This window comes from Alcanivorax sp. UBA3183 (assembly GCF_002364155.1).
GTDB lineage: Bacteria > Pseudomonadota > Gammaproteobacteria > Pseudomonadales > Alcanivoracaceae > Alcanivorax > Alcanivorax jadensis.
Map to the genome: position 1 here is coordinate 1 of NZ_DEXN01000004.1, position 57671 is coordinate 57671.

General features: G+C 59.3%; 47 protein-coding genes (1 of these 47 running past the window's edge). 29 read left to right on the forward strand and 18 right to left on the reverse strand.

Annotated features, from left to right (window positions below):
* Positions 1-491: 491 nt before the first annotated feature.
* From B3Q33_RS00785 to B3Q33_RS00805, 5 genes are all read right to left on the reverse strand, one after another.
* On the reverse strand, positions 492-1697 hold the full coding sequence (locus tag B3Q33_RS00785) for an acyl-CoA dehydrogenase family protein (protein ID WP_273009021.1): 1206 nt from the start codon (positions 1695-1697) through the stop codon (positions 492-494).
* Between the two features lie 14 nt (positions 1698-1711).
* Positions 1712-3019 carry an acyl-CoA dehydrogenase family protein gene (locus B3Q33_RS00790; RefSeq protein ID WP_035247760.1) on the reverse strand — a complete coding sequence of 436 codons (1308 nt, stop codon included), beginning with the start codon at positions 3017-3019 and terminating at the stop codon, positions 1712-1714.
* 543 nt (positions 3020-3562) lie between these two features.
* Positions 3563-5893: a fatty acid cis/trans isomerase gene (locus tag B3Q33_RS00795; RefSeq protein WP_272962363.1), complete on the reverse strand. Its 2331-nt coding sequence runs from the start codon at positions 5891-5893 to the stop codon at positions 3563-3565.
* Between the two features lie 111 nt (positions 5894-6004).
* Positions 6005-6457 carry a DUF3429 domain-containing protein gene (locus B3Q33_RS00800; RefSeq protein ID WP_272962364.1) on the reverse strand — a complete coding sequence of 151 codons (453 nt, stop codon included), beginning with the start codon at positions 6455-6457 and terminating at the stop codon, positions 6005-6007.
* Between the two features lie 67 nt (positions 6458-6524).
* Complete coding sequence (locus B3Q33_RS00805; RefSeq protein ID WP_272962365.1) at positions 6525-7025, reverse strand: DUF1643 domain-containing protein; 501 nt, start codon at positions 7023-7025, stop codon at positions 6525-6527.
* Between the two features lie 56 nt (positions 7026-7081).
* On the opposite strand from B3Q33_RS00805, the gene B3Q33_RS00810 reads away from it, so the two are divergent.
* Entirely contained in the window at positions 7082-7798 is a 717-nt protein-coding gene (locus B3Q33_RS00810) for a nitroreductase (protein ID WP_035247755.1), read from the forward strand.
* Positions 7799-7801: 3 nt separating this feature from the next.
* On the opposite strand, the gene B3Q33_RS00815 is transcribed toward B3Q33_RS00810, so the two are convergent.
* From B3Q33_RS00815 to B3Q33_RS00825, 3 genes are all read right to left on the reverse strand, one after another.
* Positions 7802-8215 carry a hypothetical protein gene (locus tag B3Q33_RS00815; protein WP_272962366.1) on the reverse strand — a complete coding sequence of 138 codons (414 nt, stop codon included), beginning with the start codon at positions 8213-8215 and terminating at the stop codon, positions 7802-7804.
* Positions 8199-8954: a subclass B1 metallo-beta-lactamase gene (bla, locus tag B3Q33_RS00820; protein WP_272962367.1), complete on the reverse strand. Its 756-nt coding sequence runs from the start codon at positions 8952-8954 to the stop codon at positions 8199-8201. Before bla ends, B3Q33_RS00815 begins: the two co-directional genes overlap by 17 nt.
* 146 nt (positions 8955-9100) lie before the next feature.
* On the reverse strand, positions 9101-9616 hold the full coding sequence (locus B3Q33_RS00825; RefSeq protein WP_272962368.1) for an Hsp20/alpha crystallin family protein: 516 nt from the start codon (positions 9614-9616) through the stop codon (positions 9101-9103).
* A 174-nt stretch (positions 9617-9790) separates the two neighbouring features.
* Between B3Q33_RS00825 and B3Q33_RS00830 the strand changes: the two genes are divergently transcribed.
* Entirely contained in the window at positions 9791-10006 is a 216-nt protein-coding gene (locus B3Q33_RS00830; RefSeq protein ID WP_035247750.1) for a dodecin, read from the forward strand.
* Positions 10007-10107: 101 nt separating this feature from the next.
* Here B3Q33_RS00830 and B3Q33_RS00835 read toward each other — a convergent pair whose 3' ends face one another.
* From B3Q33_RS00835 to B3Q33_RS00845, 3 genes are all read right to left on the reverse strand, one after another.
* Positions 10108-11766: a DEAD/DEAH box helicase gene (locus tag B3Q33_RS00835; protein WP_035247748.1), complete on the reverse strand. Its 1659-nt coding sequence runs from the start codon at positions 11764-11766 to the stop codon at positions 10108-10110.
* A 219-nt stretch (positions 11767-11985) separates the two neighbouring features.
* Complete coding sequence (locus B3Q33_RS00840; protein WP_273009023.1) at positions 11986-13644, reverse strand: hypothetical protein; 1659 nt, start codon at positions 13642-13644, stop codon at positions 11986-11988.
* Between the two features lie 471 nt (positions 13645-14115).
* On the reverse strand, positions 14116-15711 hold the full coding sequence (locus B3Q33_RS00845; RefSeq protein WP_272962370.1) for a GMC family oxidoreductase: 1596 nt from the start codon (positions 15709-15711) through the stop codon (positions 14116-14118).
* Positions 15712-15818: 107 nt separating this feature from the next.
* Here B3Q33_RS00845 and B3Q33_RS00850 point away from each other — a divergent pair, with 107 nt between their 5' ends.
* The 10 genes from B3Q33_RS00850 to pelG all read left to right on the forward strand — a co-directional run bounded on the left by B3Q33_RS00850 (position 15819) and on the right by pelG (position 29545).
* Positions 15819-16457 carry a DUF3047 domain-containing protein gene (locus B3Q33_RS00850; protein ID WP_272962371.1) on the forward strand — a complete coding sequence of 213 codons (639 nt, stop codon included), beginning with the start codon at positions 15819-15821 and terminating at the stop codon, positions 16455-16457.
* 301 nt (positions 16458-16758) lie between these two features.
* Positions 16759-17319, forward strand: a complete 561-nt coding sequence (locus tag B3Q33_RS00855) for an HNH endonuclease (RefSeq protein ID WP_272962372.1) — start codon at positions 16759-16761, stop codon at positions 17317-17319.
* Between the two features lie 124 nt (positions 17320-17443).
* Positions 17444-20215 (forward strand): bifunctional glycoside hydrolase 114/ polysaccharide deacetylase family protein, encoded by a 2772-nt coding sequence (locus tag B3Q33_RS00860; protein ID WP_272962373.1) that lies wholly within the window; start codon positions 17444-17446, stop codon positions 20213-20215.
* Complete coding sequence (locus B3Q33_RS00865; protein WP_035247737.1) at positions 20178-21053, forward strand: tetratricopeptide repeat protein; 876 nt, start codon at positions 20178-20180, stop codon at positions 21051-21053. Before B3Q33_RS00860 ends, B3Q33_RS00865 begins: the two co-directional genes overlap by 38 nt.
* Positions 21050-23818, forward strand: a complete 2769-nt coding sequence (locus tag B3Q33_RS00870; RefSeq protein WP_272962374.1) for a tetratricopeptide repeat protein — start codon at positions 21050-21052, stop codon at positions 23816-23818. The genes B3Q33_RS00865 and B3Q33_RS00870 overlap by 4 nt, the downstream gene beginning before the upstream one ends.
* Before the next feature lie 9 nt (positions 23819-23827).
* Positions 23828-24340 carry a hypothetical protein gene (locus tag B3Q33_RS00875; protein ID WP_272962375.1) on the forward strand — a complete coding sequence of 171 codons (513 nt, stop codon included), beginning with the start codon at positions 23828-23830 and terminating at the stop codon, positions 24338-24340.
* On the forward strand, positions 24340-25674 hold the full coding sequence (locus B3Q33_RS00880; RefSeq protein WP_272962376.1) for a PelD GGDEF domain-containing protein: 1335 nt from the start codon (positions 24340-24342) through the stop codon (positions 25672-25674). Before B3Q33_RS00875 ends, B3Q33_RS00880 begins: the two co-directional genes overlap by 1 nt.
* Positions 25667-26677: a hypothetical protein gene (locus B3Q33_RS00885; RefSeq protein ID WP_272962377.1), complete on the forward strand. Its 1011-nt coding sequence runs from the start codon at positions 25667-25669 to the stop codon at positions 26675-26677. The genes B3Q33_RS00880 and B3Q33_RS00885 overlap by 8 nt, the downstream gene beginning before the upstream one ends.
* Complete coding sequence (gene pelF / locus B3Q33_RS00890) at positions 26655-28175, forward strand: GT4 family glycosyltransferase PelF (protein WP_272962378.1); 1521 nt, start codon at positions 26655-26657, stop codon at positions 28173-28175. Before B3Q33_RS00885 ends, pelF begins: the two co-directional genes overlap by 23 nt.
* Complete coding sequence (pelG, locus tag B3Q33_RS00895) at positions 28175-29545, forward strand: exopolysaccharide Pel transporter PelG (RefSeq protein ID WP_272962379.1); 1371 nt, start codon at positions 28175-28177, stop codon at positions 29543-29545. The genes pelF and pelG overlap by 1 nt, the downstream gene beginning before the upstream one ends.
* Positions 29546-30034: 489 nt before the next feature.
* On the opposite strand, the gene B3Q33_RS00900 is transcribed toward pelG, so the two are convergent.
* A complete protein-coding gene (locus B3Q33_RS00900; RefSeq protein WP_272962413.1) occupies positions 30035-31072 on the reverse strand; it encodes a DUF3080 family protein in 1038 nt (345 codons plus the stop codon).
* A 131-nt stretch (positions 31073-31203) separates the two neighbouring features.
* Here B3Q33_RS00900 and B3Q33_RS00905 point away from each other — a divergent pair, with 131 nt between their 5' ends.
* On the forward strand, positions 31204-36792 hold the full coding sequence (locus tag B3Q33_RS00905) for an alpha-2-macroglobulin family protein (RefSeq protein WP_272962380.1): 5589 nt from the start codon (positions 31204-31206) through the stop codon (positions 36790-36792).
* A gap of 303 nt (positions 36793-37095) precedes the next feature.
* Here the strand turns inward: B3Q33_RS00905 and B3Q33_RS00910 are convergent, their stop codons facing one another.
* Positions 37096-37944: a metal-dependent hydrolase gene (locus B3Q33_RS00910; protein WP_272962381.1), complete on the reverse strand. Its 849-nt coding sequence runs from the start codon at positions 37942-37944 to the stop codon at positions 37096-37098.
* 397 nt (positions 37945-38341) lie between these two features.
* Here B3Q33_RS00910 and B3Q33_RS00915 point away from each other — a divergent pair, with 397 nt between their 5' ends.
* A complete protein-coding gene (locus B3Q33_RS00915) occupies positions 38342-38743 on the forward strand; it encodes a hypothetical protein (RefSeq protein ID WP_273009025.1) in 402 nt (133 codons plus the stop codon).
* On the opposite strand, the gene B3Q33_RS00920 is transcribed toward B3Q33_RS00915, so the two are convergent.
* Both B3Q33_RS00920 and B3Q33_RS00925 read right to left on the reverse strand, forming a co-directional pair.
* A complete protein-coding gene (locus B3Q33_RS00920) occupies positions 38721-40280 on the reverse strand; it encodes an MFS transporter (RefSeq protein WP_272975041.1) in 1560 nt (519 codons plus the stop codon). The genes B3Q33_RS00915 and B3Q33_RS00920 overlap by 23 nt on opposite strands.
* 471 nt (positions 40281-40751) lie before the next feature.
* Entirely contained in the window at positions 40752-41720 is a 969-nt protein-coding gene (locus B3Q33_RS00925; protein ID WP_272962384.1) for a lipase family alpha/beta hydrolase, read from the reverse strand.
* 274 nt (positions 41721-41994) lie between these two features.
* On the opposite strand from B3Q33_RS00925, the gene B3Q33_RS00930 reads away from it, so the two are divergent.
* Both B3Q33_RS00930 and B3Q33_RS00935 read left to right on the forward strand, forming a co-directional pair.
* A complete protein-coding gene (locus tag B3Q33_RS00930) occupies positions 41995-42669 on the forward strand; it encodes a TetR/AcrR family transcriptional regulator (protein WP_052042763.1) in 675 nt (224 codons plus the stop codon).
* 62 nt (positions 42670-42731) lie between these two features.
* Positions 42732-43757 (forward strand): lipase secretion chaperone, encoded by a 1026-nt coding sequence (locus tag B3Q33_RS00935; protein ID WP_272962385.1) that lies wholly within the window; start codon positions 42732-42734, stop codon positions 43755-43757.
* A 67-nt stretch (positions 43758-43824) separates the two neighbouring features.
* Here B3Q33_RS00935 and B3Q33_RS00940 read toward each other — a convergent pair whose 3' ends face one another.
* A complete protein-coding gene (locus B3Q33_RS00940; protein WP_272962386.1) occupies positions 43825-44340 on the reverse strand; it encodes an outer membrane beta-barrel protein in 516 nt (171 codons plus the stop codon).
* A 101-nt stretch (positions 44341-44441) separates the two neighbouring features.
* Between B3Q33_RS00940 and B3Q33_RS00945 the strand changes: the two genes are divergently transcribed.
* Positions 44442-45050, forward strand: coding sequence for an HAD family hydrolase (locus B3Q33_RS00945; RefSeq protein WP_272962387.1), 609 nt, complete (start codon positions 44442-44444; stop codon positions 45048-45050).
* Here B3Q33_RS00945 and B3Q33_RS00950 read toward each other — a convergent pair.
* Positions 45025-46401 (reverse strand): alanine/glycine:cation symporter family protein, encoded by a 1377-nt coding sequence (locus B3Q33_RS00950; protein WP_272962388.1) that lies wholly within the window; start codon positions 46399-46401, stop codon positions 45025-45027. The genes B3Q33_RS00945 and B3Q33_RS00950 overlap by 26 nt on opposite strands.
* Before the next feature lie 125 nt (positions 46402-46526).
* On the opposite strand from B3Q33_RS00950, the gene B3Q33_RS00955 reads away from it, so the two are divergent.
* The 12 genes from B3Q33_RS00955 (at position 46527) to B3Q33_RS01010 (ending at position 57316) form a co-directional block, all read left to right on the forward strand.
* Positions 46527-47855, forward strand: a complete 1329-nt coding sequence (locus B3Q33_RS00955; RefSeq protein ID WP_272962389.1) for an SLC13 family permease — start codon at positions 46527-46529, stop codon at positions 47853-47855.
* Between the two features lie 147 nt (positions 47856-48002).
* On the forward strand, positions 48003-48887 hold the full coding sequence (locus B3Q33_RS00960; protein WP_272962390.1) for a TraB/GumN family protein: 885 nt from the start codon (positions 48003-48005) through the stop codon (positions 48885-48887).
* Positions 48888-49152: 265 nt separating this feature from the next.
* A complete protein-coding gene (locus B3Q33_RS00965) occupies positions 49153-49575 on the forward strand; it encodes a TraR/DksA family transcriptional regulator (RefSeq protein WP_272962391.1) in 423 nt (140 codons plus the stop codon).
* Positions 49576-49579: 4 nt separating this feature from the next.
* On the forward strand, positions 49580-50803 hold the full coding sequence (gene zigA, locus B3Q33_RS00970) for a zinc metallochaperone GTPase ZigA (protein WP_272962392.1): 1224 nt from the start codon (positions 49580-49582) through the stop codon (positions 50801-50803).
* On the forward strand, positions 50800-51429 hold the full coding sequence (locus tag B3Q33_RS00975; RefSeq protein ID WP_272962393.1) for a DUF1826 domain-containing protein: 630 nt from the start codon (positions 50800-50802) through the stop codon (positions 51427-51429). Before zigA ends, B3Q33_RS00975 begins: the two co-directional genes overlap by 4 nt.
* A 7-nt stretch (positions 51430-51436) precedes the next feature.
* The gene (locus B3Q33_RS00980) at positions 51437-51895 is read left to right on the forward strand and encodes a transcriptional repressor (RefSeq protein ID WP_035247687.1); all 459 of its coding nucleotides are present in this window, start codon (positions 51437-51439) and stop codon (positions 51893-51895) included.
* A gap of 123 nt (positions 51896-52018) precedes the next feature.
* Entirely contained in the window at positions 52019-52423 is a 405-nt protein-coding gene (locus tag B3Q33_RS00985; RefSeq protein WP_272962394.1) for a MerC domain-containing protein, read from the forward strand.
* The gene (locus B3Q33_RS00990) at positions 52401-52949 is read left to right on the forward strand and encodes a ZrgA family zinc uptake protein (protein WP_272962395.1); all 549 of its coding nucleotides are present in this window, start codon (positions 52401-52403) and stop codon (positions 52947-52949) included. The genes B3Q33_RS00985 and B3Q33_RS00990 overlap by 23 nt, the downstream gene beginning before the upstream one ends.
* A gap of 2 nt (positions 52950-52951) precedes the next feature.
* Positions 52952-53653, forward strand: a complete 702-nt coding sequence (locus tag B3Q33_RS00995; RefSeq protein WP_272962396.1) for an ABC transporter ATP-binding protein — start codon at positions 52952-52954, stop codon at positions 53651-53653.
* Positions 53643-54881, forward strand: a complete 1239-nt coding sequence (locus tag B3Q33_RS01000; RefSeq protein ID WP_272962397.1) for an ABC transporter permease — start codon at positions 53643-53645, stop codon at positions 54879-54881. The genes B3Q33_RS00995 and B3Q33_RS01000 overlap by 11 nt, the downstream gene beginning before the upstream one ends.
* Position 54882: 1 nt before the next feature.
* Complete coding sequence (locus tag B3Q33_RS01005) at positions 54883-55416, forward strand: DUF3299 domain-containing protein (protein WP_272962398.1); 534 nt, start codon at positions 54883-54885, stop codon at positions 55414-55416.
* A gap of 310 nt (positions 55417-55726) precedes the next feature.
* Entirely contained in the window at positions 55727-57316 is a 1590-nt protein-coding gene (locus B3Q33_RS01010) for an ABC-F family ATPase (protein WP_035247674.1), read from the forward strand.
* 97 nt (positions 57317-57413) lie between these two features.
* On the opposite strand, the gene B3Q33_RS01015 is transcribed toward B3Q33_RS01010, so the two are convergent.
* On the reverse strand, positions 57414-57671 hold the 3' portion of the coding sequence (locus B3Q33_RS01015; RefSeq protein ID WP_272962399.1) for a GNAT family N-acetyltransferase. The gene runs 339 nt beyond the window's last position; the window shows 258 of its 597 coding nt (coding positions 340-597); its start codon lies beyond the right edge, outside the window; its stop codon occupies positions 57414-57416.

Sequence of the window (57671 nt, forward strand, 5' to 3'; positions counted from 1 at the left end):
TAGTGTTTTTTTACATTCCATCGACTACTAGGGAGCCTCTGAATAACTCCTTGCATGCTCAGCGTGGCCTGAAGGGTTCAGCTGTTGTGTTTTGTCGCGACGGACAGGGTGGTTCCCTTTCCTAGCGTCAAAGCGCAGCAGATGTGCCCTTCAGGCCGCGCCCTCCGGGTCTTCCTGGCTGGCCCGCACTCGTTGTTGCGCTTTTTCGACAGGCAACCAGCATGCCATCAAAAGCGCGCCTAGATTGCGAGCCAGCCTGAAAGACTGAGCATGCAAGGAGTTATTCAGAGGCTTCCTGGATCGTGACACAGGCGATGTCACCGCAACATCATCGTTATGTCTCTTTATGCAGTAGGGAATTCGGGCGATGAAAGCCGGTGTGAGTAATAGGAAAGGCAGGGTTGATTGGGAAGCGTCGAGCAAGGATCAGAGACAAAAAAGCCGCACCCGAAGGTGCGGCTTTTAGGTTGGCAAGGCTGCCGGGAGAGAGGTTATTTCAGCTCCTTGGAGCTTAGCCCCAGTACCCGACGGGCGATGACCAGTTGCTGAATTTGCTGGGTGCCTTCGAAGATATCCAGAATCTTCGAGTCGCGGGCCCATTTTTCCAGCAGTTCGTCTTCGGTGTAGCCGATGCTGCCGGCCAGTTCCACGCAGCGCAGAGTGATCTGATTCCCCACGCGTCCGGCCTTGGCCTTGCAGATGGAGGCTTCCAGGGTATTGGCCTTCTTGTTGTCAGCCATCCAGGCGGCTTTCACCGCCAGCCAGTAAGCCGCTTCCCAGTCCGCTTCCATCCGGTAGATTTCGGCTTCCACCGCGGAGCAGTTGTCTACTGGCTTGCCGTAATCATAGGTCATGCTGTCCTTCAGCAATTCCTTGATGCGCTCCAGTGACGCCTTGGCACAGCCGATGGCCATGGCAGCGACCAATGGACGGGTGTTGTCGAACGTCTCCATGACCCCGGCAAAGCCCTTCTTGGTATCCACTTCCGGGCTGCCTAGCAGGTTTTCCGCCGGCACACGACAGTCGATGAAGTTGATGGCGGCGGTGTCGGAAGCGCGAATGCCGAGCTTTTTCTCCAGACGCGCCAGCTCCATGCCCGGGGTGCCCCAATCCACGACAAAGGATTTGATGGCTGCACGGCCCAGTTTTGGATCCAGTGACGCCCACACCACCACAGAGTCGGCGCGGGACCCGGAGGTCACATAGATCTTCTCGCCGTTCAGCACATAGTGATCACCATCTTTTTTGGCGGTGGCACGAATGGCCGCAGAATCGGAGCCGCAGCTGGGTTCGGTGATGGCCATGGCGGCCCACTTGCCCTTGAAGCGCTCCAGCTGCTCGTCGTTGGCCACCGCAGCGATAGCCGCATTGCCCAGGCCCTGGCGGGGCATGGCCAACAGGAAGCCGGTATCGCCGTAGCACATTTCCATGGCACCCAGGCAAACGCCCATATTAGCGCCATTTTTTATGCTGCCGTCGTCCTGCACCTTGCCGCTACCGGTGGTGGCAGCGCCGGCGGAGTTGGCCGGGTCACCTTCGTTGAAGCCATCCAATACCGACGCCAGCATATCCAGCTCTTTCGGATATTCGTGCTCGCCACGGTCGTACTTGCGCGAGATCGGGCGGAGGGTGCTCTGGGCCACCTGATAAGCGTTGTTGATCAGGGGTTTGAACTTCTTGGGAATTTCGATATTCATGGTTGTCTCCCTCCTTACAGGTGCAGGCCGCCAAAGGCGACACCGATGGCACGCAGATCCCGGTACCAGCGCTCCACCGGGTATTCATGGGTGAAGCCGTGACCGCCCAGCAATTGCACGCCGTCGGTGCCGATCTTCATGGCCTTGTCCTTGACCAGGGTGCGCGCCAAATGCGCTTCACGCTGGAAGGACTTGCCCTGCTCGGCACGGCTGGCCGCGCGGTAGGTGAGCATGCGCATGGAATCCAGCTCGATGGCGATATCGGCAATCATGAACGCCACTGCCTGGCGGTAACTGATCGGCTCGCCAAAGGCGGTGCGCTCGTTGCAGTAAGGCACCACATAGTCGAGCACGGATTGGCAGGTACCGATGGCCAGGGCACACCAGGCCAGGGTGCCCAGGTCCACAAAGGCGCGGTAATCGAAATCACCGTTACCCAGGCGGTTTTCCACCGGCACGCGCACATTGTCCAGTTTCAATGGACGCTGGCCGCTGGCGCGGATACCCATGGAGGGATCATCGCCTGCTACCAGGCCGTCGCTGCCACCTTCGACGATGAACACGGCCGGGCCGTCATCGGCCTGGGCGGCCACCAGAAAAATTTCTGCTTCGGCGGCCAGCGGTACCAGAGATTTTTCCCCGTTGAGGACATAGCTTTCACCGTCCTTGCGGGCGGTAGTCTTGAGTGCCATGGGGTCGAACAGCGGATAGGGTTCGCACACAGCGATGGTGGCCTTGGGCGGGCTTTCTTCCGCGAAGGTGCTCAGGTACTTGTCCTGTTGTTGCGCGGTGCCCCACTGGGTGAGGGCATTGGCAACGCCCATGGGGGCAAGGATGGCTACCGCCTGCCCCATGTCACCGTGGGCCAGATCTTCGGCAACCAGCATGCTGGTTACGGTGGAACGTTCGCTGGCAGCGCCGCCGAGAGCTTCCGGCACGGCAAAATAGTTGAGCCCCAGTTCCAGCGCCTGGGCAATCACCTCGTCGCTGGTCTTCTGGGTGGCATCCGCTTCTTCGGCCTGATCACGCAACACATCGCGGGCAAAAGACTGCACGCTGTCACGGATCATCTGCTGCTCGTCGGTGACGCTCAGATCGAAAAGGTCGCGGGTGTGGCCCGGTGCGTTCAGCCGTTCCGGTTTGTTGCCGGGGTTGCTTGACTTGAAAGTGCGGGCAGTGGTGGTGAGCACCTGAAAGCCGCTTTTGGTGAGCGTGTAGGCAAGCCGTTCCACGGTCTTGCGCATGCCGATCTTGTCCAGCACTTCCGAGCTGGCCAGACGGTTAAGCGCGGTCAGCGCATAACCAACTGCATCTTTTGCCATGAGAGTTCGCCTCGTTGTTGTGTCTATTTGCACTCGATTATGGACCGGAGAGGCTCAGTCACATTGACCAGTGTGACCGATGGGTCGGGCCAAGTGGCAACCGGGAGGCGCTGTAGACCTAGCCACAGCGGGCAGGAAAGGGTAGAGGCGGGCGGCTACGAGCTACGTAGCTACGCTGGTTTGATAGGGAAAGGTTAGAAAGTTCCCAAGACCTCGGCATTTCTACGAAGCCGCTGTAGGAACGTAGCGCAGCGGAGTAACGCACGTAGTTCCGTGCGGCCCGAAGGGTGAGCGAAGCGAATAATACCTCTCGAGGTGCGAACCGCGCTTGCGCGGAAATCGACTGCAGGGCGATCAGGACTGTCAGTGCTCGACAGGTCTTGCCAGAAAGAATGGCGCACAGACCTTCGCTCTCCTCCGCCTCGCGACGCTCGGTTCGCACCTCAAGCGGTGCTCCTACACCTGCCTTCGCGGGCAGGGGGCTATTCGATTAGCACGGCCCGGCCCGCGTTGCAGCTTGTAGCGTGAGGCTTGCCGCTGCCCTCAAAGATTCTCGTAACGATTCATATCCAGAACCGCTGCCTCGCTGGGCTCGTGCTCTTCCAGATAGCGGGTCAGGTCGTGGAAGTAGGTCCAGAACTGCGGATGGGTACGGCGGATGCCGAAGCGGGAAGCCAGTGCAGTGAAATCCTTTTCTTTCTTCACCGCCTGCATGGCAGCCACGAAGTCATCCACCTCATCGGCCTGCACGTTGAACATGAAGTTGGGGTAGCTGGCCAGTACGCCGGGGTAGATCGTCAGGGTGTCCAGCGGTGGCTGGTAGCGCAGGGATTCCCCCAACATGAAGGCCACATTGGTGTGGGCCCGATTGCGAATCAGGGTATAGATTTCCCGCTCGCCGTTTTCATTCTCCACCCGCAGCATGGTGACCTCGGGCATGAAGTGTACGGCTTGCAGATCCTGCGCCTGGGTAGAGGCAATACCGACCAGAGTGGTTTCCGGCTCTTTTAACCAGTCGGCAATATCATTGCGGTGACAGTCTTCCCCATCACAACGATTGATCGGGTCCGGGCGGGCGTTGATGGCGGCAAAACGTTTCAGTAGGCCATCGTTGAATTCATTGACCGGGGTATTGGTTTGATACTGGATGCCGGTGGGGTGTGTGGTATCCACCGACGCATAGCTCACATACAGGCGCAGTTTGCCGGTGTTCTGGTACCAGTTTTCCACCACTGGCTTGCGAAGCTCGCGGGGGAAGTAACGCAGGGTGTTCTGCTCCGCGCCATTACGAATCAGGTCGAAGTAGAGACGGGTCTGGGCCTGGTGAGAGACGGAACCAAACACATTGAAGTTTACCACCAGGTTGTAATAGCTACGCTCAAACAACGGATAATCCATCACCCAGGTGGTCAGTGGCAGGTCGCCGATCAAGCCTTTTCGTACCGATGAATTATCATGGTGACGAAAGATGGTCAGCAGGGCGTTGCGGTTTTTGCCGTCGCCGTCCCAGAGACTTTCCCAGGCCGGGCCCTGAGGGTCTTTTTCCCCGTAGGCCTGGTGCCGGGCTTTGAGATATTGATTGCGATTGCCGCTGTATTTGAGCCACTGGGGACCAAGTGCCAGAAGCTCCTCATCCTGACCGGGAAGACCGAGTAATCCACTCACCTTGGCGCGGTAATTATCATCGGTGATATAGAGGTCATGGTCCGGGTCCTGGAACACCGCCCAGAAGTGGTCGCGTATCACATCGGTGGCTATCTGGCCCCGACAAACCGGCCCGCGGATAAAGGTGCGGACAAAGTATTCCGCCTCATCCAGCATGAACTGGTATCGGGCTCGTGCCGGAATGTCCGCAAAGGTCTGAAAGGGGTTGGCGCGTTGTTCGTAACTGTACCCCGGTAGTGTTTCCACTTCCCAGTCGCCGGCAAAAAACTGCTCCCGGGTACGGGCCAGCTTTTTGTCGTTCAGCGCAAAGGTGATGTGGGTTTTGTGTGCCAGGCTGCCGCGAACCGGCACCAGCCGGTACCAGAAGTGCTCGGGAGGCATGTCGTTGGGGCGCAAGCTGTCCAGCGGTTTCAGGGGCTCGCCCGGCGGAGTGCTGGAGCGATACAAGGTGAAGAAATGATCCGGTTTGTCTCCACTGTTATCGTCGAAATACAGGTGGGCGAGAAACAGGTGTTCGAACAGCCAGCGGGCCACCAGTTGGTGGCGATTGTCTGGCTGGTTAAGCATTTTTTCCCAGGCCTGGATTTGTCGTTGCTCGTCTTCCGACAGATCAAAGGTCTGGTAAGACAGCGGGGCGCCCTGCTTGAGCCACTGGCTTACGGTGGTGAATTCCTGATCGGTGAGGCCGGTGACGGCCAGGGGCATGCCGCCCATGGGATGCTTGTCGGCGTAGTCGGCAAATTCCTCCGGTTTGGGGCAGGCATTGACTCGCTGCAATCCCAGAGTGATGTCATCCGGTAATTTTTCGTTGTCGGCAAAACGATGTTTCCTGCCCAGCTCAAGCATGTTGTAGAGCAGTGATGATTGCATGCCGTCGGTGCTGTCGATGACGGAAAAGAAATCCTTTTCTCGCCATTGGGCGGTGGTCAGCGCGTCCTGAAACAGCCGGGTAGGCGCCACGGATTCGGTGCGGGCAGCGTTGTAGACCTTATCTTTACTGGCGCCACGATCCAGTCCCTCGGGGGCTTCCAGTTTCAGCTGGCAGGGGGCGTCGTAGCAGCCGTGGCAGGCCAGGCATTTGTTTTCAAAAATGGGCTGGACGTCGGTCTGATAACTGAGGGAGCGCTCGGCAGCGACAACAACAGGGAGGAACAGGAACAAAACACTGAGCAGGGGCAATTGGACACGATATTGTTGCAGCAAGAGCATTTCACTGTCTCCCTGTGAATTTGAATCAGTCTAGCTGTGCCTGCCTGAAGTGGCTACGGTTGTGTCTCCGGGTGGGGGTAAACCTTGTAAAAGGAGGGGTGTCGCGCGCTCTCAGAACATGGGGACCATGGTGGCGGCCCAGCCAATCAACACAGCGATCACAGCGGCGGCGGTGAGTTGATGCCGCAACTGGCGGTACCAGCCAGGCAAGGCTTCGGTAAAAACCATCTGCTCTGTGCCCCAGACAAACACCAATCCCGCCGCCAGCATAGGCAGAGAGAATTCCAGCGGTAACAGCAGCGCAAACCAGCCCAGCACCGCCGGCATGATGCCAAACAACAGGGTGGGGAACTGGTTACCACGATCAAACTGGTTTAGTGCTCGCCCCCAGTGAACCGCACCCAGGAAGGCAATAATGATGGCGGCATAGGCGGCCACACCTTGCAAGGCCCACTCTCGACAGGTATCCAGCCAGGCCAGCAGCGCCAGGCCGTAAAAGGGAATCAGCCCGCCATAGGCAAGCCAGCGAGCGCGGCGGATATTGTTGTCGGTATGAGAGCCCAAGGCGGTCATCCATGACGTGAGGAATTGATACCATTATCTTGCTGCTGGAGTGAAGGTCAGGACAAGGTTATTCAGAAGCTCCCTGATCCCAGGGGCGGGCAGTCAGGTGTTTGGGCAGGTACAGGGGATGAGCGGGCTCCCCGGAACCGTTGAGGCGAATGCAATGCATGGCCGGCAATTGGGCCGATACGGCACTGGCTCGCTCCATGTAGCGACCATGGTTGCCCCAGGCGGCAACGACCCGATCTGCCTGTCGTGCCAGTTTGCGCAGCCATTGGTCGTTTTTCGGGCCCACCGGATCATCTGCGGCAAATAAATCGCTGGGATAAGTGGCCCGGTAGGCAAACAGGTTGGCCACGCACAGGCCGGAGTAGCCCCAGTCCCGGGCGAAGCCCATGCAGCGGCGAATGGTGGGGTCATCCTGGCGATGATCGGCGGTGGACGGGTTCAGCCCGATCAACAGCAGAAAGTCATCGCCCGGCCCCCAGTGCCGCCACAGGGCATAGCGGTATTGGCGGCAACGGGAGAAATTGGCGCTGCGTAGCAGGGAGGGGGCGGACTTTGTCATGGCTGGGTATTGTAGGCATCTGCCATGATATGGCCAGCGTCCAATGGGAGTGGATAATGGAATTTCGTGATGTGATTCGGGCACGCCATAGTGTGCGTGCCTTTACCGATCAGCCGGTCAGTAATGATCAGTTGCAAGCGTTGCTTGAGGCGGCCACGACGGCACCGAGCTGGTCTAACACCCAGCCCTATCAGATCGCCATTGCCCGCGGCGGAGTACTGGAAAGCCTGCGTGAGGAGTTGCCGCCTCGCTTTGACAAACTGGCGGCGCTGCAGAAGGCACCAATGTTGAAAAAGGCCCTGGCCTGGCTGCGCAAGGACGGCATCCCCGATGGTGACTTCCGTCCGGTGGTTAACTACCCGGAGGATCTGCAGCCGCGCCGGGTTGCCACCGGCCATGGTCTGTATCAACTGCTGGATATTGGCCGTCAGGATAAACAGGCTCGTCATGAGCAGATGCGCGATAACTTCCGTTTCTTTAACGCTCCGGTGGCCCTGTTTGTGTTCATTCACGAAGGGCTGGGTATTTACAGCGCGCTGGATGCGGGGATTTTTCTGCAGAACTTTATGCTGGCGGCAACCGATGCCGGCCTCGGCACCTGTGCCCAGGGGGCGTTGGGCCTGTGGCGTTCGCCGCTGGAGCAGCATTTTCACCTGCCGAACCAATACAAGCTGCTGTGCGGGGTGTCGCTGGGTTATGAAGCTGACACCCGGGTCAATCAGTTTCGCCCTGAGCGTCAACCGCTCAGCGAGTTGCTGATCAAGGAAAAGTAGCGGTCAGCGCGCGGTGAAAATGCGCAGGATGGGAAAGCGGTGATAGCCGAAAAAAACCATCTTGCGCTGCTGCTCGCCGGCGGCGAAGGAGCCCTCCAGGCCGGTAGGATGGCGCCGTTCGCCATTGGCGAATTCTGCCACCAGGTAATTATCCTGCAGGATGCGTTTGCCGCCGTCGCTGTTCTCCAGAGTCACCAGGGCCCAGCGTTCACCACTGTCGCTGCTGAGCGTGTTGGCTTCCCGTATTCGAAAGCTGCTGGCACTGGGCTGCAGCGGGCTGTTCCGGTCAAAGCGGGCGTCACCATCGATCTGCACCGGTGTGTCGAAACGCAGCACGGTGTTGTTGTCGGCCCGCGCAACCGTGCTGGCGGCGGTGAGCAAAAGGCCCAGTAACACTGCCTTACTGATCTGCAACACCCTGCCGGGCCAGATCGCGTGTATGGGTAAGCAGGCTGGCATCGCCAATATCTCCATGGCCGGGTACTACAATGCTGGCAGCGCCATAGCGGGCCAGTACGTTTTCCATGGCAACGGGCCAATGGTTGGCGTCTGAGCCTTCCACATAGCCGATAGCCGTGGCCGAGCCTCCCTTCACTGCACACCCTCCGATCAATACCTCATCGCGGGCATACCAGACCAGGATGTTGTCAGGGCTGTGCGCCGGGCCCGGGTAATAGAGTTCCAGATTAGCGAACTTGATCCGTGATTGCTCCGTGAAAGCCTCGAGGGTCCGGAGTAGGGGAATGTCCGGATCGTAGAAGGTGTCGGGATCGTTGCGGGCAATGGTCAGGGTGGCCGGGTGGGCCCAGGCGGGAATGCCGCGGTCCGCCAGCGTCTGGGCGCCGCCCATGCGATCGTCATGGGAGTGAGTGAGGATGGCCAGATCCGGTGCCTTGCCAAACTGCTGTTCCATCCAGTCCAGTAACCGCGCTGTGGGTGCCTCGCCCCAGGCGGTATCGATCAGGGTGAGGGTGTCGTCTTCGATGATGATCAGCCCGTTGGAGGGGTAGCGCTTACCCTGAATCACTTCCCAGGAGCGATGTACCCAGGTGTGTTCGGTCAGTGGGTAAACCTGCAGATCATCACTGAGACGGATTTCATCCGCCTGCAGAGGCAGGCTGATAAACAGTAACAGGGCAAGGACGATACGCATCATGAATCTCCTGATCAGGAAACCCATGGTACGACGGTTTACGATCGACCGTGTGACACGCTTGGCAGTGGGGAAGGATTTTCCATTTCCGTAGGGTGCAGTGCGCCTCAGGCTCAGTGCACCCTGCGGGGATTCAAGATTGCCTCGCCTTAATGAATCTCGATGGTCTTGCTGCCTTGCCCATGGTGTTCATGGCGAGGAATGGTTAAAGACAGCACGCCGTTGTGAAACACCGCCTCCATGGCCTCGCCGTCCGCGTCTACAGGCAGATTGAGTATGCGCCGGAATTGTCCGAAGCGCCGCTCACTGTAGTGGTAACCATCCCGCTCGGAGCTCTGTGCTTCCTGCTTCTGACCTGCAATGGTCAGGGCGTCATGGTTCAGGGTGATGTGCAGATCCTGTTTTTCCACACCGGGGAGTTCGGCGGTGATCAGGTAGTGATCATCGCGCTCAAGAATATCCAGATTAGGGCGGAACGGGATGCTGGGCTCCGCGTGTGGTGCCGGGGTAGTCCAGGCCATATCGCCCAGCATCTGCTCAAACCAGTTATCGAACTCTCGCTCCCAGCGCAGTAGCGGATGCCGTGGTTGTCGCTGGGGCAGGGGGCGTTCGCGGCTGCTTTCCTGGCTCAGCCAGTTCCAGGGAGTCATTTTGTGCATATCCATGGCTTTCTCTCCTTTGATACCGGAAATTGCCTTTCCCCTTCTTTGTGAGGCAAGCGAACGCCGCTTTCAATGGTTTATTGATGAATATTTGAGCGACTTAATGCGGGCTGCCCTTGTAATGCCTGGCCGTTGGTGCCACAGATAAGGTGACTGAAGACAAAAAAGGAGAGCGAAATGTCCGATCATCATGTCTACAAGAAAGTGGAACTGGTGGGCTCATCCAAGACCAGTATCGAGGACGCCATCAATAACGCCCTGGCCACCGCCAGTGAAAGCCTGAAAATGATGGAATGGTTTGAAGTCACTGAAACCCGCGGCCATATCGTGGATGGCAAAGTGGGGCACTATCAGGTGGGTGTGAAGGTGGGCTTCCGGATTTCCGGGTCTTGATCAACTGAAAGCTACAAGCTACAAAAAAACCGCACCCTTTCGGGCGCGGTTTTTTTGTTTTGCAGCTAGAAGCTAGGGGCTAGCGGCTAGCGGCTAGTCGCTTATACCGCTTCCAGATCCAGGGAACGCTGGCAGACCCGCGCAGTGCGGATCACGTGGAGCTGACGGGGAGACAGGTCTTCCGGCAGATCTACGGTGCTGTGGTCCTGGTGAATCTTGATCGGTCCGATCAGACGGCTGGGCAGTTTGGCTTCGTTGGCGATGGCACCGACGATGTTGCCCGGCTTGACGCCATGGTCATGACCGACCTGGATGCGGTAGCTGCGCATGACCTTGTCGCTCTTACCCTTGTTGCCACGGGAAGGACGATCGTCACGACGGCCGCCTGCCGCGTGGGCCGGTTCACGACGAGAACGTGTTTCCTTGACCATTTTCGGTTCTTTCAGGATCAGCGGTTCACGTTTGAACATCATCACAGCAAGGGCCGTCGCCATGTCGTTATCGCTGACTTCCATGCTGTCGCGCAGCTGGTTGACCAGTGCGCGGGTTTCGTCCTGGCTGTTGCCTTCCAGCAAGGCTGTCAGTTGCTCCTGGAAGCGGGCAATGCGCTTGGCGTTCAGGTCGTCCACAGACGGCAGGGTCATCTTTTCGATGGCCTGGCGAGTGGTGCGTTCGATCTGACGCAGTACGTGCTGCTCACGGCGGGAAACGAACAGAATCGCGTCGCCTTCGCGGCCAGCACGACCGGTACGGCCGATACGGTGTACGTAGGCTTCCGGGTCGCCGGGCATGTCGTAGTTGATCACGTGGGTGATGCGAGCCACGTCCAGACCACGAGCCACCACATCGGTGGCGATCAGCAGATCGAAGCGCTTGTCCTTGAGGCGCTGGACGGTTTTTTCACGCTGTTGCTGCGGGATGTCGCCATTCAGGGCTTCAGCACGCAGGTTACGGCGGTTCAACTGTTCAGCCAGTTCCAGGGTGGCCTGCTTGGTGCGCACGAAAACGATGATGGCATCGTGTTCTTCGGCTTCCAGAATACGGCACAGGGCATCCAGTTTATTCAGCCCGGCCACCGGCCAGTAGCGCTGACGGATGCTGGTGCCGGCGGTGGCGCCGACGCCATTGTCGATGCGTACCAGCTTGGGGTTCTTCAGGTGCTGATCGGCAACCTTGCGAATCACCGGTGGCATGGTGGCCGAGAACAGGGCCAGCTGGCAGTCGTCCGGAGTACGTTCGAGTACCCATTTGACGTCATCAATGAAGCCCATGCGAAGCATTTCATCGGCTTCGTCGAGCACCATTGCCTGCAGGTTGTTCAGGTTCAGGGAGCCACGTTCGATGTGGTCCATGACGCGTCCAGGGGTACCTACAATCACCTGGGCGCCGTCACGCAGGCCTTTCAGCTGCGTACGATATTCACCGCCGCCATAAATCGGCAGTACCTTGAGTCCTTTGATGCCCTGGGCAAACTCTTCACAGGCTTTGGCCACCTGGATAGCGAGTTCACGAGTGGGGGCAAGAATCAGCATTTGTGGTTGACGCAGGGATGCATCCAGCCGTGCCAGCAGTGGCAGGGCGAAAGCGGCGGTTTTACCTGTGCCAGTTTGTGCCTGGCCCAGCAGGTCGTGACCATCGAGCAACAGCGGGATGGCTTGCGCCTGAATCGGCGACGGCTCCTGGAAGCCCTGACGGGCAATCGCAGCGAGCAGAACCTCGGGCAGGCCTAAATCGGCGAACCCGGAACGGGAATCTGACATGTGTTACCTATGAATTGGGAGGAGGGGCCGAGCGAGCGTCGGCGAGGACGCGAAAGTATACGCGTGTTACGCGACTATTGCACGTTTTTTCGCCAATGTGGTAGGTATGCCGCCGCTCCGTCTCCCTGTAGGAGCCATGCTCGCATGGCGAATATCCTCGATGTTGCTGAGGCCTTTCGCCATGGCAAGCATGGTTCCTGCGAACTTTTCAGAGGCTTCCTAGTTCAACGGGTAGGCGGTCCAGCCATCGGTCCAGTTCTGTACGCTGCCGGGGCGCACGGCGCCCAGGTAAGTGGCGGCTTCGTCCCAGAATTCGCCTTGGGGAATGGGGCTGGCGCCATTACGGGCCGGTGAGCGTGAGGTGGGGGCGAAGTCCGGGTGGGAGGCGCTGGTGGCGTCCCGGGTCAGCAGTGGGTCTGTGCCAAACTGGGCGGCCACGGCGCTGCTCTGGAAGTAACGACGTTCGTCGAAGTCACCGTCGTCATTGTTGTCACCGGTTTCAGGGTCAAAGAAGGTCAGCCCGCGGCTGCCGATCCGGTTCACCATCATGCTTTGAAAACTGAGCTCGCCTTGCTGGATGCGCGCCACCGTTTCTGTGCCTTTCAGGTCAATGGTTTCTCCGGAGAAGCCGTCGATGATGATGTTGTGGAAGTGGCCACCGGAGCCGGCCTTGAGGGTCATGGCACGGTGATACTTGTCGTGACTGCGCGGGCTGATCAGCGTCACGTTGTACATGGTCGGTGCGGATAGAGGCCTGGCGTCAGGGTTGCCGGCCTGGTTGTCACCCTCAAAGGCATTGTCACCGGCATCGGCATGCTGCTGAACGGCAAGGAACTGGACCCGACCTCGCCAGCCCATATCCCAGTCCAGGGAATCGTCGCCGGCGCCGGTGATGACGATATGCTGCAAATCCACAGTGCCGCCAAACACTTCGATGCCGTCGTCCAGGGCGCGATGTACCTGCACATGGCGGACAATGGTGCCGTCACCGCAGCCCCCCAGGGTCAGGCCGTTGAGTTCGTTGTTGGCATAGACTTCGAAGCCGGCGAATTCGATGCGGGTGTATTCCATCATGCCGCAGGAGGAGCCTGGATCACTGCCGCCGAAGGCGCCCCGGGCATCGCCATGGGGAACGCCTTCGATCTGGGCGTCAGCCTTGTTGACCGGGGCGCTACCCAGCATCACCACACCGCCCCAGTCACCGGTGGCGCGGGTGCCTTCGGGCTGATGACTGGTAAAGACGATGGGTGCGCTTTCCTGGCCACGGGAAAACAGGATGGCATCGCGGGTAACCACCAGCGCAGAACCGGGGCGGCCTTCAATGCGGGTGCCCGGTTCTATGGTCAGGTTGGCATCGGCTTCCAGGTAGACGATGCCGTCGAGGATCCAGGTGGTGCCGGCATGCCAGGTCTGGTTGCCAAACAGAGAGCCTTTGACCACCTGTTTGCCCGCCACCAGTTGGTGAAGAGGTTGATACGCAAAGTAGCCAATCACGCCGAGCATCATCGCGGCCAGCCCCAGCCAGGCGTACATCCATTGTGACCTTGCGTTTTGCCCGCTACCGGCGGATGCGCTGCCCAGGGTTTCGGTGATATCGGGATTGGTGAGCGGCAGTGAAGCACTGTTTGCTGGCGGGCGTTTATGCAGCAGCATGCCGTCTCGGTTGGCATCCTGCAGTTTCAGGCCCAGGGCGCGGATTTTCCGGTTGTCACTGTTAACCGCCCGGCTAATGACCCCGGCCCGATAGACCGGATCGTTGAGCAGGGTATTGAAATGTACAAAGCGCAGGCTGCTGTCATTTTCCTGGTCAAAGTTCTGCTTCAATTGCCACAGCAATTCCACCAGCTGCGCGCGCGGAGACGATACTGCATCCACCATAAATCCCCCCAATCGGATCAGGCGATATTCGAAGGAGGTAGTGTGTAAAAGAAAGATGACAGGAAGGTGAAAAGAGACGCTACAAGCTATGCCCGTTGGATGAGGAAAGATTGGGAAGTTCCTTGTACTTCGTCATTTCTACGAAGCCGCTGTAGGAGTACCTCTTGAGGTGCGAACCTTGCGGAGCAAGGAAATCGACCGCAGGGCGATCAGGAATGGCAAAGCTCGACAGGTCTCTCCAGACAAAATAGTGTTTTGACGTTGGCCTCTGTTGCCTCGCTACGCTCGGTTCGCACCTCATACTCGCAGAGCACAGAGAGAGGTGCTCCTAGATCAACGACCTTCGCCAAGGTCGGAATCGCGCCGCGAGCGACGCTCCTGCAGAACCTCCCATAAAAAACGCGGGCAGGGCGCTATGTGATTAGCACGGCCCGGCCCGCGTCGCAGCTTGTCGTTTGAGGCTTGCAGCGATTACTCGCCGAGGATCGAGTCAGCCCCTTTCTCGGCAATCATCACTGTCGGCGCATTGGTGTTGCCGCCGATCAGGGTGGGCATGATGGAGGCGTCGATGACGCGCAGGCCTTCCAGGCCGTGGACGCGCAGCTGGCTGTCGACGACTGCCATGTCGTCGCTGCCCATCTTGCAGGTGCCCACCGGGTGGTAGATGTTGTCGCACTTCTGACGCAGGAAGTTACGGATGTCTTCGTCGCTTTCCACATCATTGCCTGGGAAGATTTCATCACCCCGCCAGTCGGTGAGGGCATCCTGGGACATGATCTTGCGCATGGCCTTGACGCCACGGACCATCCCTTCCATGTCATCCGGGTGCTCCAGGAAGCGCGGATCGATCAGCGCCGGGGAGCGTGGGTTGGCATCACGCAGGGTGATGTTGCCCCGGCTCTTGGGACGCAGAATGCAGACGTGACCCGAGTAGCCGTAGCCCATGCTGAACAGCAGGTTGAGGCCGTGGTTATCCAGTTTGGCGGCGGTCAGGTGCAACTGCAGATCGGGAATCTCTTGCTCCGGCCCGGATTTGATAAAGCCCCCGGCTTCCGCCACGTTGGAGGTGAGCTGCCCGGTACGACGGTAGAAGAAGTCGATAAAGCCTTTCAGGCCGGTAGTGAGCAGGGCTCCAGGCGCCAGGCTCAGGGTGTCCTTGCGAAGGCTCTTGTGAACCACCAAGGCATCCGGGTGGTCCTGCAGATTTTCGCCCACGCCGGGCAGGTCGTGAACCAGGGGAATATTGTGTTCAGCCAGTTCCGCTGCCGGACCCACGCCGGAAAGCTTGAGAATCTGTGGCGAGTTGATGGCGCCGCCGGAGAGGATGACTTCGTTGTCGGCCTTCAGAGTGCGGATCTGACCCTTGTGCTCCACTTCCACGCCGATGGCTCGTTTGCCATCGAACAGTACCCGATTGACCAGGGCGTCGGTCATGACGGTCAGGTTGGGCCGGTCCATGACCGGGTGCAGATAGGCTCGGGAGACGCCACAACGCTCACCGTCCTTCTGGTTCACCTTGTACATGCCCATGCCTTCCTGGACATCGTTGTTGAAGTCGTCGGTGGCGGGGTGTCCGGCTTGAACGCCTGCTTCGATAAAGGCACGGCTGACAGGGTGGGTGAAACGCAGGTCGGCGATGTTCAGCTTGCCATGGGTGCCGTGGAATTCACTTTCTCCGGGCTCATAGTGCTCGCAGCGTTTGAACACTGGCAGAACATCGTCGAAGCTCCAGCCTTCATTACCCAGTGAAGCCCAGTGGTCATAATCCCACTTGTGGCCGCGGGTGTAGCACATGGCATTGACTGCCGAGGAACCGCCCAGGGTCTTGCCTCGGGGAATGTAAATCTGGCGATTGTTCAGGGCTTTTTGCGGTACGGTGTAATAACGCCAGTTTCGCGCATTGGAGCGCATCATCAGGATGATGCCGGCGGGAATGCGGATAAACAGGCTGTTGTCTGCCGGGCCAGCTTCCAGCAAGCAGACACGGTTGTTGGGGTTTTCGGAAAGACGATTGGCAAGTACGCAGCCAGCAGAACCGGCGCCGACAATAATGTAATCAAACTGCATGATGTCTGCCTTGAGCTTGGTTGAGACAGGAAAATCCGGTGAAAGCTCCCCCTCAACAGGAGGAGTAAATATCCGTAAACAGGATGTCTATTCTAGGAAACGCGGCCATGAAAACGAGACCTGTTTGTGACCCGTTGGTCCAATGTATACCAGTGCTGCTGTTTTTGTCTTTGGCTCTGTTGCCTGTCAGGGCGGTTTCGGCGGTGCCGGAAGGCTGGCGGGAAGTGGTTTTCGAGGGCAGGACCGACTATCGCCTGGAAGCCGGTTGCTGGCAAAGCCGAGCCCAGGGGGCGGCGTCCGGCCTGGCCAGGGAAAGCACGGTGGATATAACCCGCACCCCCTATCTGCATTGGCAGTGGCGTGCTGACCAGATCGCGGACTGGCCAGAGGTCGATGAGCAGATCAAGGCCGGGGACGATTTCCAGGCCCGGGTCTATGTGGTGAAGAAGGGCTGGCTGCCCTGGCAGACCCGGGCGATCAACTATGTCTGGTCCCGGCAAGCGGCGCCGGGCACGTACTGGCCCAACCCTTTTGCCTCCCAGGCGGTGATGGTGGTGGTGCAGGGGCCGGGCGGTGCCGGCCCCTGGCAATCGTTTGCTCGAAATGTACGCGAGGATTTCCGTCGCTTTCATGACATGGACGTGGACAGCGTGGATGCGGTGGCGATCATGACCGACGGAGATAACACGGGAGCAACGGTGACCAGTTGCTACCGATTGCCTGAATTTCGCGCCACCCCTTCATAGTGGCAGTTGCAGTGCCGATGCTGCCCTGTTTATTATTTGTTCAATCCGGTATTTGTGATCAGGCGGTTGCGGCTGCTTGATCAGAGATAACCGGGCAAAGGCACCACTATTGTGTGGACCCTATCCAGGAGGCAGTCGTTACGCCTGCTTCAGACCCCACAGTCTGTTTGCGGCTCTGTCTTCTTTTCCCGCTGTCGCAGAATCGTCACTGGTTTACGAGATCCTGTTCCGCGCCTCGGCATCGAGCCGTACCAGGAAGGCTGTGCCTATTGGAGGCGCAGCAATGATCGTGAGGTAGCCCATGAGTGAACGCATTCTGCGTCTCGATAAAACCGGCACTCCCGTGGAATGGCTGGACTGGCAGGTGGCTGCCACTCTTTATGCGCGCGGGCTGGTCACCTGGACGCTGGGGGATGTGATCTACCGTCTGCGGGGTGGCACCTGTCGGTTTTCCGGGGAGCGTTCCAGCCTGTCCCTGCATTCCATCATTGCCTGCGATGGTGTTGCCAACCCTCACAAGCGCCCGGCACCGCCATTGACCAACCGGGCTCTTTTCCGCCGTGACCAGCATATGTGTCTCTATTGTGGCAAGCCTTTCCCGGAACACGTCCTGACCCGTGACCATATTGTCCCCACCTCGAAAGGGGGCCGGGATCGCTGGTCCAATGTGGTATCTGCCTGCCGACGCTGTAACCAGCGCAAAGGCAACCGGCGCCTGGAAGAGATCGAGATGGATCTATTGGCGCTGCCCTATGTGCCAAACATGGCCGAATACCTGGCCTTGATAAACAGTCATCGTATTCGCGGGGACCAGATGGCGTTTTTGCGCAGCCAGTTTGGTAAAAATAGTCGGCTTTTGTGAGGTGGGGGGATTTTACACAAATGCCCTTTTGTTGTATTTGAGTTGCATGATGTTTCTCTCATTATTCACGCTGCCTTGAATGGGTATATAAGATAATTTGGTTTTATGTAAGTTGGGGAATTCATTGATTCGTTCTTGTCTGGCGATTCTGTTTGTATTGATAGGGGCATCCGCTGGCGCAGAGCCACGCTCTGAGCAAGCCACCGCGTTTTATTACGGCCCTGACATCCCTTGGCACACCCTCTCTATCTATGATTTTCCTGTTGTTGAGCCGGATCAAGCCAGTGGCGTGCCCGATGAGCTTCGCGAGCAGCGCTTCTATGCCTATGTCAGCTTGGGTGAAGTCCTGGCATCTCGCCCGTATTTTGCAAACCTGAAACCTGAGTGGCTTCTGGGGGAAAATCCGGATTGGGGCTCCCACATTTTCGACCTGTCTTCCCCAGGGTTGCGAAATTTTCTCCTCAAGCAGGTCATTGCGCCGCTCTGGCAGCAAGGGTACCGGGGCTTTTTCTTCGATACCCTGGATAGCTACCAGCTAGTCGCCAAGACACCTGAGCAGCGGGAGCAACAGCGGCAAGGGTTAGCGACGTTGATCAACCAGATCTCCCAGCGTTACCCCCAGGCACGTTTTATTTTCAATCGCGGCTTTGAACTGATGCCGCTGGTTGAGGCGCCGGTGGATGCCATCGCGGCGGAGTCACTTTACCAGCGCTGGGAGGCAGGCAAGCAGCGTTATGCGCCGGTTCCCGAGGAAGACCGCCAGTGGTTGCTCAATCAGTTTGCCACTATGCGTGACCAGTACCAGGTCGATACCATTGCCATTGACTACGCGCCGCCTGCTGAGCGTGAGCAAGCCCGAGAGCTTGCCAGGAAAATTGCGGGTCACGGTGTGATTCCCTGGATCACCAATCCGGAGCTGGACATGCTCGGGCTGGGCGTGCGCGAGGTGCTGCCCCGGCAAGTGTTATTGGTTCATGGTGGCAGCAATGAGCGATTCTGGGAGCTTTCCGATGCGGTGCGTTATGGGCTGATGCCACTGCAGTTCCAGGGGCTGGTTCCTGATATCCGTGCCATCAATTCCACCATGCCAGCTGGCACACTGCAGGGACGATACGCCGGTATTGTCGTGTGGCTGGAAGAGGAAGAGCTGGCCGATGCGGATTTTGAGGCCTGGCTGGTGGAACAAAAAGATGCGGGCGTTCCCATTGCCATGCTGGGTTACCCGGCGGTGGACCCGGTGGGGCCCAATGCGCAGACTTTCGGTTTCGAGGGTCGGCCTACACCCTTGTCACCGCCGACGGTTACCCGTCAGCATGAGGCCATGGGGTTTGAGCTGGCACTGCCCAAACTGATAGAGCTGTCGTCGCCATTGCACAATTCGTCCGCCCAGCCCTGGCTGGAATTGCGCGCCGGGGAACATACCTACACGCCAGCGGCGACGACCCCCTGGGGTGGTTATGTCTTCCAGCCCTTCATGATCCGTTCGATATTGCCCGGTGAGAAAGGTGAAGGACTGGATCGCTGGGTGGTCAATCCGCTCACCTTCATTCGCGAGGCATTACAGCTACCGGTCATGCCGATTCCGGATGTGACGACAGAAAATGGTCGGCGCTTGCTCTTCGCGCATATGGATGGTGATGGTTTTCCCAGCCTGGCCGAGGTGAAGGGTTATCAGGGGCAAACCGATGCCCGGGTATTGCTGGAGGAAGTGCTTAAACGTTTTGATGTGCCCACTACCATCTCGGTGATCGAGGGCGAAGTGGCGCCTTATGGCCTCTACCCGAAAATGTCCGCCGAGCTGGAGCAGATCGCCCGGGAAATGTTCGCCTTGCCTCAAGTGGAAGCGGCTACCCACACCTATTCGCATCCTTTTTTCTGGTACGACGCCCAGCAAATGCCAGGGGAGCTGTATGGCCCCGAAGGGCAATTGCGCCTGCCTATCCCCGATTACCAGATGGACCCGGTGCGTGAAGTGGTCGGTTCGGCACAGTACATCAACAACAACCTGCTGGCCGGGGGCAAGCGCACCGAAATGGTGTTGTGGAGCGGGGATACCCTGCCCACTCCTGAAGCGCTGGCTGCGGCACGCCGGGGCAACCTGCTGAATATGAACGGCAGCGATACCATCATCACCCACAGTGCACCCACCTGGACCCTGATCAAGGGAATCGGCCTGCCCAAGGGTGACGAATACCAGGTGTATGCGCCCAACCAGAACGAAAACATTTATACCAATGAGTGGAGTGGCCCTTTCTACGGTTTTGAGCGGGTGCTCGAGACTTTCGAACTGACGGAAAGCCCCTATCGCTTCAAGCCGGTGAACATCTATTACCACACCTACATTGCCAGCAAGACGGCAGCTCTGGAATCCTTGCTAAGGGTCTATCGCTGGGCGCAGTCGCAACCGCTTCATCCGGTATTTGCGTCTGACTATGCCCGCAAGGTGCTGGATTTCAACACTATGGTGATCGCCCGGGATAATGATGGTTGGAGGGTAAAAGGCAATGGCGAACTGCGCACCCTGCGATTACCTGAGGCGCTGCCGCTACCGGCCCTGACCAATAATACCCATGGGGTCGCCGGCTACCGGGAAGACGGTCCCGGCCGCTACCTGCATTTGTCCGGTGCTGCCGCTCACTGGCAGTCCGGTTCGAACTCGTTGCCTTACCTGCAACAGGCCAATGGCCGCCTGACTACATTTGCTCGCAATGACGATGGCATGCAATTTTCTCTGGCAGGACACACCAACCTGGAATTTGCCATCGGCAATGCCGATGGTTGCTCGCTTAACCATAACGATGAACCACTGAAACCAGTGCGCCGGGACGGAACCCTCTATCACTACAGGAGTGCGAAGCATGAGCTCGAAGAGCTATGGCTACACTGTTCGCACTGAGCGATTACGGGTTCTTGGCCCCACAGAGTTGTTCGCTTGTCTGTTGTTGATCCTGGTGGTCTGTTGGCTGGCATTTCCCCGGGACTTGGCCGTCACGTTGCGCAATGCGCGCCTGGATGCGGTGACCTTGAGTTACATGCAGGCCTGGCTGAAAGCTAAGCCGGATGATCATGAGCTGCGTTTGTTGATGGCCCGGGAATTGATTGTTCTGGGGCGATTTGACGAAGCTGATGTGCAACTGGACCGAGTAGAAGCCGCCGATGCGGGTTACCAGTCGGAGGTTCGCTGGCTGAGATTGCAGTGGGATTTCAAGCGGCTGATGGCCATGGATCCGGAGCTGCGTGGGTCTTCCCGATTGCAGGCTGAGACCCTGGCAAGTGTGCGCAGCCAGGACTGGTCGACATTGACTACTGACCAGCGCCGGGAACTGGCGGAAATGGCTCTGGGGCTCGGGGAGGTGCAACAGACCGTGCGCTATTATCGGCTGCTTGCCACTGAGGCCGAGCGGCCCGGCGAATGGTATGAAAAAGCCGGACGGGTTCTGTTAGGGCAGGGTAACTACCTGTCGTCGGGGCTAGCTTATGGGGAAGCCATGGAGGCGTCTGCTGACGCGACCGTTCGCAAGCAGTATTTTCTCGAGGCGCTGGCTTCCCTGGAAGCCGGCAGTTTGCATGACGTGGCTTTGCGCTTTGCGTCCCGCTACGAACACCTCTATTTCCAGGACAAGGCTGTGTTGTACCGCCTTATGCGCCTGGCCCAGGCCGGTGGAAACCTGGCCCAGGCCCAGCGCTATGCAGTGCGGTTGTTGCGTCTCAGTGGCCGTGGGGAGCAGCGATGAAGCGGTTGCTTCTCACTCTGGTATTACCTTTGCCATTCCTGTCTGGCGTTGTTCTGGCCCAAGCGCCGGAGCCCTATGTGGAGAGCTACTACGACCATAGCTATGAGGTTTTTGTGGCGGCGGGCAATCTGGGACGGGCTCGTCAAGTGGTGGACAATGCTCTCTACTGGCGCCCCGAAGATATTCGCTGGTTGCTGAGGCTGGCGCAGATCGCCGACTGGCAGGGAGATAGCAGTACTGCCCTGAAAGCCTGGTGGGAAGTAGCGGAAAACACTGACGATCCGCAGGCCTGGCAGCAGGTTCGGCAGCGGGCGCCGCTGGCCTACGACCACCAATTGACGTTGCGGGTTTACAAGGAATTGCTGGAAGTGTCCCCCCGGGACCGTGATCTGCTGGCTACCATCGCCAGCCAATATGAGTTGCTCGGCACACCGGATGAAGGCCTGGTGTTCCTGGCTGACTGGCATCGGCGCTATCCGGGCCAGGCTGTGCTGTGGGAAATGCAGCGTCTGGCCTGGAATCAAAGCGATAGAAAGCAAGCCGCTCGCTATTCGCGGCAGTACATGAATCGCTATGGCCCGGAGCGGGATATGGCATTGCAAGTCTCCCGCTACCATTGGCTTGAGGGTCAGCGTGAGACGGCTTATTCCGATTTGCGCAGTGATGCCGAAAACCTGCCCTATGATCCTGACCTGACACGCCGTTTGGCGGTTATGGCCAGTGAGCTGGGACAGTGGCAGCCGGCCATGAGTCATTACCAGACATTGCTGGAGCAGGGTGACGACACCCTGCCGGATCTGTACCAGTACATTACCCTGGCCCGTTATTACGATCGCGACAGAGTCGTGGCGCTGATGGAGCGGGCCTGGCAGCGCAATGGGGATCAGGCTTTTGCCATGGGCGCCCTCTATCAGATGCAGGATGCCGGTCGCTGGCAGGCCATCGATGATTTTCTGCACCAGCTTAGTGACGCCCAGCGCGCGCAATTGCATCAGGATCCGGCGTTTCTGCGTTTTTACGCCAACCTGCTTTTACGCAAGGGCGAGATGGAAAGGGCGGCGCAGTGGTTACAGCGGGCGCTGGAATTGGCTCCCGGTGACCGGGAAACCCGTATCGCCTGGTTATGGCTGCTGGTCGCCAGTGGTGATGATGTTCAGCTGGCCCAGACCCTTGCCGCCTGGGAAGCCGGCATCCGTCTGGATCGGCGTTACTGGGAAGTGCTGGCCGCCGCTCATATGGCGCTGGGTCATGCCGAGCAGGCGGTCCGTTACGAGAGCCGTCTGCTGCAAACCGCCCCCGACGACTGGGAGCGACAATGGCAGTATGCCCAGGCGCTGATTGCGGCAGGGCGTGATGGTCAGGCCTGGCCGGTGCTGCGCAGTTTGCATCAACGATTGCCGTTCCCGGTCAGTAACGACAAGCAGACCCTGTATCGCGATATGCGTCTGGCGCTCAGCCAGCGGTTTGAGGGTGGAGATGGTTCGCTGCAACTGGCGCAACAGATTCGCCAGCAGCAAGGTGATGACGAAGCCCGTTCAGAATGGCTGGCCCAGTGGGCGCTGGGGCATAGCGAGCCGGAACTGGCCCGTGCCTGGTACCTGCGCAAGCAGCAGGCTGCCGGCGCCCTGCATGCCGGGTCGGCACTGGCCTATGCCATGCTCAATAATGACCGGGATGCCGTGGCGCAGATTCGTGAGCGTTATGCCGGTCAATTGACGCTGTCCGAGCAACTGGGAAGCCAGGTGGAACTGGGCGAGGAACGGCGCGCCACCGCGACGCTAATGGCCATGCAGTCCGGCTCTCCGGAACTGGCTGGCGCCAACAATCAGCAGGAATCCCTGTTGTTGCCCAGTGCTCGCTCCAGCGCACTGGCGGTGGAACAGCGCCGTCTGGGTGCCTTGCAAATGACTGACTGGGCATTTACCCAGAGTCAGCCATTCAGTGACTACAGCACCTTTTCCGCACGCTACCGGCAACGGGAGTTTGGCAGTAATGATCGTACCCAGCTTGATGTGGATGAAGCGGAGCAATGGCTGACCCTGGAGTGGCAATACCAGCGTGAGCGCTATCGTTACCGTTTTTCGCTGGGCCAGCGACAACTGTTGGATAACAGCGAAACCACCGCGGATCTGGAGGTGGGGGGCAACTGGCACTCCGACTGGTCTGCGAGCTGGCGTTACCAGTGGCGGATGCCGGCGGATGAAACCTCATTGTTGCTGTTGGGCGGGTCGCGCACCGGCAGCCAGTTCCAGCTCAATTGGTCGCCCCAGTCTACCTGGCAGAGCAGTGTGGATTGGGCGGATTATCAGTATCGGGATCTCAACGACCAGACCCTGGGGGATGGCAGTATCGTCAATCTGCAAAGCACCTGGCGTCCCTGGTTGTCCCGTTTCTCGCCGGGGTTGCGCCTGCGACATACCCGCGCAGACTTTACCGAAACGGGTAACAGCATGGCGGAGGTTCGGACCTTGCTGCCGCCCGGGTCAGACACTGGTCCCTTGCCGCAGGATTACAATGAATCCGGAGCGTCCTTGTTACTCGGCATGCCGGATGTGCATATCCGGCCGCATCGCCTGCAGGGATGGGGTGAGGTGGGATATGTGAATAACAGCATTTCCGGTGACGGTTTTATCGGCCGGTTAGGTCTGGCCGGCCCGCTGCTTGGTCGGGATGCCTGGCAGCTGTCACTGGAGCGGCAACTGAACACCGGTGGTAACGATGAAGATAGCTACCGTGCTGAACTGCAATACAGGATTTACTACTAGGAGCATGAGATGAAACAGGTTGTTGTTTTGTTGCTGGCGCTGATGCTGGCCAGTTGCACCCATGTACGCAGTAGTCAGGGAGTTTCCCTGAACGCGGAAGGTACCTGGCTGGTGTTGCCGCTGGTAAATCGCACCGGAACCCCCCAGGCCGGGCTGCGGGCAGCGGCCATCGTGGAATCCGTGCTTTACCGGCAGGGTGTGACCGCGGTGGAAAATTATCCGGAAACCGGTAATGACGGGCTGTTGTTCGAAGCGTCTTCCTCTGCCAACAGGGAAAAGATGGATCGCTGGGTGCAGTCGCAATCGGCCCAGTATGTGGTCAGCGGCGTAGTGCATGAATGGCGTTACAAGACTGGCGTAGATGGCGAACCGGCGGTGGGCGTGATGCTGGAAATTCGCGAACTGCCTTCCGGCAAAATCGTCTACAGCGGCACCGGTGCTCGCGCCGGTTGGGCAAGAACGTCACTCAGCCAGACCGGGCAAAAAGTCATCGACAAGCTGCTGGCTCCGGTCATTCGCTGATGCGAAAGTGGCTGGCTAACACCGTCATCCCTGCTCTGGTGGCACCGCCGGCAAGACCCTTGTGGGTGGTGCTGGAGGCGGTACTGCTGACTGTGGCGGCAGTTTCAATGGGGCTATGGTTACGTTCCGAAGATCCCCTGGCGCTGGATGCCAACTTCCGCTGGGGCTTGTTCGTGCCCATTCTGGTGTCGCTGCGTTACGGTAGCCTTGCCGGTGTGTTTGGCATGCTGTGTCTGCTGGCCAGCTGGTTTGTGCTCCGCAATATGGATTTCTATGGGGACTGGGATTTCCCCGAGGGCACCATGTTGGGCGGTTTTATTCTCAGCCTGGTCTGCGGTGAATTCGCTGACCTGTGGCGGGTTCGCTTGCAGCGGGCGGAAAGCGCTGCCAGTTATGCCCTGGAGCGTCTACAAAACCTGACTCAGCGTCATGTGCTATTACGCCTTTCCCATGACCGTCTGGAAGAGAATCTGCTGGTCAGGCCCTACACCGTGCGTGATGCCCTGTTCCGTCTGCGCGATCTGACCCTGGATGAAAGCGACAGCACAATCCTGCCGGCGGCGGATGATCTGATCAATTTGCTGGCGGAGTACTGTCAATTGCAGCGCGCCGCTCTCTATCCGGTATTGGACGGCAAGATCAGTGACCAGGCCGCCGCCCTGCTGGGGGAGAACAAACCCCTGGATCAGCACGATGCTCTGCTTAACCACGCCCTGGACATCGGCATGCTCGCCCATGTACAGCAGAATACCCAGGATGATGCCTATGTAGGCCGCTATCTGGTGGCGGCACCGGTGACCAACAGTGCCGGGGAAATGATCGGTGTGCTGGTGGTGGAACGGTTGCCGTTCCTGTCCATGAATTATGAAAACCTGCAGTTGCTTTCTGTGCTACTGAACTTCTATGCGGATGTGGCGCACTACGGAGAAGAGGTGGACAGCCTGCTGGATACCTGGCCGAACCTGCCGACCCGCTTTGCCAGTGAAATGACGGCGCTTTCCCGGTTGCGCGGTGAAGCGCGGGTTGATACCGCCCTGACCCTGTTTGTGGCCGATGACAGCGAACAGGCCGCTCAGATTCTGGAAGCGCTGGCGCGGGGCCTACGTAGTCTGGATCTGGCTTGGTGGGTCCATGACAACGTGCTGATGATTATGATGCCGATGACTGGTGATTCCAGTCTGGAAGGTTTTGTACTGCGCACGGAAAAATGGCTACAGGAGGACTATGCCTTCTTCAGCCTCCGCCAGGCCGGGGTGAAGTACTACCATCGGTTACTGGGTGAGCGTGACCCTGGCGATCAGCTCCGCGAGTTGCTGGAGGTGGCCGGTGTCTAGCTGGAAGCTGCTTATCTATGCGATCAGTGCCGAGCTGGGCTCGCTGCTGCTGTTGCTCAGTCAGAACAGCTCGCTGTCCTATTTTCTGCTTTACCTGATCGCCCATGGCTTGGCGTCGGCTTTGTTGTCCGCTGTGGCGTGGACCTTTCTTCCGGCCCGTTTTCGAGAGCCGAAAGTCTTTTCACTGGCACTAATTTTTTCCTTTGCCTTTTTTATCCCTGCAATCGGGCTACTGACCATTATCGGTGGCATTGCCCTGGGTGTGATGTTGCCGGCACTGTTCATGCCGCTGCCTTTTTCCCAGGTGGCAAAGCCCTATTTTACACCGGTCAACAATCAACAAAGCGCCGGTTTCCGGCAGATTGATCTGAAAAGTTTGCTTACCAGTGAGACTGCGCCCAACGCCTTGCGGATTCAGGGAATGCTGGTGCTCAAGGACATGCCCGGGCGCATTACCGGCCGACTGCTGCGTGATTCGTTGGGAGATTCCTATGAGGATTTGCGCCTGCTTGCCTACGGTATTCTCGACCAGAAGGAAAAAGACATCACCCGCGATATTGACCGTGTCCTGCATTTGCTGGAGCGGGCCAAGGAGTCTCGTCGCTACCGGCTTGCCCGTCGTCTTGCAGAGTTGTATTGGGAGCTGAGTTATCAGGATCTGGTACGCGGTGACATCATGACCTTGACCCTGGAGCGGGCGAGCTTCTATGCCGATATGGGGCTGATGGAATCCCCCGAAGACGCCGGGCTATGGTTATTACGCGGGCGCATCAAGATGAGTCAGGGAAACCTGGGGGAATCCCAGGAATCCCTGGTATTCGCCCGCCGACTGGGGTTGTCTCCGGCCCAGGTCAATCCCTGGCTGGCAGAAATCGCCCTGCAACGTCGGCAACTACCCATGGTGCGCTTATTGATGGAACAGATTCCCGATGGCAGTCAGTTTACTGCCCTGAATAAATCCGTGGAGTACTGGAGGGGCTATGGCGCTGCCCAGAGCGGATAAGGCGGACATCTGTCTGTTGCTGGAGGGGACTTTTCCCTATGTCAGCGGCGGGGTGTCTAGCTGGGTAAACCAGATCATCCGGGGGTTTCCGGAATATACCTTTGCCTGCTGTTTTATCGGCAGTCGCCCGGAAGACTATGGCGACATGAAATACACCCTGCCGGACAATGTGGTTCATCTGGAGGTGCATTACCTGCATGACTTCCAGCGTGGCGCGCAAAAAAAACCGAAAAAAGGTGATCCCGAAGCCTATCATCGCTTGAGCCGTTTACACGATCTGATGCGTTCCGGCGAACATTCTCCGGAGCGGGAAGCTCTGCTTGGCGAGACGTTGGATGGCCTGGGGGATGGCTGCTGTTACTCAGAGGAGTCATTTTTGCATAGCCGGGCAAGCTGGGATTTCATTTCTGATGCCTATCGGGAATACAGCCGGGACCCTTCATTTGTCGATTATTTCTGGACCGTCCGCATCATGCATGCACCGCTCTGGGTGCTGAATGACATTGCCTCCAATCTGATCCCGGCGCGCATGTATCACACCATCTCCACCGGTTATGCCGGTTTTCTGGGCGCCATGCTGAAACGGCGCACGGGCAAGCCGCTGCTGCTGTCCGAACACGGCATCTACACCAAGGAACGCAAGATTGATCTGTTCCAGAGTGAATGGATCAGCGATAACCGCGGGCTGGTGGAAAAGAACAACGCAGAAATGGCTTACTTTCGCGAAAAGTGGGTGAATTTCTTTACCGAGCTGGGACGCGAGTGTTACCAGTCATCGAACCGCATCGTTGCGCTTTACGAGCGTAACCGGCAACGGCAGGTGGAAGACGGCGCCCCCGCCGAGCGCACGCTCAATATTCCCAATGGCATCGACCTGCCACGCATGGAAAAGGTGCGTGCTGCCCGGAGTGAAGAGATACCCCAGACCGCCTGCCTGATCGGCCGGGTAGTCCCCATCAAGGACGTCAAAACCTTCCTGCGCGCCATGCGCACCCTGGTTAACGAGATACCGGACGCCAAGGGATGGATTGCCGGCCCCGAGGATGAAGACAAGGAATACGCTGCAGAGTGCCGTTCTCTGGTGACCAGCCTGGGTTTGGAAAAGAATGTAGAGTTTCTTGGCTTTCAGAAGATCGACGAGCTGCTGCCAAAAGTGGGTGTGGTGGTGCTCAGCTCCATCAGTGAAGCACTGCCGCTGGTATTGCTGGAAGGCTTTGCCGCTGGCGTGCCGGCGGTGTCAACGGATGTGGGCTCCTGCCGCCAACTGATCGAAGGGCTGGATGAAGACGATCGGGCGTTTGGCACGGCCGGTTCCGTGGTGGGCATTGCTGACCCGGAAGCCCTGGGTAAGGCGGTGGCCAACCTACTCAGTAATCCGCAGGCCTGGCACGAGGCACAGCAGGCCGGCATCCGCCGAGTGGAAACCCTGTACACCCAGCAGCAGATGTTCGGCTCCTACCGTGAGCTGTATCAGGGTTTGCTGGAAGGGGAGCGCTGATGGCAGGTATCGGCTTCGAACTGCGAAAACTGCTGCGCAAGGATACCTTGCTGGGCCTGATCCGTGCCTACGCCTATGCTGGCGTGATCAGCTCCGGGCCTTGGGTGCTGTCGATTATCGGCATCCTGATTATCGGTATTTTCAGCCTGGGGGCTGTGGTACCGGATATCGCAGTGTCCCAGTTTCAGGTCACCGTCACCTATCTGATCGCGATCAGCCTGGTGCTCACCGGTACCGTGCAACTGGCCTTTACCCGTTTCTGTGCTGACCGCGCCTTTGAGCAGCGCGAAGATTTGATTCTGCCGAACTATGGCGGCGTTACCCTGCTGGTCACGGTCATTGCCGGGGTCCTGTCGCTAGCTGCCGCAGTGTTTCTGTTCCCGGAACAGAGCATCCTGTTCCGGGTGTTGATGGCGGCCAGCTTTGTGGTGCTGTGCAATATCTGGATCGCCACCGTGTTCCTGTCGGGGATGAAACAGTACAAGGCGATACTGGTGCTGTACGCCCTGGGTTACGGGATCACCGTGGTAGGTGCCTTGTTGCTGCGCTTTCTCGATCTGGAAGGACTGTTGCTCGGGTTTCTGCTGGGTCAGGTGACCTTGCTCGCCGGCATGCTGGTGCTGATCGTGCGCGGCTATCCGGCGCTCAGCATGGTGTCCTTCGACATGTTTCGCCCCCGTTACCTGTATCCCAGCCTGATGTTGGTGGGGTTTTTCTACAACGCCGGGGTATGGGCCGACAAGGCCATGTTCTGGTTTTACAGCGGCACCGGGAGCGAGGTGATTGGTCCGCTGCACGCCTCGCTGATCTATGACATTCCGGTGTTCCTGTCCTACCTGTCGCTGATTCCCGGCATGGCCGTGTTTCTGGTGCGCATGGAAACCGACTTTGTGGAGTACTACAGCAATTTCTACGATGCGGTGCGTGAAGGGGGGTCGTTGTCCTATATCGAGGAGATGCGCAACCAGATGGTGTTCGTGATTCGTCAGGGCATCTTCCAGATCCTCAAGATCCAGGCCATCTCGGCCCTGGTGATCATGGTGGCTGGCGCCCAGATTTTCGCGGCCCTGGGGATTACCGACTTGTACCTGCCGTTGCTCAAAGTCCAGCTGGTGGCCACGGCGTTACAGGTGGTGTTCCTGGCCATCATCAACGTGTTCTGCTACCTGGACCAGCGCCGCATGCTGGTACTGCTCACCGGCCTGTTCTTCGTGTTGAACGTGATCTTTACCGGCATAAGCTTGTACCTGGGTCCGCAATTCTTCGGCTTCGGTTTCCTGCTGTCGCTGGCGGTGTGTGTGATGCTGGGGTTGTGGCTGGTGAACCGGAAGATGGGAGAACTGGAGTATTCGACGTTTATGTTGAATTGAGCTACGAGGCAACCTTTCTGATAACCGCTGTAGGAACGGAGCGTAGCGGAGTAACGCACGCAGTTCCGTGCGGCCCGAAGTGTGAGCGTGCGAATAACGCCGCTTGAGGCGCGAACCGAGCCTCAGCGAGGACATTGCCCGCAGGGCAATCAGGAATATCAAGGCTCGACAGGTTTTAGAAAGAATGACCGACAGATCTATACCTCTGTCGTGTCCCCTCGCTCGCGCTCGGTTCGCGCCTCAAGCGGCGCTCCTACAGCGGCTTCGTAGCTACCCGGTACATCCCCCCCAAAAAAAACGGCGCCAAAAGGCGCCGTGAATAGTTTGGCTCGGGAGAGCTATCACGGAGTAAAACTCCGGAGTCGATGGATGGGACCTCATCGACGCCTGGCATTATGTGGACAGTTGTTCGCCGAAACATTCGCTTTGTAGACTTTCTGTTTAGCCCGCCAGGTCAATTTTTGCACGAAAGTGCATATAAGCTCCGAGTCAGGGTTTCCCCGGCATCAGTCCGCAGGCGCCCAGGTGTTCCTGCCACAGGGTCACATGGCGCTCCAGCGCACGCTCCATGCGGCTTTCCACCCCGTTCGGGCCGAAGTAATGGTGCCGCCAGCGGGTGAAAGGGGCAGGGGGTGAATCCAGCAGACCGTTCATCTGTTCCAGGCTGTCAGCCAGTGTTTGGCGCTGGCGGCGACTTTCCGCCAGCGATTTTTGCACACTGGGGCCCCAGACATTGTCCAGCACATTGCGCAACCGCCGGGCCCGGGTGCTGGCCTGATTGCGGGGGCAGAGGCGCTGCGGATCAATGCCTTCGAGCAGCTGGTTGCCCCGCTCCAGTTCCCGCAGTGAAAGCGCCATGCGCCGCAGTAGATGACCGCCGGCCTGGTTACGGGCCAGGGTTTCCAGCAAGGGTTCCAGATTCAGTGGTGTCACGGCGCCACTTTGTTTGTGGGCGATCAGGGTGTGACTCAGCTGTTGCAGGCTCTGCAAGGCAGCACTGGTGTCGCCGACACTGGCGGAAGGGGACTGGCTGAAAAAGCGCCGTATTTCCTCGCTGGCGGTAAGTACATTCCAGTACAGGGCCGGCAGCGCGGCTTCCTTTTCGGCCACCACCTGCGACATGACGTTGATCAGCTCCGGGTCATCCAGGGTTTGTTCCTCCAGGCAGGTGCGCGCCTGGTGAATAAACGCCAGTTCATGACTGAGCCGTAAGGAATCCGCCTGCAGCTTACCCAGCGAGCTGTTGCGCTGGCTGATCAGTTCCATCAGGCCGCAGTGTCGTAGTTCCAGATAGTCGAGCATATCCACCCGGTGTTCCGGCAGCGGCAGCCGCAGTTCTCGGGCACCGGGATAGGCCAGTACGGGAAGCGGGACTCGCGCGGGAATATCCTGTCGAGTCAGCCGGGCAATCCGGCTCAGGTAGTCCTCCCAGAGCGCCTCATCGGGATCGCCCGGGGTCAGCCACCAGGTGGTCAGTAGCGACGCCATGGCCAGGGCTGCCAGCCCCCAGCCGGTTTTTTTCTGCATCACGACAGGACCCCGCTCAATCCGCTGTTTCTCTTTTGCCAAACCGTTGACACTGCGGTGGATCTGCCCACGCATTGCAGAACGGTTGTGCTATGTTTGGCCTGATCATCAATTTGCATTGGAAGCGTATTATGTCAACGAGGGGATTGCCGTTTTTTCGGTTACTGATGCTGTGCCTGGCATTGTCACTGGGCGCCTGTGATACCGGAGAGAAGGGGGACAGTGACTCTCCTCCTAAACAGGATAAAGCCGACAGGCAAATCGCGCAGCCTGCGCCGACACAGCTGGATCAGCGCTGGCAGGCTCACCTGGCGGCATCTCCCCCTTCGATCATAAGTTCCCGGGCGCCGCTGGTGGTGCGCTTTAATCATCCGGTAGCGTCTGCAGAAAAGCTTGATCAACCGGTCTCGGGCGTTGCCCGTCTGGTGCCGGACATGCCGGCAGAAATACGCTTCACCGCCGAAGACAGACTGGAAATCCGCCCCTCGGAACCGCTGGCCGCCGGTGAGACGCTGACTCTGATGCTCTATGCCCAGGGCCTGGACGGTGTGGATGAAACGCTGCCTCCGGCAGAATTCCCCCTGCAGGTGATGCGTCAGCAACTGAGCCTGACGGTGCAGTCCCTGTTGCCGGCCGAGGCCGGCGAAAAAATGGTGCTCACCGGTAGCCTGGAAACCCGGGATCTGGCCGAGGCCGAAGCGGTGGAGAAAAGCCTGCGTGCCAGCCAGGACAATCAGACGCTACCGGTACGCTGGGAACACGACAAGGCCGGTTTCCGCCATGGATTTACCGTTTCCGGCATCCGCCGGGGTGACCAGGCCAGCCAGGTGACCCTGAGTTGGGATGGCTCGCCCCTGGGTGTAGAGAACCAGGGTGAACGCCATTACAACGTCCCTGCGGTGGCGGCCTTCGAAGTCACCAATGTGCGGGCAGTGAACTACCCCAAACCCCATGTGGAAGTGAATTTTTCCGAGGCCTTGCAAGGCTCCCAGAACCTCAACGGACTGGTCACCCTGAACGGCAAGGCGCCACGCCTGGAAGTGGACGGCAGCCGCCTGCGGGTCTATCCACAGGACGACAAGGAAGAAAATGTGGCGCTGGTGATCGATGCCGGCCTGCGCTCCGCCAGCCATGGCCGGCTGCCGGAAAAACTGGAAAAAACCGTCACCCTGATGATGAGCAAGCCCGGCGTGCGCTTTGCCGGCAAGGGCACCATCCTGCCGGATGGCAAGCAACTCAGCGTGCCCTTTGAAGCGGTGGGGATCCGCTCGGTGAAGGTGCAGGCCTTCCGGGTGTTTGACGACAATATTGGCAATTATCTGCAGGGCAGTGAGCTGGATGAAGGGGACATGGACACCCGCACCGGTCGCTACCTGTGGCAGAAAACCCTTGAGCTTCCCGCCAACGGCGACGGCTGGCAGCGCTATCATCTGGACCTGACCGAGCTGATGGCCAAACACCCCAATGGTCTGGTGCATCTCACCTTGACCATTGATGGCGATGACATTACCTACACCTGCCCGGATGCCTCCCTGACCCGCAACACAACCCTGCCGGACAACTACGAGGGCCCGGGCCAGGAACAGCAGCAGCCGGACCGGCTGGCCGACTATTACCGCGATGCCGGCTACCTGAGCTGGTATGAACAGGACAACCCCTGCTCCGACAGTTACTACCGCTATAACGACCTGGCCAGCAGCACTCGCGCTTTCCTGGCCTCCAACCTGGGGCTGATCGCCAAGCGCGGTCAGGACGATACCCTGCACGTGGTGGCTACTACCCTGGACACTAACCAGCCCGCCGCCGAGGTGGTGGTGAAGGCCTACAACTATCAGCAGCAACAGGTGGGCATGGGTCTTACCGATAAAGAGGGGATGGCCAGCATCCAGCTGGATGGCACACCTTTTTATCTGCAGGCGGTGAAAGACCGCGACACCGGTTTCCTGAAAGTGGCCCGCAACCGGGCGCTGCCCACCAACCAGTTCAACACCAGCGGCCAGACCGTGCGAGACGGCCTGAAAGGGTTCTTCTACGGAGAGCGTGATGTGTGGCGCCCGGGCGATGACATCCACCTGACCTTTATTCTCGAAGACAAGAACGCTGTGCTGCCCGACGATCACCCGCTGACTCTGGACTGGTTCGACCCCCGTGGAAACAAGGTGAAAAGCTACACCCTGGATCAGCCGGTGGGGGACTTCTATGCCTTCACCCTGAGCACCAGTGAAGACGCGCCCACTGGCAACTGGCGTGCTGTAGCCCGGCTGGGCCAGCGCTACTTCGATACCCCGGTGCGGGTGGAAGCGATCAAGCCCAACCGCCTGAAGATCGACCTGGAATTGCCCGAGCAACTGCCCGCCAACGAGGCGGCGCAGGTGGGCCTGTTTACTCAATGGCTCAACGGCGCTACCGCCGCCAACCTGAAAGCGGATGTAAAAGTACGAGTGGCGGCGACCACCACCCGCTTCGATGGCCTCAATGCCTATCATTTCGATGACAGCACCCGCGCGCTCAGTAGCGAGCCCTTTACTGCCTTCGAAGCCCATGTGGACGGGCAGGGCAAAGCCAGCTTTCCGCTCACCATTCCGGTGGAGCAGACCCCTGGCCTGCTGCGTGCCACGTTGACCACCCGGGTGTTCGAGAACAGCGGTGACTACAGCACTCAGATCCGCAGTGTGCCGGTTTATCCCTTCAAACATTGGGTCGGCATGCAGGTGCCGCAGGGTAGTGGTTGGGGCGGTGCGTTATCCCGCGAGGGTAAGCACGCCATCGACCTGATCAGCGTCAACAGTGAAGGCAAGGTCGTATCCGGTCGGCCCCTGGATATCACTGTTTATGAAATTGACTGGCGCTGGTGGTGGGACCGTTCCGGCGAGGACCTGAGCAACTTTATCAGCGACCCCAACACCCGATCTGTCACCCAGGCCCAGATCACCACCGATGCAGAGGGGCGCGGCCAGTGGACTCTGGACGGCGCCGCCTATGACTGGGGCCGCCACCTGATCCGCGTCTGTGATCGACAAAGTGATCACTGCACCTCGCAGACGGTGTATCTGGGCTGGAGCAGCGACCAGGCCAGTGGCAGCCAGGATGCCGCCACCCGCTTGTCCCTGTCCGCAGATAAAGAAAGTTACCAGGTGGGAGACTCCGCCCGGGTGGAACTGCCCGCCGTCAGCGAAGGCCGCCTGCTGGTAAGTCTGGAGAACGGCTCCCGGGTGCTGGATCACTACTGGCTACCGGCCAGTGGCCAGGCCCAGACGCTGGATATCCCGGTCACTGCCGAGATGGCGCCCAACGTGTATGTGCATGTGGCCCTGTTGCAGCCACACCAGCGGGACAACGATCGTCCCATCCGCTTGTACGGCATCGTGCCGTTGCTGGTGGAAGACCCGGCCACCCGTCTGCAGCCGCAGATCAAGGCTCCGAAAAAAGTGAAGCCGGAAGAAAGCTTCATCGTGCAAGTCAGCGAAAAGCAGGGCAAGGCCATGACCTATACCCTGGCGCTGGTGGACGAGGGCCTACTGGGCCTGACTAACTACCGCACCCCGGATCCCCATGGCGCCTTCTACCGTCGTGAGGCCCTGGGTGTACTGACCTGGGACCTGTTCGATATGGTGGTCGGCGCCTACGGGGCCGAGCTGGACCGGTTGCTGGCCCTGGGCGGCTCCGATGGTGCCGATGACGGCCGCGAGAAACAGCGCCGCCGTTTCCCGCCGGTGGTGAAATTCCTCGGTCCCTTCACCCTGGACGCGGGCGACAGCGCCAGTCACGAGATCACCCTGCCGTCCTACATGGGGCAGGTCAGGGCCATGGTGGTGGCCGGTGACAACGGTGCTTATGGCAAGGCCGATCAGGACATCACCGTCACCCAGCCGCTGGCCGTGCTGAGTACCCTGCCACGGGTGATGGGCCCCGGCGAAACCGTGGACCTGCCGGTGACGGTGTTCGTGACCGACGACGCGGTGAAACAGGTCAAGCTGTCCGTGCAGGCGGATGATGACCTGTTCAGTGTGGAAACCGGCGAGGCGGAAATGACCTTTACCGGGCCGTCGGACCAGATCGCCATGCTGCGTCTGCGCGCCAACGACCGGGTGGGTACCGGCTCTGTCACGGTGACGGCCACGGGCGGCAAGCATCGCGCCAGCGAAACCGTGCACCTGCCGGTACGGGCGGCCAACCCGCCTACTACCCGCGATACCTTCAAGATGTTGGAGAAAGGGGAAAGCTGGGCGCTGGATTACCAGCACCACGGTATGACCGGTACCAACAGTGCTACCCTGACAGTCAGTGCCCTGCCGGCCATGGGCCTGGAGCGACGCCTGAATTACCTGCTGCGCTATCCCCATGGTTGCGTCGAGCAAACCACCTCGTCGGTGCTGCCGCAGTTGTACCTGAAACAGCTGGTGCAACTGGATGAGCAGCAGCAACAGGAGATCCAGACCAACATTACCGCCGGCATCGAACGGCTCAAGCGTTTCCAGCTGGCCAATGGCGGCTTCGGTTACTGGCCCGGCCAAGCCCAGGCCAATGACTGGGGCTCCACCTATGCCGGCCACTTCCTGCTGGAAGCCAGACGGCTGGGGTATGCGGTGCCCGCCGGCATGATCGATGACTGGGTCGACTATCAGTCGCGGCGCAGTCAGACCCTGGGAGATCGACCCTGGGAATGGAGCGCCGAAGCCTATCGCCAGTACACCCTGGCCCTGGCCGGCAAGCCCCAGGTGGGGGCCATGAACCGCCTGCGCGAGCGTCTGCAGATGGCGAAGCAGGATTATCCTCGCAGCGCCAGTTACCACAGCGGTCGCTGGTTGCTGGCGGCGGCCTATCAGCAGATGGGGCTCAGCGATGTGGCGGCGGAGCTGACCGCCCTGGACGTTGAGAATCTGGAGTATGACGGTGCCAGCTACACCTATGGCTCCTCCCTGCGTGATCAGGCCATTCGCCTGACTGTGGCTGAGGCGCAGAACCGGGAGCAGGAGGCCTGGACCCTGGCCCGTGACATTGCCGATCAGCTATCCGGGCAGAGCTGGTACAGCACCCAGACCACCGCCTGGTCACTGATGGCCATGGCCCGCTATGCGGGCAGTCAGGGGGGCGATCATGGTTACCGCTTTGCGTGGCAGGAAGGCAAACAGAGCTGGCAGGATATTGCCGCCACCTCGCCGGTCACCCGCCAGCCACTCAATGCCGGCGGCAGGGAAGGGGATGACAAGCAGTCGCTGAGCGTGCGTAACGACAGCGACCGCAAGCTGTTCGTTACCCTAAGCCAGACCGGCACCCCGTCGCCGGGCAACGAAGCGCCGGTGAGCGAAGGCCTGAGTCTGGCAGTGCGGTTCCTTGCCAATGACAAGCCGATCAACTCGGCTAGCCTGGACCAGGGGCAGGACTTCACTGCCGAAGTCACGGTGACCAACACCGGGTCGCGCACTCTGGACGATGTGGCGCTGACTCAAATCCTGCCTTCCGGCTGGCAGCTCACCAGCAGTCGCCTGGATGGCAGCGCGGACAACAACGAGAAGGTGACTTATCAGGATCTGCGCGATGACCGGGTAATGCATTACTTCGACCTGAAACCCGGCAGCAAGAATGCTCTGACCTTGAGCGTGGACCTGAACGCCTCCTTCGCCGGCCGTTTCTACCTGCCCGCCTGGACCGTGGAAGCCATGTACGACGGTCGCCGTCAGGCCCGTAGCAAAGGCCAGTGGGTGGAGGTGAAAAAGTAGAGGCCGTAAAGGCAATCGATCTACCACAGAGGTCACAGAGTACACAGAGGAAAAACAGGCTCTGTGAACGCTGAATCTCTGTGGTGAAGGTCCTGCTTGCGGGGCTTTTTTCGTGGTCCGAGACACCAACCTCATCGCGTTGATTATGCGTGACAGGTCGGGCGGGTGGTGGATTACGCCTGCGGCTAGTTCTCCCTACCCAGCCTGCGATGTGAGGGGGCACAGAGGTTTAACGATTTTTCTCTGTGAACTCTGTGCCCTCTGAGGTGAAAACCATACTAGGGAAAGCCTTACCCGGCACGCTCAGGCAGCTTCGTTTTTCTGGTAACCGTCCGCATCGCCGATCAGGCTATCCATTTCCGCTAGGAACTCCCGGTTGTCATGGTCCCAGGGATGGAAGTTGGGTTTGAACCAGTCCAGCCAGGGAATCACCACCCGGCGCAGGCCGCCCGGTTTCAGCCACTGGAACTTGAACGATAGCCACCAGCCTTTCAGATTGAACAGCTGGCCTACCTTCCAGGTGTTGATCAGGTAGAAAGGATAGAACAGCGAGAAGAAAATGGTGGTGGCCAGAATCAGACCCACACTGCGTAAAGCCCACGCCTTGATGCCGCTACCGAATACGGTCTGGTAAACATCAAAGGCGACCGCCTTGTGTTCGGTCTCTTCCAGGGCATGCCAGTGCCACAGGCGCTGGTAGGACTCATCCGAGTCATCAATCAGGTCCGGCTCACGCAGCAGGATATCCGCGAGAATGGCGGTCAGATGTTCCAGTGCCACGGTGGCGGACAGTTGCAGGGCGTTGGGGGTGTATTTGGAAATCACATCCAGCAGTTTGGAAACAATGGCTTCCTGGGTATCCACCGGCAGACCGGCCTCCACCATCTTCTGGTTGTAATCCTCGTGCTCGCGCCCGTGCATGGCCTCCTGGCCGATAAAGGCCCGCACCGCTTCCTGCAGTTCCGGGTCCTCAATGCGGTCGCGATACTTGCGTACACTGTTGATGAAGAAACGCTCGCCTTCCGGGAAAAACAGCGACAGGGTGTTGAAGAACTGGGTGACCGTGGGGCCCCAACTGTGCCAGTTGAGTACCTTGTCATCCGGAACGTGAAACTTGAGATTTCGGCGAATTGGCATGATGTGCATTTTCATTGTTATACCACCTTTTCTCCAATGATCCTGTCATCCACTTAACGCCTGTTGGGCGAAAAATACAATTCCACTGTGAGAGTAGGGGGCCTCTGCGTAACTCCTTGTATACTCAGGCTTTCAGGCTGGTTCACAATCTAGGCGCACTTTTAAAGGCATGCTGGTTGCCTGTCGAGAAAGTGCAACAACGAGTGTGGGCCAGCCTGAAAGCCCCGGAGGGCGAGATCTGAAGCGCACATCTGCTGCGCTTTGTCGCTAGGAAAGGGAACCACCCTGTCCGTCGCGACAAAACACAACAGCTGCACACTTCAGGTCTCGCTGAGCATGCAAGGAGTTACGCAGAGGCCCCCCGGAAACGGAATTGAAACAATGGGCTTTGGATAACTGATAGGGGTCGGCAATGACGGTAAAATGGCGTCTGTTGGCAAGCGCGGTGGTGTGTCTGGTGGCGATTGTCAGTGCTTTCCACTTTCTGGTGATGGAGCGCCATGGCGTACCTGACAGTGGTATCCGGGTGGTGGAGCAGGGCAATGAAGAGGGCGGTCGCGACTGGGTGATTCGGCTCTATCAGAGTGACAGTCGTCACCATTGGCAAGCCAGTGGTAGTGGTTATGACGTGGCAATTGACCGCCTGGCCAAGGACAGCTTTTCTCTCGACATCGCCTATGGCGTCAGTGGTGACGGTCGCCACAGAATCCGTCAGCAGGTGCGCCTGCACGAAGGCCCCACCTTGGTGGCGGCCTTCGGCGCCGGCCCGACAGAGGCCGGTGACACCCGGGTTATTGTTGATCGGGTGAAGTAGGCGGTGCCGGCTCGGCGTTTGCGGCATCGTCCGGAGTGCGGTTGTGCAGCATCACGGCCACCAATACGGCGGTCATCGCCAGAATCCCTGCACCAATGGCGGAGTTGGTATGCAGTGCCAGGCTGAAGCCCTCTCGGGCGGCGGCCATCACCGGCGCGCCCAGTTCCGGGCCCAACTGCGCGGCGGCACCGATGGCCCCGCCCAGGGTATCCCCGGCAGCCAGTGACAGCTCGTCAGGCAATCCCGCAGGGAGCTGCTCCAGCATATGTTGCCGGTACACGGCCGCGCCAATACTGCCGATCACTGCGATACCCAGCGCCATACCCAGTTCCGTGGCGGTTTCCGAGGTGGCCGATGCCGCGCCGGCTTTGCGTGCCGGTGCGGCGCTGACCACCATGTCGGTACCCAGAATCATCATCGGCATGACGCCCACGCCCATCACTGTCATTCCCACGATCAACAAGGGGATCTGGGCCGGACTGTGCACCAGCAGCAGGATCAGCAAACCGAAGGTTGCCATTACCAGCCCGGCGCTGACCAGTTGCCAGTGGGGCAGGTAACGGGTAAGCCGGGGAACCAGCAAAGAGGCTACGGTTTGCACCAGGGCAGGCGGCAGCATCACCAGCCCGGCCTCCAGCGGCGACAGGTCGAGGACCCCCTGCAGGTACTGGAATACCATCAGCCAGGCGCCGGACAGGGCCAGAATGGTCAGCATCATGGCCGCCACCGAGGTGCTGAAGGTGCGGATGGCAAACAGCGACAGATCAAACATGGGCTCGGCCAGCCGCCGCTGGCGACGGACAAACAGCATCCCGATAGCGAGGCCCAGAGCAATGGACAGCAGCGGCATCAGTGACACCCCGTTGCGTGCCATGTCTTTCAGACCGTAGATGACCGCCAGAACCATGGCCACCGATAGCAGGGCGCTGGTCCAGTCCTGGGCGCCGGCTTCCTCATCACGAAATTCCGGTAACAGCAGCGGGCCGCACACCAGTAGCAACAGCATGACCGGTACCCCCAGCAGGAACACCGAGCCCCACCAGAAGAATTCCAGCAACGCACCGCCCACCAGCGGACCAATGGCACTACCGACGATGAAACCGGTCATCCACACGGTAATCGCCACGGTGCGCTCCTGCTCCACCTGAAACATATTCCGCAGCAGCGACAGGGTAGAGGGCATCAGAGTGGCCCCGGCAATGCCCAGTAACGCGCGAGTGGCAATCAGCATTTCCGCACTGGTGGCAAAGGCCGCCATGGCTGAAGCAATACCGAAGGCGGTGGCCCCGGTAAGCAACAGACGCCGCCGACCAATGCGATCGCCCAGAGTCCCCATGGTCACCAGGAAGCCGGCGATCATGAAGCCATAGATATCCAGGATCCACAGCAGCTCGGCGCTGGTGGGCTTCAGATCGGCACTGAGATGGGGAGCGGCCAGATGCAGCACCGTCATATCCAGGGCCAGCAACACGGTGGGCAGCATCAGCACCGTCAGTCCCAGCCACTCACGGCGGGTGGCGGGTTGGGGGGTGGGCATAGCGTTTTCCTCGCAACAGGGCATCTTACGTCGTCGTTCCCGGTGCATCTCTTTCGACACAGGAACGGACTGAATCAACCCTAAAGTCTCAACCTGACTTGAGGTCAAGCTGGCTACGCAAGAAAGGGAGCCGGCCAGTATCGTTGCTGACAATTGGCAAAGCCAGTGTCGATTGCATGACAGTGTGGCGCCTGTCCGGGAAATAGCGGTGAGGATGACAGAATCTTGAATCTGAATGACCAACGATGCAGATCGCGTAGGGTGCACTGAGCCTCAGGCGAACTGCACCATCAAACGTCGGATCGGTGCAGTTCGCCTGAGGCTCAGTGCACCCTACGTTTTTGATATCGCATATGTCTGCAGGCCCATCGCAGTATTTCTTCACTCTACCTGCGAAGAAGAAAAGAAAAGGGCGCCTTGCGGCGCCCTCAAAGAAATTGCTCTCCCGTTATTTTTATTGTTTTGCCAGATTCAGAGTCCGCGGTTTTTCAGCCGATTGGCATGCTGGCGGAATACCGCTGTGGGGTTGGTCTCGAAGGGGCTGACCAGGCCAGCGATCTGATTCACTTCGTCCAGATGATTCATGCGGTAGTCATCGCGGATGACCAGTCCCAGGTGGCTGGAGCAACTGGACACCAGGCCATCGTTCTTCTCGCCAAGGTAAAGCAGGGCGAGCAGGCCCATACCGGCATCGCTGATATCCAGCACATTGGTCAAAGGCTTGGCGCCGGACCAGGAGTAGTAGCGCACGCCGTTATCGGCCAGTTCCGGGGCATGGCCGCAGGTGTCGTCCGGGAGGCCTTCGGGATAGTGGCTGTTGAACGCCTTGCTGCCGGCGGTGGACAGGGAATAGAGGGCAGCCAGGGAATCCTGCTCATAGCCACCACCGGAAATCAGGTCCAGAAATCCGGTTGCCGCGTTGACGATGCTGCCGAGAAGGTCGCCAGCCAGTGGCAAGGTTTCCTGTACGCCCAGCAGCACATCCGCCATGCGGGCGCCGGTATGCGGCCCAGCCACGGCGGTGGCAGACGCCACATAGTCCGGGTATACCGAGGCCACATAGCGAACGGTGGGGCCACCATGGCTGTGGCCGAGCAGGTTGACCTTTTCTGCACCGGTCGCAGCGAGGATCGCCTCCACCTGGCGAGCCAGTTGTTCGCCGCGCACTTCGGTACTGTTGGCGGCGGCCACCTGGGTCACATACACCTCGGCACCGCTACGGCGTAACTCCTCGGGAATCCGGTACCAGTAGTTATAGCCGGCAATATCATCGAAGCCGAACAGCCCGTGGCTGAGCACGATGGGGTAACGGGTTTCGGTATAGGTATCCTTGAACAGCCAGTCGAACCATCCGGCATGCGCGGGCACGCAGAGGGCTGACAGCAGCAGACAAAGGGGTAGACTTAGCGCCCGTAGCGGCGCTCTTCGGGATGAAATCATTGGCATCACCTTGTTGTTTATTGTTATCGGCGTACTGCCGGGTCTTCGCCGAGCGCTCCTTGATTCAGGAGTGGGTTTACCTTAAAGGATGCCAAGTCATAAATTAACATTAATGTTAATATTTGTTTGTTATAAGCAGCCTATATTCTGCTGTTAACTGTGCACGGCATTAAGAATAAAGTATCAGTTCCAATGGTTTCGGGTATTTTCCGGGTTGTGTCTGGTCAGCCTGGAAAATTGGGGTAAAGTAACATCAGTGTTAAGGGTGGGAAGAATGCAGTCTGATTCAGGGCAAAAGCGGCGGCGGGGACGGCCGGTCGGAAAAACCGGGGACACCCGCGAGCGGATTCTTGAGGCGGCCCGGGAGGTGTATGGAGAGCATGGCACCTATGGCACCACAGTGGCGTTGATTCTCAAGCAGGCGGATGTGTCACGCCCCACCTTCTATAAATATTTCTCCTCCGCCGTGGATGTGATTGATGAGATCATTCGCGACTGTAACGAGGACGTGGAGCGGTTGTTTGTCAAAGTGTTCGAACAGCCGCAGAAAGAGTTTTATGACTATCTGCCCATGGCCTTGAGCGGTTACCTGAACTGGGGACGCTCCAAGGGACTCTTGATGGAGGCTCGGTTTCGCGAGTTGCATGATCGCTCATCACCGGTGTCGCGGTATCGCGATGAACATAACCGGCGCATCGTTGCCATCTTGCATGACAGCATGGTGAAACACGGTCGAACCCCGCCGGGAGATCTGGCGCTAACGTCTCTGGTGCAGGGCATTGAGCATCTTGGTTATCAGTTTTGCATGCAGGCCGAACATACCGAGATGCCCCACTATATTCAGGTCATGGGGCGTTTGTGTATCGCCATGCTGGGTAACCGGCACGATTGGCAGGAGATGATGGCGTCACCCTTCTTCAGTCGGCTGCTGGGGCTGGAGGAAAGTTAACCGGGCGACAGAATCAGGGCGAACAGCACAACCAAAAGAATAACAACAAAAAGGGAATCACCATGGAAAAACGCTACCTTGTGGGTGTTCTGTTGCTTTTGTCGATGGCGGCAGTGCTGATCTGGGGAATACCGGGCGCTTCCGATCGCAACAGTCCGCCGGATTCCACCGCCGATACCGACCGCACTCGCCTGGAGGAACCCGTCGAAGCGGAGCTGACCGGTTCGACCCGCTACGACTACTACCGCCAGCGTGCGCAGGCTCTGGGGCCCGCACCGGCTTCCCTGGTTGGTACCCAGGTGGATGGCAATCTGCGGGTCACTGCCGATGGCGATCTGCTGATCAATCCTGCCATTCGCCAGGTGTTTGATTATTTTCTGACGGCGCTGGGGGAAGAGTCCCTGGACGATATTCAGGCGCGCCTGGCGGGACACTTGGCAGAACAGTTGCCATCGCAAGCCGCGCAGCAGGCCTGGGCGCTCTATGAGCAATACATGGGGTTGCGGGAAGCCATGGAGCAATTACCGGAACACGATGGCAGTGTGACGGCCATGCGCGCGGCCATCCGCCAGCGCCATGATATGCAGCAGGCCTATCTGGGCCCGGAAGTCGCCGATGCCTTTTATGGCATGGATGTGACCTACGACCGGTACATGATCGAACGGCAGGCACTGCTTGAAGAGGAAGGGCTGTCGGCGCAGCAACGCGACAGGCAGTTGAGCAACCTTGAACAGAACCTGCCGCAGGGCATGCAGCAGATGCTTTATGACACCCGCGCACCGGTATGGCTGGAGCAACGCACCCAGACGTTACGGGAGCAGGGTGCCAGCGACGCGGAAATCCGGGCATTGCGGGAGCAGACTTTCGGGACCCAGGCCGTGGCGCGTTTCGAGGCACTGGAGCAACAGCGACAAGACTGGCAGACGCGCTATGAGGACTACCGTGAGCAACGCCAGCAATTGATCAGCAGTGGCCTGTCGCACACCGATCAGCAGGTGGCCTTGGCACGGCTGCAGCAGCAGCTATTTGAAGACAAAGAATTGGCCCGGGTGCAGGCCCTGGATCGGATCAACGCCCAGACACGCTGAAGACGTTACCTGTAGGAGCTTGCCTGCAAGCAGGCTCCTACAGGCTATTCGATGGCTTTGCTTGTCATCAAAAGTGGTAACGCAGCCCGGCGCCGATCATATCGACCCCGGCATCATTATCGAAGTGCACGAACTCGCCATACAGGTACAGCTTGTCGAGCAGATCCACGGTGGCACCGACCCCGCCGAAGGCATCAGTGGATGAATCATCATCCTTGCTGGCGCCATTGCTGATATCAAGATCCGTATCCGCCACACCGGCCTTGCCGTACAAACCCACCGGGCCCAATTCGAAACTCAGCAGCCCGGCCAGGGTAAGGGCTCCGCCCTCAATTTTGGTGCCGTTGTCAGCTTCCTGCTTGCCGAAATCGTAATAGCCCACTTCCGCGCCGATCAGTTCGATGGGACGCCAACCAAGGAAGAGGGCGCCAGTGGTATCGCTATCGTCAACGTTCAGACTGTCGACCTTTTCATCTACGGAGGCGTTGTAGAGTCCGCCGCCGATATAGACGCCGCCCGCGCTGGCCAGAGGGGCCAGCGACAACAGGGCCAATCCGCTGAGTGCTTTTGCAAAGCGTTTCATGAGCATCACTCCCTAATAACGTGAGGGTCAGTATCTCCCAGTTTGATCGTTGTGAATAGCAGGCTTGTTGCTGCTTTCACGTTGGCTCGGGGTACACTGCAATGATGAAAATACCTGACCTTGATACCCTGTCCTCGATCCAGGGAGTGATCTTCGATCTGGACGGTACCCTGGCGGATTCGCGTCTCGACTTTACCGCCATTCGTAGCGAACTGGCGTGCCCGGAGGGGGTAGGGGTACTGGAATATATTCAGTTGCTCCCTGGGAGTGAGCGAGGTGCTGCCGAGCAGATTGTTCTCGATCATGAGCGCCGCGGTGCCGAGCGTGCCGAATGGATACCCGGTGCTCGCGAATGCCTGCAGTTTTGTGCCCGCCGTAACCTGCCTACCGCCATTCTCACCCGCAATGCCCGGGAAGTCGCCGACCTGACTATGTCCCGTCTGGGTATACAGGTGGATATGCTGCTGGCGCGGGAAGACTGCCCGCCAAAACCCGCGCCAGACGGCCTGTTACAGATCGCGGCTGCCTGGAGCCTCAGCCCGAAGCGCCTTGTCTATGTGGGCGATTTTCTTTATGACCTGCAGGCGGCGCGTCGCGCCAATATGATCAGCTGTTTCTATGATCCTGCACTAACCGGCCTCTACCCTGACGAAACCGATTGGCACCTTGGCGATTTTGAGCAATTCACCGAGATGCTTGCGACGGCTTGAGATATCGCTTAGCCGCCTGATTGACCTTCGGCGCCAGCAGCAGGGCAGAGGTCATGGTCGGAATCGCCATCAGGGCGTACATGGAATCGATCAGACTTACCACCAGCTTCAGTGATGCCACCGCGCCCAGCACGACCAGTACCAGATACCACCAGATGTAATGGTGCTGGTATTTTGCCCCGATCAAAAAGCCCAGGCACTTGCTGCCGTAATACCAGAAGGTGAACACGGTACTCAGGCTGAGCATGGAAACCAGCACGGCCAGAATGACTGCGCCACCATGGGGGAAGAGGTCGCCGAAAGCGTTGGCGGTAAGCGTGACGCCATCGCTTTCGCCACTTTGCCAGACGCCGCTGATCAGAATCACCAGAGCCGTGCAGGTGCACACGATGAGCGTGTCGATCACCGGCCCCAACATGGCCACCATGCCTTCTCGCACCGGCTCTCTGGTCTGGGCGGCACCATGGGCCATGGCTTCGGTACCGATGCCGGCTTCATTGGAAAACGCGGCTCGGCGAATGCCGGTGATTATCACGGCCCCGACCACGCCGCCGGCAACGGCATTGCCGCTGAAGGCATCCTCGAAAATCATCGCAAAGGCGGCAGGGATCTCGCTGGCATGGCTTGCCAGCACCACGGCGGTAAGCAGCAGATATCCCACTACCATGGTCGGTACCAGCATGCCGGTGACCTTGCCCAGCCGGGGCAACTTACCCAGAGCCACCGCCATCACCAGTAGGGCCAGCACCAGGCCCAGCATCAGGTCGAAGGTGAAATGAGCATCGGCGCTGGCCAGCCCGGCAGGGATGGCCAGGGTGTCGCGCAGCACCTGGACCAGTTGATTGATCTGGAAGATCGGCATGGTGCCCAGCAATCCGGCCACGGCAAAGAAATAGGCCAGCGGCAGCCATTTCTTGCCCAGCCCTTCGCGCACCACATACATGGGGCCGCCTTGCCACTGGCCTTCGCTGTCCTGGCCGCGAAACATCACCGCCAGGGTGCAGGTATAGAATTTGGTGGCGATACCCACCAGGGCACTGACCCACATCCAGAAAATCGCCCCGGGGCCGCCTACCGCGATGGCAATAGCCACACCGGACACATTGCCCATGCCCAGGGTGCCGGACAGCGCAGTGCTTAACGCCTGAAAATGAGAGAGCTGACCGGGATCATCGCGGTCCGGTTTGCGCCACAGCAGGCGCACGCTTTGCGGCAGGTAGCGGTAGGGCAGCAGGCGGGAATAGAGCAGGAAGAACAGACCGCCGCCCACCAGCAGGACGACCAGCGGTGGTCCCCAGAGAAAGCCGACAATCTGACCCATGGCTGTTTCGAGTTGTTTCATCGTATCCATGGGACCTAACCCTAGCATGGCGGTGCTGCGGGGTCAGTGTGAGCTGGGGAGGTTCCATGCTGGACACTGGTTATTACGGCAGGCAGTCCGTAAGCTCGGGCTGAACCGGCAACAGAATAATAACCATGCGATTCCTGCTGATTGCCATGGCCGTTGTGGCCGCTGTAATGGCATACCATCTACCTGCTGACTCCAAAACCGGAGCCGGGTTGGCCCTGTTTGTGCTGATCGGGCTGCTGTGGCTCAGCGAAGCCATTCCGCTCACGTTTACCGCGCTGCTGGTACCGGTGCTTGGCGTCGGTCTGGGGCTGGCGAATCTGGATAGCGCGCTTGCCGGCTTTGCCCATCCTGTCGTGGCCCTGTTTCTGGGAGGCTTTGCCCTGGCGGCGGCGCTGAGCGAACACGGTATCGACCGCTGGCTGGCGCAGCGGCTGCTGACCCTGGCCGGTGGCAGAGCGTTACCGGCGGCGTTACTGCTTGCAGTCACCACAGCACTGCTGTCCATGTGGATCAGCAACACGGCGACCACCGCCATGATGCTGCCCATTGCCCTGGGGCTATCCGCCCCCTTGGCTGACAGCCATCCCCGTTATCGGGTATTTCTGCTGCTGGCCCTGGCCTGGTCCGCCAATATCGGCGGCATGGCTACCCTGGTGGGCAGTCCCCCCAATGCCATCGCGGCAGCGGCGTTGGGCTGGTCATTCAACGACTGGCTGGCCATTGGTATCCCGGCGTTTGTGTTGCTGTTTCCGCTGGCCCTGCTGGTACTGTTTTACACCACTCGCCCGGAAGCCAATCTGCCAACAGTGGATGTGAAAACCATCCTGCCTTTTCCGACCAGCCCCGGCGCGATAATGACGCTGGCGATTTTTCTGCTGACGGTGGGGTTGTGGGTTTTCGGTGCCCCCCTGGGGGACAGGTTGGGTATCGAGACATCCTTTGATAGCTGGGTGGCCTGCATGGCCATTGTCCTGCTGGGGATCAGCCGTTGCGTGAGCTGGCAGCATATTGAAGCGCACGCGAACTGGGGCGTGCTTCTGTTGTTCGGTGGCGGTATTACGCTGTCCATGTTGCTGCAGAGTTCCGGTACCAGCGCCTGGCTGGCAGACGGTATCAGTCAGGCGCTACCGGCAGAGGAAACCTGGCTGGTCTATCTGATCATCGCGAGCTTCGTGATTTTTCTCACCGAGCTGGCCAGCAATACCGCCAGTGCTGCCTTGCTGATACCGCTGCTGATGCCAGTGGCCTCTTCGGTGGGCGCCGACCCGGTCACCGTTGCCCTACTGGTGGCCTTTGCCGCCAGCTGTGCGTTCATGTTGCCGGTGGCCACGCCGCCCAATGCCATGGTCTACGGCAGCGGCCATGTGCCACAGAGAACCATGATCCGCGCCGGTATCGTACTCAATCTGATCGCCGCCGGTGTGCTCGGTGGGTTGCTACCTTTGCTGCAATAACGGTTCTGCCAGCTCAGAGGCGCCGGTTTTTACAGGAGTCATGTTGGCGGGCTAACCGTTGATCAATCACGCCAGTAACCTGAGTGGAATCCATCTTTCTTTTTCACCGCAAGCTGACACACTGGAAAAAAATAACGGGGGGTTGTCATGGGGTTATCGATTATTCGACGGTTTGCGGTGCTGGTGGTGTTGCTGTCTGTGGCGCCCTGGCTTCAGGCGGATCCGGTCTGGGAAGTCAGCAAGGATGGCAAACGTATCCGGCTGGGGGCTACCGTGCATTTCCTGCGTCCGGCGGATCTGCCACCACCGGCAGCCATGCAGCAGGCCTATGAACAGGCGCAGCAGGTGTATCTGGAATCCAACCTGGCCGAATCTGCTACGCCGGCCTTTTCCCGGCGACTGACGCAGATGATGATGCAGCCGGCTGGTCGTTCCCTTGAAGACGATTTGTCCGATCCGGTCTGGCGGCAATTGCAGGACTATGCTGCCCAGGCCAACTTTCCGCTGGCCACCTACCAGGGGTTCAAGCCGGCCATGGTCTCCATGGCCATGACCGTTCATGAACTGGGGCGTCAGGGGTTTGGCCGGGGCGTGGACGAATTTTATTTCACCCGGGCCAATCAGCAAGGAAAGACGCTGGGTTTCCTGGAATCCAGCGATACCCTGCTGTCGTTCATGGCGCAGCTCAATGAAGAGAGTAGTGATGCCCTGATCGAGTCTTCCCTGGAAGGCATTGAGCACATGGACGGCATGATGGAGGAGGCCGTTGATGCCTGGCGCAAAGGCGACATGGATGGTCTCTACGCCTTGCTGGGTGCCGATGAAATGCAGACCGAATACCCAAGTATCTACCAGAATCTTATCATCGAGCGTAATCGCCAGTGGTATCCGAAAATCCAGCAGGTCATGACGGAAGGTACGCCGAATCTGGTGTTGGTGGGCGCCTTGCACCTTGGTGGGCCGGATAGCCTGCGGGTGATGTTTGAGGAGGCGGGGTATCAGGTTGTGCCCTTCATGGCGGGTGCAGAGTAGAAGGGTAGTCAGTCCGATAAGGGCCCGGCTTTGTTGCCTGTGGGGCAGCGCGATGAATGTCCGGGTCGTCGTTTTTTTGAATTTTCCAGCGCCGCCAGGCGCTGGTGTATCAAGGCTTTCCTCGGCGTCAGCGCGTAAACCCAGGTAATACAGTTTCGTCATTTCTTTGAGAGGGAATCATCGGTAGGGCCATGAGGCTTTTTCCGTGCAACGGATTGCCGTCCGTTATTGTTATGTTATAACATAACTTTAAAAGGAGGCGATCATGCCGGACGTTCCCAGTGAAAAGGCCCTGCTCGCCATGTCGGAGTGGGACTACATGGATGCTGCTCAGCAGGCATTCTTCCGTGACCGTTTGCTGGCACTGGCCAAGGACTGTGAACAGGAACTGGCCGACGCTCGACAGGCATTACAAACCCCGCCCCAGTCGGACCCATTAGATGCCGCTGCGGATGAGGAAGCCTGCCGGCACCAGCTGCGCTTCCTGGCTCGTCGTCAGGCGTTGCTGGGAAAAATCCGTCAGGCCCTGCGTCGTCTTAACCAGGGTGACTATGGCTATTGCCAGATCAGTGGCGAACCCATCGGATTACGCCGGCTGCTGGCCCGGCCCACCACGGAGTATTGCGCCGAAGTGAAAACCCGGCTGGAAGCCAACGAAAGACATTATGTCCATTCACGAACCGGATAATCCCATGACTACCCAGCAAGCGACGCCCGTGCGCCAGCTACCCGTTACCGTGCTATCGGGCTTTCTCGGCGCCGGCAAAACTACCGTCCTCAATCACATTCTCAATAACCGTGCCGGCCTGCGGGTAGCGGTGATCGTCAACGACATGAGCGAGATCAATATCGACGCGGCATTGGTCAGCAACCAGGTGTCGTTGAACCGCGCCGAGGAAAAGCTGGTAGAGATGAGCAACGGCTGTATCTGCTGCACCCTTCGCGAAGACCTGCTGCTGGAAGTAACCCGGCTGTCCCGGGAAGGGCGCTTTGACTATCTGGTGATCGAGTCCACCGGCATTTCCGAGCCGCTACCGGTGGCGGAAACCTTTACCTTCGAAGACGAAAACGGTGACAGCCTGTCTTCGGTGGCGCGGCTGGATACCATGGTCACGGTGGTGGATGCGGTAAATTTCCTGCGCGACTATCGCAGTGCCCGCACCCTGCAGGAAGGCGGTGAAAATCTGGGCGAAGACGATCAGCGAAACGTGGTGGACCTGCTGGTGGAGCAGGTGGAATTCTGCGATGTGCTGCTGATCAGCAAGACCGACCTGGTCAGCGAGACAGATCTGGAGATGCTCTGCGCCACGCTGCGGCTGCTTAATCCGGACGCTCGCATAATACCGATCAAGCACGGCATGGTGCCTCTGGATGCGGTGCTGGATACCGGCCTGTTCGATTTTGAAAAAGCCCAGCAGGCGCCGGGCTGGCTCAAGGAAATGCGCGGCGAGCACTTGCCGGAAACCGAGGAATACGGCATCAGCAGTTTCAGTTATGAAGCCCGTCGCCCTTTCCACCCGCAACGGTTCTGGGACTTTCTGCAGAAGCCCTGGCCCTACGGCACCTTGCTGCGTTCCAAGGGGTTCTTCTGGCTGGCCAGCCGCCCGCAATTTGCCGGCAACTGGAGCCAGGCCGGCGAGATCGCCCACCACGGCCCGGCGGGCCTGTTCTGGAAAACCGTGCCGGATCACAACTGGCCCACAGACCCGGAATACCGCGCCATGATCATGGAGAAATGGCAGGAACCCTTCGGCGACATGCGCCAGGAACTGGTCTTCATTGGTCACAACCTGCAACCGGAGACGACTTGCCGGGCGCTGGATGCCTGTCTGCTCACGGAAGAAGAAATGCTCGCCGGCAAGGCATTGTGGCAGCAGCTGGAAGATCCGTTCCCGCAGTGGGAGATGGCCGGATGATTGACGCAAGGACGTTGCCCAGGGCCTATGCCGCACCGGGACTGGTCATGCGCGATGATGCCGGGGTGCTCGCCGATGTGATGATGGACCCGGTGCAGGTAACCGTCTGGGATCGGCACAGCCCGATCGATCAGCAGCTTGTGCAGCAGGCATGCCGGAAGAAGCTGGCGGTAAAAAGCTGGCTGGATGTTAAAGACTTGGCGGGTTCCATCGAGCGCTTGCTGCCCGGTGAGGATTTTGCACCGCTGCGTGAGGACCTGATGTTGCTGGCGGACATGATGGCCTGCCTGTTCGGCGTGAGTGGCGTGGGGGTGCGCGTCACTGCTTTGGAAAAGCCCATGTGCCCGCGTTTCCATGTGGATCGTATCCCCGTGCGCTTGCTGTGTACCTACGGTGGCCCGGGCAGCCAGTGGCTGCCGGCTCCGTCGGTGCCTGCCGGTCTGCTGGTGCCGGGCGTAGAGCAGGAGGGCCGCTTTGCCGCCGACAGCGTGCAACAGTTGTCGGCCGGGCAGGTAGCCCTGTTCAAAGGCGACACCTGGCGGGATAATCCGGGCTCGGGCGTGGTTCACCGATCCCCGCCCGTGTCTCCCGGTCAGCAACGCCTGCTGGTCACACTGGATATATAGGACTGTCATGAGCCGCACCGACCGTATTCTCGCCAGCGCCGAACAGCATTGCCGCGAGCAGGGCGTGCGCATGACTCCCCAGCGGCGTCAGGTCATGGCGTTGTTGCTGGCCCAGTCGGGCCCTCAGAGTGCCTACCAGTTGCTGGACCAGTTCAAGGCGCAATACCAGGACAATGCCCAGCCGCCCACCATCTACCGGGCGCTGGATTTTCTGGTGCAACAGGGGCTAGCCCACCGGCTCAGTTCCACCAACCAATACCTGGCCTGCGATCACATCACCTGTCATCACGGTCACCAGGGCACGGTGTTCCTGCTCTGTGACGACTGTGGTGCCGTGCAGGAAACCCCCATGGCGGGGGCGGCCATCAGCGAGTTGCAGCAGAGCATCAACAGCCTGGGGTTCGTGACCCAGCAGAACCCCTTGCTGGAAGTGCATGGCCGCTGCGCGAGTTGTGTTGCGCTGTAATCCTCGCGGACTGCGGGGGTTGTTGGAGCCTTGCTTGCAAGGCGAATAGCCAAACGGCGCGAGTTCGCCTTGTGAACAAGGCTCCAACGATTCAGAAACCCGTTGAAGATTCTGGAGACAACCATGTCACGTTTACGTCTGGACCAGGCGGCCATCGCCCTGTCTGGTTTGTGTATGATTCATTGTGTGGCCAGCGTCGCCGGCCTCTTTGCGATTGGCTTGCTGTCGGTGGTTGGCGGCGTGGATGAACTGTTTCATCAGGCGTTGCTGGCACTGATCGTGCCGGTCAGTGTGCTCGCCATGGTGGCCGGTTACCGCAGGCATCGGCGGCGCAAGGTATTGTTGCCAGGTCTGTTGGCGCTGATCGCGTTGTGTCTGCTCACTGCGTTCGAAGCAGCGTTGCATAACACCCTGTGGGAACCGCTGCTCACCAGCCTGGTCGGAATCTGTCTGGTTGCCACCCATGTGGGCAACATCCGTGCCTGCAAGGAATGTGAGAGTCATCATGAAGAGATTCGTACGGCTTGAATGCCTGGCCGGGTTAGGGTTCGGGTTATTGATGTTGCTCAGCAATCTGGCTAACGCCGCCGGGGTCCATCAGCATGGTCTGGCCGACGCGGCGGTAGTGGTTGAAGGGCAGAGCCTGACTGTCAGTTTCCGGGCGCCGCTGATGGATATTCTCGGCACCGAGCAACCGCCGGCGGATGCCGCCGCCCGGGTTCGCTATGCGGATCGCCTGAAACAGGTGAGTGAGCCGCTGCCGTCCCCTGTCGCAGGCTGCAGGCTCAGCCATGAAACCCGTAGCGGCGTCGCGGCACTGTTTCCGGAGAGTCAGCAGCACGACCCCGATCATGCTCACCATGAGCATAGCCATCACGCGGACGTGGAAGCGGAATGGACCTTTCAGTGTCAGTCCCCGGACAAGCTGAGCGATGTCACACTGCCGTTCCTGGCGATTTTTTCCGGTCTGGCTACCGAGGTCATCCTGTTATTGCCTGACGGGCAGAGCGCTTTGCGTCTGGCGCCCGGTAACACCCGCATTCCCCTGGAGTAACTGTGGTACTTGAACTGGATAGCTTGCGTTATCAGCACCCGGGGCAAGCCCGGCCTTTCATTCATATCGATCGCTTTGTGCTGCAGGCCGGTGAGCGGGTGCTGCTGCATGGCCCCAGTGGTTGCGGGAAAAGCACCTTGCTGTCGCTGATTACCGGCATCAGGCCGGCTCAGCAGGGTGACATCCGGGTGGCCGGCAAAGCGTTTTCCTCTTTGTCGCAACGGCGCCGGGACGCTTTTCGGGCGGACCATATCGGTGTCATCTTCCAGGCCTTCAACCTGCTGCCGTACCTGACTGCGGTGGATAACGTCTGTCTCAGTGCCGGGTTCTCCCGGCGACGCTGTGAACTGGAAGCGGCCGGCAATAACAAGCAGCGAAGGGTCGCGGCACAGGATCTGCTGACCCGTCTGGGGTTGGATGCAGCCACCTCAGCTTTGCCCGCCTGGCAGCTGTCATTCGGCCAGCAACAGCGGGTGGCGGCCGCCCGGGCCCTGTTCGGGAAACCGGATCTGATCATCGCCGACGAACCCACCTCGGCCCTGGATAGCCACAGCCGCGATACCCTTTTGGCATTGCTCTGCGAACACTGTGAACACGCCGGCAGTGCCTTGCTGATGGTCAGCCACGACAACCAGGTGGCGGACCATTTCCACCGCAGCATCGCGTTCTCGGCACTGAACGGGGGGGAGCACCATGCTGCCTAGAATTGTGCTTGCCTCCCTGCGCACGCGTAAAACCTCTGCCACCCTGATCGTGGTGGCCATCGCCCTGAGTCTGGTGATGATCGTGGGTATCGAGCGGCTGCGTCACCAGGTGCGCGCCAATTTTGCCAGCACCGTGTCCGGCATTGATCTGATTGTCAGCGCTCGGGGCGGTCCCATGAATATCCTGCTGTACAGCGTGTTCCGGCTCAGTGATCCCACCGCCGGCATTCGCTGGGACACGGTGGAGCATCTGGCCGACCACCCGGACGTGAAGTGGTGGATTCCCATCGCCCTCGGCGACTCCCATCGAGGCTTCCCGGTGGTGGCCACCAACGACAGCTACCTGGCCCATTATCGCTATGGACAGGACCAGGCGCTGTCCCTGGCTGACGGGCAATGGTTTGCCGGCGAGGATCAGGTGGTGCTCGGTAGTGCGGTGGCCCAGCGGCTGGGCTATCAGCTGGGAGACGATATGGTGCTTGCCCATGGTGCCAGCGGCCCGGCCATTATCGCGCACGATAACCACCCGTTTACTGTGGTGGGCGTGCTGTCCGCTACCGGCACCCCGGTGGATCAGAGCGTGCATGTTTCCCTGGCCGGCATGGCCGCCATTCACAGCGGCGGCCAGTTTCGTTCCGGGCTACCGCCCCGGCCCGGTCAACGGGCCGACACTCCGGATTCGGTCAATGCAGTGATGCTGGGTCTGGAGCGACGCACCGCCGTACTCAGCCTGCAACGGGAATTGTCCCGCTATAAGGCAGAACCGCTAAGCGCCATTATTCCCGGTGTCCAGCTGCAGCGACTATGGCGCATGACAGCGGTGGGGGAAAACGCCCTGCGGGCCACCTCCATGGCGGTATTGCTGGTGGCGTTACTGGTGCTGGTGTCCACCATTCTGGCTGCCCTGGAAGGGCGCCGCCACGAACTGGCGGTGCTGCGCGCCGCTGGCGCCGGTCGGCTTGCCGTCTATGGCGTGATCGTGGGCGAGAGTCTGCTTGTCACGGTGATCGGCAGCCTGCTGGGGCTGACGCTGCTGTTTGTGGCACAGTGGGCACTGGCGCCGCTGGCACTGGCGGAATGGTCCCTGCGCCTGCCGGACACCTTCCTGTCGGTGCGGGAATTGCCTACCCTTGCGGCGATCCTGCTGGCCGGTTCCCTGGCCGGCCTGATTCCAGCGGAAAAAGCCTTCCGCAACAGCCTGGCCGATGGCCTGACCCCGAGGAACTGATATGCGTAGTCTGATCATCTTTCTGTGTCTGTTGATCAGCTTGCCGGGCTGGGCGGCCCGCGAACTGGAATGGGATGATCTAGTCCCTGCGGACTACGACGTCAATGCGGTCTACGAGGAATTATTCAGCAAAATTTACGGTGATCAGCCACCGGAAGATATCGATGACGGTGATGCGCGTGGCGAGCAAATGATGGATGCCATCGACAAGGCCTGGCGGGAAGCGCCGCTGAAGGCCGAGCTGGATAACACCGTCGTGCGCCTGCCCGGCTATGGGGTGCCGCTGGATGGAGACGAGGAATACGTGCGCGAATTCCTGCTGGTGCCGTACTTCGGCGCCTGTATCCACACGCCACCGCCGCCCCGTAACCAGATTATCCTGGTGAAGATGAAAGGGCAGGGTGTGCCCCTGGACCTGGTGTTCGAGGCCCTGTGGCTGGAAGGCAACCTCAAGGTCTCCAGCCAGGACACCGAATACGGCACCGCAGGCTATGTGCTGGAAGGCGAATCCGCCGAGCTGTTCACCGGCTACTAAGCGATTGCCGTGACGGCATCGTGGGACCTCTACATCGTTTCATCGTTGGAGCTTTGCTCGCAAAGCGAAGGGTAACGCCTTCCCGGTGCTTGTAGAGCTTCGCTTTGCGAGCAAAGCTCCAACGGCGGCTTTTTATACGTTTGATGCTGCAGTTCGCTGCCCTCCGTGCACCCTACACCAGCTTCCGGCCCTGTCCCGGGGGCGGTGGCTGTGCGACAATGCGCGCGCTTCGCGCACTCCTACGCCGCTGGCCCTCTTGATTTCGACGGTCGTCAGCCGCGCTTTTCGCTTTTCCAACCGGTACAAAACATTGCTTACAACCGCCAACCTCACCATGCAGTTCGGTGCCAAACCGCTGTTTGAAAACGTGTCCGTGAAATTCGGCAACGGCAACCGTTACGGCCTGATCGGCGCCAACGGCTGCGGCAAATCCACCCTGATGAAGATCCTCGGGGGCGACCTGGAGCCGTCCGCCGGCAATGTGTCCAAGGACCCGGACGAGCGCATCGGCAAGCTGCGCCAGGATCAATTCGCCTACGAGAAATACTCGGTGGTGGACACCGTGATCATGGGCAACGAAGAGTTGTGGAAGATCAAGGAAGAGCGCGACGGCATCTACGCCAAGGCGGAAATGAGCGAGGAAGATGGCATCCGCGCCGGTGAGCTGGAAGCGGAATTCGCCGAGCTGGACGGCTACACCGCCGAATCCCGCGCCGGTGAACTGTTGCTGGGTCTGGATATTCCGGTGGAGCAGCACTTCGGCCCCATGAGCGAAATCGCCCCCGGCTGGAAGCTGCGTGTGCTGTTGGCCCAGGCCCTGTTCGCCGACCCGGAAATCATGTTGCTGGATGAGCCCACCAACAACCTGGACATCAATACCATCCGCTGGCTGGAAGAGGTTCTCAACCAGCGCCAGTGCACCATGGTCATCATTTCCCACGATCGCCACTTCCTCAACAGCGTCTGCACCCATATGGCAGATCTGGATTACGGCGAGGTGCGCCTCTACCCGGGCAACTATGATGAATACATGACCGCGGCCACCCAGGCCCGCGAGCGCCTGCATTCGGACAATGCCAAGAAGAAACAGCAGATCGCCGAGCTGAAAACCTTCGTCAGCCGCTTTAGCGCCAACGCCTCCAAGTCCAAGCAGGCCACCAGCCGCGCCAAGCAGATCGACAAGATCAAGCTGGATGAAGTGAAACCCTCCAGCCGTCAGAACCCTTACATCATTTTCGAGCAGGACAAGAAGTTGTTCCGCAACGCGCTGGAAGTGAAAGGCCTGGCCAAGACTTTTGACCAGGAACTGTTTTCCGGCCTGGACCTGCGTGTGGAAGTGGGCGAGCGCATCGCCATTATCGGCCCCAACGGTATCGGCAAATCCACCCTGCTGCGCTGTCTGGTGGGGGAGCTGGAGCCCACCGCCGGGGAAGTGAAATGGTCCGAGAACAGTGAGCGGGGCTATTACGCTCAGGATCACGCCCGCGACTTTGCCGACGATATGGACCTGTTTGCGTGGATGAACCAGTGGGGTCAGGAAAAGGATGATGAACAGGTCATCCGGGGTACTCTGGGGCGGCTGCTGTTTTCCCAGAAAGATATCGGTAAATCCGTGAAGGTGATCTCCGGGGGCGAGCAGGGGCGTATGTTGTTCGGCAAGATCATGCTGCAACGGCCCAACATCCTGCTGCTGGATGAGCCCACCAACCACATGGACATGGAATGCATCGAGTCCTTGAACCTGGCGCTGGAAAACTACCCGGGTACCTTGCTGTTCGTCAGCCACGACCGGGAATTCGTGTCCTCCCTGGCCACCCGGATTATTGAAATCACTCCCACGGGTATCGTCGACTTCCACGGTAGCTACGACGATTACCTGAAAAGTCAGGGCGTAGGCTGAACCCGGCTTTCCCTCCGTTGGAGCCATGCTCGCATGGCGAATCAGGCAGGCCGGTTCGCTTTGTGAACAAAGCTCCAACGGCGAGGGACGTTCCTCGCTAGCGGTTTCCCCGCACCATCGCCCAGTGCCGCACCTCCGTTCCCGGCATCAGCGCCTCATGCACCACCTCAAACCCGAAGCGCCGGTAGAGCGACACATTGTCCGGGTTATGGGTATCCAGATAGGCAGACAGTCCTTCCCGATCCAGCCGGTCCAGCGTTGGCTGCAACAGCCGTGTGGCCAGCCCCTGGCCCTGCTTCTGCGGATCAATCCCCAGCAATAACAGGTAGGCGTGAGGCTTTTGCATCAGCGCGTC

Excerpts from the sequence above, each read along its gene's own strand:
- B3Q33_RS00785 (WP_273009021.1), bottom strand. The coding sequence starts at position 1,697 with ATGAATATCGAAATTCCCAAGAAGTTCAAACCCCTGATCAACAACGCT.
- B3Q33_RS00790 (WP_035247760.1), bottom strand. The coding sequence starts at position 3,019 with ATGGCAAAAGATGCAGTTGGTTATGCGCTGACCGCGCTTAACCGTCTG.
- B3Q33_RS00795 (WP_272962363.1), bottom strand. The coding sequence starts at position 5,893 with ATGCTCTTGCTGCAACAATATCGTGTCCAATTGCCCCTGCTCAGTGTT.
- B3Q33_RS00805 (WP_272962365.1), bottom strand. The coding sequence starts at position 7,025 with ATGACAAAGTCCGCCCCCTCCCTGCTACGCAGCGCCAATTTCTCCCGT.
- B3Q33_RS00810 (WP_035247755.1), top strand. The coding sequence starts at position 7,082 with ATGGAATTTCGTGATGTGATTCGGGCACGCCATAGTGTGCGTGCCTTT.
- bla (WP_272962367.1), bottom strand. The coding sequence starts at position 8,954 with ATGATGCGTATCGTCCTTGCCCTGTTACTGTTTATCAGCCTGCCTCTG.
- B3Q33_RS00825 (WP_272962368.1), bottom strand. The coding sequence starts at position 9,616 with ATGGATATGCACAAAATGACTCCCTGGAACTGGCTGAGCCAGGAAAGC.
- B3Q33_RS00830 (WP_035247750.1), top strand. The coding sequence starts at position 9,791 with ATGTCCGATCATCATGTCTACAAGAAAGTGGAACTGGTGGGCTCATCC.
- B3Q33_RS00835 (WP_035247748.1), bottom strand. The coding sequence starts at position 11,766 with ATGTCAGATTCCCGTTCCGGGTTCGCCGATTTAGGCCTGCCCGAGGTT.
- B3Q33_RS00840 (WP_273009023.1), bottom strand. The coding sequence starts at position 13,644 with ATGGTGGATGCAGTATCGTCTCCGCGCGCGCAGCTGGTGGAATTGCTG.
- B3Q33_RS00845 (WP_272962370.1), bottom strand. The coding sequence starts at position 15,711 with ATGCAGTTTGATTACATTATTGTCGGCGCCGGTTCTGCTGGCTGCGTA.
- B3Q33_RS00850 (WP_272962371.1), top strand. The coding sequence starts at position 15,819 with ATGAAAACGAGACCTGTTTGTGACCCGTTGGTCCAATGTATACCAGTG.
- B3Q33_RS00855 (WP_272962372.1), top strand. The coding sequence starts at position 16,759 with ATGAGTGAACGCATTCTGCGTCTCGATAAAACCGGCACTCCCGTGGAA.
- B3Q33_RS00865 (WP_035247737.1), top strand. The coding sequence starts at position 20,178 with ATGAGCTCGAAGAGCTATGGCTACACTGTTCGCACTGAGCGATTACGG.
- B3Q33_RS00870 (WP_272962374.1), top strand. The coding sequence starts at position 21,050 with ATGAAGCGGTTGCTTCTCACTCTGGTATTACCTTTGCCATTCCTGTCT.
- B3Q33_RS00875 (WP_272962375.1), top strand. The coding sequence starts at position 23,828 with ATGAAACAGGTTGTTGTTTTGTTGCTGGCGCTGATGCTGGCCAGTTGC.
- B3Q33_RS00880 (WP_272962376.1), top strand. The coding sequence starts at position 24,340 with ATGCGAAAGTGGCTGGCTAACACCGTCATCCCTGCTCTGGTGGCACCG.
- pelF (WP_272962378.1), top strand. The coding sequence starts at position 26,655 with ATGGCGCTGCCCAGAGCGGATAAGGCGGACATCTGTCTGTTGCTGGAG.
- pelG (WP_272962379.1), top strand. The coding sequence starts at position 28,175 with ATGGCAGGTATCGGCTTCGAACTGCGAAAACTGCTGCGCAAGGATACC.
- B3Q33_RS00900 (WP_272962413.1), bottom strand. The coding sequence starts at position 31,072 with ATGCAGAAAAAAACCGGCTGGGGGCTGGCAGCCCTGGCCATGGCGTCG.
- B3Q33_RS00905 (WP_272962380.1), top strand. The coding sequence starts at position 31,204 with ATGTCAACGAGGGGATTGCCGTTTTTTCGGTTACTGATGCTGTGCCTG.
- B3Q33_RS00910 (WP_272962381.1), bottom strand. The coding sequence starts at position 37,944 with ATGAAAATGCACATCATGCCAATTCGCCGAAATCTCAAGTTTCACGTT.
- B3Q33_RS00915 (WP_273009025.1), top strand. The coding sequence starts at position 38,342 with ATGACGGTAAAATGGCGTCTGTTGGCAAGCGCGGTGGTGTGTCTGGTG.
- B3Q33_RS00920 (WP_272975041.1), bottom strand. The coding sequence starts at position 40,280 with ATGCCCACCCCCCAACCCGCCACCCGCCGTGAGTGGCTGGGACTGACG.
- B3Q33_RS00925 (WP_272962384.1), bottom strand. The coding sequence starts at position 41,720 with ATGATTTCATCCCGAAGAGCGCCGCTACGGGCGCTAAGTCTACCCCTT.
- B3Q33_RS00930 (WP_052042763.1), top strand. The coding sequence starts at position 41,995 with ATGCAGTCTGATTCAGGGCAAAAGCGGCGGCGGGGACGGCCGGTCGGA.
- B3Q33_RS00935 (WP_272962385.1), top strand. The coding sequence starts at position 42,732 with ATGGAAAAACGCTACCTTGTGGGTGTTCTGTTGCTTTTGTCGATGGCG.
- B3Q33_RS00940 (WP_272962386.1), bottom strand. The coding sequence starts at position 44,340 with ATGAAACGCTTTGCAAAAGCACTCAGCGGATTGGCCCTGTTGTCGCTG.
- B3Q33_RS00945 (WP_272962387.1), top strand. The coding sequence starts at position 44,442 with ATGATGAAAATACCTGACCTTGATACCCTGTCCTCGATCCAGGGAGTG.
- B3Q33_RS00950 (WP_272962388.1), bottom strand. The coding sequence starts at position 46,401 with ATGGATACGATGAAACAACTCGAAACAGCCATGGGTCAGATTGTCGGC.
- B3Q33_RS00955 (WP_272962389.1), top strand. The coding sequence starts at position 46,527 with ATGCGATTCCTGCTGATTGCCATGGCCGTTGTGGCCGCTGTAATGGCA.
- B3Q33_RS00960 (WP_272962390.1), top strand. The coding sequence starts at position 48,003 with ATGGGGTTATCGATTATTCGACGGTTTGCGGTGCTGGTGGTGTTGCTG.
- B3Q33_RS00965 (WP_272962391.1), top strand. The coding sequence starts at position 49,153 with ATGCCGGACGTTCCCAGTGAAAAGGCCCTGCTCGCCATGTCGGAGTGG.
- zigA (WP_272962392.1), top strand. The coding sequence starts at position 49,580 with ATGACTACCCAGCAAGCGACGCCCGTGCGCCAGCTACCCGTTACCGTG.
- B3Q33_RS00975 (WP_272962393.1), top strand. The coding sequence starts at position 50,800 with ATGATTGACGCAAGGACGTTGCCCAGGGCCTATGCCGCACCGGGACTG.
- B3Q33_RS00980 (WP_035247687.1), top strand. The coding sequence starts at position 51,437 with ATGAGCCGCACCGACCGTATTCTCGCCAGCGCCGAACAGCATTGCCGC.
- B3Q33_RS00985 (WP_272962394.1), top strand. The coding sequence starts at position 52,019 with ATGTCACGTTTACGTCTGGACCAGGCGGCCATCGCCCTGTCTGGTTTG.
- B3Q33_RS00990 (WP_272962395.1), top strand. The coding sequence starts at position 52,401 with ATGAAGAGATTCGTACGGCTTGAATGCCTGGCCGGGTTAGGGTTCGGG.
- B3Q33_RS01000 (WP_272962397.1), top strand. The coding sequence starts at position 53,643 with ATGCTGCCTAGAATTGTGCTTGCCTCCCTGCGCACGCGTAAAACCTCT.
- B3Q33_RS01005 (WP_272962398.1), top strand. The coding sequence starts at position 54,883 with ATGCGTAGTCTGATCATCTTTCTGTGTCTGTTGATCAGCTTGCCGGGC.